The sequence below is a fragment of the Nonomuraea mesophila genome (assembly GCF_004352805.1).
GTDB classification, from domain to species: Bacteria; Actinomycetota; Actinomycetes; order Streptosporangiales; family Streptosporangiaceae; genus Nonomuraea; species Nonomuraea longispora.
In genome coordinates this window covers 1-55,741 of sequence record NZ_SMLD01000011.1, presented here as the reverse complement: position 1 = coordinate 55,741, position 55,741 = coordinate 1, and the positions used below count along the sequence as shown (strand labels likewise).

54 protein-coding genes (1 of these 54 cut by a window edge) are annotated in these 55,741 nt (G+C 70.5%); 27 read left to right on the top strand and 27 right to left on the bottom strand.

Going from position 1 to position 55,741, the window contains the following annotated elements:
- A protein-coding gene (locus E1295_RS06645) for a CGNR zinc finger domain-containing protein (protein WP_166427106.1) crosses the window boundary here: on the top strand, positions 1 to 388 show its 3' portion. It extends 161 nt beyond the left edge of the window; only the last 388 of its 549 coding nucleotides appear in the window; the start codon falls outside the window, past its left edge; its stop codon occupies positions 386 to 388.
- Between the two features lie 4 nt (positions 389 to 392).
- On the opposite strand, the gene E1295_RS06640 is transcribed toward E1295_RS06645, so the two are convergent.
- Together E1295_RS06640 and recO are read right to left on the bottom strand one after the other, a co-directional pair.
- Entirely contained in the window at positions 393 to 1,166 is a 774-nt protein-coding gene (locus E1295_RS06640; RefSeq protein WP_132628782.1) for an isoprenyl transferase, read from the bottom strand.
- A complete protein-coding gene (gene recO, locus E1295_RS06635; protein WP_132628781.1) occupies positions 1,163 to 1,897 on the bottom strand; it encodes a DNA repair protein RecO in 735 nt (244 codons plus the stop codon). The genes E1295_RS06640 and recO overlap by 4 nt, the downstream gene beginning before the upstream one ends.
- Before the next feature lie 150 nt (positions 1,898 to 2,047).
- On the opposite strand from recO, the gene E1295_RS51755 reads away from it, so the two are divergent.
- The 5 genes from E1295_RS51755 (at position 2,048) to E1295_RS06610 (ending at position 8,107) form a co-directional block, all read left to right on the top strand.
- Complete coding sequence (locus E1295_RS51755; protein WP_132628780.1) at positions 2,048 to 3,616, top strand: CDP-alcohol phosphatidyltransferase family protein; 1,569 nt, start codon at positions 2,048 to 2,050, stop codon at positions 3,614 to 3,616.
- On the top strand, positions 3,613 to 4,335 hold the full coding sequence (locus tag E1295_RS51750; protein WP_132628779.1) for a DUF5941 domain-containing protein: 723 nt from the start codon (positions 3,613 to 3,615) through the stop codon (positions 4,333 to 4,335). Before E1295_RS51755 ends, E1295_RS51750 begins: the two co-directional genes overlap by 4 nt.
- A 220-nt stretch (positions 4,336 to 4,555) precedes the next feature.
- Positions 4,556 to 5,722, top strand: a complete 1,167-nt coding sequence (locus E1295_RS06620) for a hypothetical protein (RefSeq protein WP_132628778.1) — start codon at positions 4,556 to 4,558, stop codon at positions 5,720 to 5,722.
- Entirely contained in the window at positions 5,719 to 6,555 is an 837-nt protein-coding gene (locus E1295_RS06615) for a vWA domain-containing protein (protein WP_132628777.1), read from the top strand. Before E1295_RS06620 ends, E1295_RS06615 begins: the two co-directional genes overlap by 4 nt.
- A gap of 148 nt (positions 6,556 to 6,703) precedes the next feature.
- Complete coding sequence (locus tag E1295_RS06610; RefSeq protein ID WP_132628835.1) at positions 6,704 to 8,107, top strand: glycoside hydrolase family 16 protein; 1,404 nt, start codon at positions 6,704 to 6,706, stop codon at positions 8,105 to 8,107.
- A gap of 70 nt (positions 8,108 to 8,177) precedes the next feature.
- Here the strand turns inward: E1295_RS06610 and E1295_RS06605 are convergent, their stop codons facing one another.
- Positions 8,178 to 9,350, bottom strand: coding sequence for a hypothetical protein (locus E1295_RS06605; protein WP_132628776.1), 1,173 nt, complete (start codon positions 9,348 to 9,350; stop codon positions 8,178 to 8,180).
- Positions 9,351 to 9,439: 89 nt separating this feature from the next.
- Positions 9,440 to 11,791: a GH1 family beta-glucosidase gene (locus E1295_RS52165; protein WP_132628775.1), complete on the bottom strand. Its 2,352-nt coding sequence runs from the start codon at positions 11,789 to 11,791 to the stop codon at positions 9,440 to 9,442.
- Between the two features lie 92 nt (positions 11,792 to 11,883).
- Between E1295_RS52165 and E1295_RS06595 the strand changes: the two genes are divergently transcribed.
- The 3 genes from E1295_RS06595 (at position 11,884) to rocD (ending at position 14,529) form a co-directional block, all read left to right on the top strand.
- Positions 11,884 to 12,381 carry an Lrp/AsnC family transcriptional regulator gene (locus tag E1295_RS06595; protein ID WP_246079879.1) on the top strand — a complete coding sequence of 166 codons (498 nt, stop codon included), beginning with the start codon at positions 11,884 to 11,886 and terminating at the stop codon, positions 12,379 to 12,381.
- Positions 12,382 to 12,505: 124 nt separating this feature from the next.
- Entirely contained in the window at positions 12,506 to 13,303 is a 798-nt protein-coding gene (gene ddaH, locus E1295_RS06590) for a dimethylargininase (RefSeq protein WP_132628774.1), read from the top strand.
- 2 nt (positions 13,304 to 13,305) lie between these two features.
- Positions 13,306 to 14,529 carry an ornithine--oxo-acid transaminase gene (rocD, locus tag E1295_RS06585; protein ID WP_132628773.1) on the top strand — a complete coding sequence of 408 codons (1,224 nt, stop codon included), beginning with the start codon at positions 13,306 to 13,308 and terminating at the stop codon, positions 14,527 to 14,529.
- 15 nt (positions 14,530 to 14,544) lie between these two features.
- Here the strand turns inward: rocD and E1295_RS06580 are convergent, their stop codons facing one another.
- Positions 14,545 to 16,098: an alkaline phosphatase D family protein gene (locus E1295_RS06580; RefSeq protein WP_166427105.1), complete on the bottom strand. Its 1,554-nt coding sequence runs from the start codon at positions 16,096 to 16,098 to the stop codon at positions 14,545 to 14,547.
- Between the two features lie 215 nt (positions 16,099 to 16,313).
- Between E1295_RS06580 and E1295_RS06575 the strand changes: the two genes are divergently transcribed.
- Entirely contained in the window at positions 16,314 to 17,591 is a 1,278-nt protein-coding gene (locus E1295_RS06575; protein WP_132628772.1) for a Glu/Leu/Phe/Val family dehydrogenase, read from the top strand.
- Positions 17,592 to 17,724: 133 nt separating this feature from the next.
- Here E1295_RS06575 and E1295_RS06570 read toward each other — a convergent pair whose 3' ends face one another.
- Complete coding sequence (locus E1295_RS06570; protein ID WP_132628771.1) at positions 17,725 to 18,171, bottom strand: MarR family winged helix-turn-helix transcriptional regulator; 447 nt, start codon at positions 18,169 to 18,171, stop codon at positions 17,725 to 17,727.
- Positions 18,172 to 18,220: 49 nt separating this feature from the next.
- On the opposite strand from E1295_RS06570, the gene E1295_RS06565 reads away from it, so the two are divergent.
- From E1295_RS06565 to E1295_RS06550, 4 genes are read left to right on the top strand one after another with little or no spacing between them, the layout of a single operon-like run.
- Positions 18,221 to 19,300, top strand: coding sequence for a substrate-binding domain-containing protein (locus E1295_RS06565; RefSeq protein WP_246079878.1), 1,080 nt, complete (start codon positions 18,221 to 18,223; stop codon positions 19,298 to 19,300).
- A gap of 54 nt (positions 19,301 to 19,354) precedes the next feature.
- A complete protein-coding gene (locus E1295_RS06560; RefSeq protein WP_132628769.1) occupies positions 19,355 to 20,722 on the top strand; it encodes an APC family permease in 1,368 nt (455 codons plus the stop codon).
- On the top strand, positions 20,719 to 21,723 hold the full coding sequence (locus E1295_RS06555; protein WP_132628768.1) for an acetamidase/formamidase family protein: 1,005 nt from the start codon (positions 20,719 to 20,721) through the stop codon (positions 21,721 to 21,723). The genes E1295_RS06560 and E1295_RS06555 overlap by 4 nt, the downstream gene beginning before the upstream one ends.
- A gap of 55 nt (positions 21,724 to 21,778) precedes the next feature.
- Positions 21,779 to 22,603, top strand: coding sequence for a trypsin-like serine peptidase (locus E1295_RS06550; protein WP_132628767.1), 825 nt, complete (start codon positions 21,779 to 21,781; stop codon positions 22,601 to 22,603).
- A gap of 35 nt (positions 22,604 to 22,638) precedes the next feature.
- On the opposite strand, the gene E1295_RS06545 is transcribed toward E1295_RS06550, so the two are convergent.
- Together E1295_RS06545 and E1295_RS06540 are read right to left on the bottom strand one after the other, a co-directional pair.
- Positions 22,639 to 23,526 (bottom strand): Gfo/Idh/MocA family protein, encoded by an 888-nt coding sequence (locus E1295_RS06545; protein WP_132628766.1) that lies wholly within the window; start codon positions 23,524 to 23,526, stop codon positions 22,639 to 22,641.
- On the bottom strand, positions 23,523 to 24,434 hold the full coding sequence (locus E1295_RS06540) for an NAD-dependent epimerase/dehydratase family protein (RefSeq protein ID WP_132628765.1): 912 nt from the start codon (positions 24,432 to 24,434) through the stop codon (positions 23,523 to 23,525). Before E1295_RS06540 ends, E1295_RS06545 begins: the two co-directional genes overlap by 4 nt.
- Positions 24,435 to 24,592: 158 nt before the next feature.
- Between E1295_RS06540 and E1295_RS06535 the strand changes: the two genes are divergently transcribed.
- Genes E1295_RS06535 through E1295_RS48520 form a run of 3 tightly spaced genes read left to right on the top strand, consistent with a single transcriptional unit; the run spans position 24,593 to position 26,541 of the window.
- The gene (locus tag E1295_RS06535; RefSeq protein WP_132628764.1) at positions 24,593 to 25,285 is read left to right on the top strand and encodes a TetR/AcrR family transcriptional regulator; all 693 of its coding nucleotides are present in this window, start codon (positions 24,593 to 24,595) and stop codon (positions 25,283 to 25,285) included.
- 24 nt (positions 25,286 to 25,309) lie between these two features.
- Positions 25,310 to 25,639 carry a PadR family transcriptional regulator gene (locus tag E1295_RS06530; RefSeq protein WP_132628763.1) on the top strand — a complete coding sequence of 110 codons (330 nt, stop codon included), beginning with the start codon at positions 25,310 to 25,312 and terminating at the stop codon, positions 25,637 to 25,639.
- Positions 25,636 to 26,541, top strand: a complete 906-nt coding sequence (locus tag E1295_RS48520; RefSeq protein WP_166427104.1) for a hypothetical protein — start codon at positions 25,636 to 25,638, stop codon at positions 26,539 to 26,541. Before E1295_RS06530 ends, E1295_RS48520 begins: the two co-directional genes overlap by 4 nt.
- On the opposite strand, the gene E1295_RS06520 is transcribed toward E1295_RS48520, so the two are convergent.
- From E1295_RS06520 to E1295_RS06505, 4 genes are all read right to left on the bottom strand, one after another.
- Positions 26,528 to 27,127, bottom strand: a complete 600-nt coding sequence (locus tag E1295_RS06520) for a TetR/AcrR family transcriptional regulator (protein ID WP_220448567.1) — start codon at positions 27,125 to 27,127, stop codon at positions 26,528 to 26,530. The two genes, E1295_RS48520 and E1295_RS06520, sit on opposite strands and share 14 nt — an antisense overlap.
- Before the next feature lies 1 nt (position 27,128).
- Entirely contained in the window at positions 27,129 to 29,531 is a 2,403-nt protein-coding gene (locus E1295_RS06515) for a PEP/pyruvate-binding domain-containing protein (RefSeq protein ID WP_132628761.1), read from the bottom strand.
- A 108-nt stretch (positions 29,532 to 29,639) separates the two neighbouring features.
- Entirely contained in the window at positions 29,640 to 31,037 is a 1,398-nt protein-coding gene (locus E1295_RS06510; RefSeq protein WP_132628760.1) for an MDR family MFS transporter, read from the bottom strand.
- A 255-nt stretch (positions 31,038 to 31,292) separates the two neighbouring features.
- A complete protein-coding gene (locus E1295_RS06505; protein WP_132628759.1) occupies positions 31,293 to 31,643 on the bottom strand; it encodes a winged helix-turn-helix transcriptional regulator in 351 nt (116 codons plus the stop codon).
- Between the two features lie 48 nt (positions 31,644 to 31,691).
- Here E1295_RS06505 and E1295_RS06500 point away from each other — a divergent pair, with 48 nt between their 5' ends.
- Positions 31,692 to 32,126 carry a TIGR03618 family F420-dependent PPOX class oxidoreductase gene (locus tag E1295_RS06500; RefSeq protein WP_132628758.1) on the top strand — a complete coding sequence of 145 codons (435 nt, stop codon included), beginning with the start codon at positions 31,692 to 31,694 and terminating at the stop codon, positions 32,124 to 32,126.
- Positions 32,127 to 32,205: 79 nt separating this feature from the next.
- Here E1295_RS06500 and E1295_RS06495 read toward each other — a convergent pair whose 3' ends face one another.
- From E1295_RS06495 to E1295_RS06480, 4 genes are read right to left on the bottom strand one after another with little or no spacing between them, the layout of a single operon-like run.
- Positions 32,206 to 32,925 carry a Mut7-C RNAse domain-containing protein gene (locus E1295_RS06495; protein ID WP_132628757.1) on the bottom strand — a complete coding sequence of 240 codons (720 nt, stop codon included), beginning with the start codon at positions 32,923 to 32,925 and terminating at the stop codon, positions 32,206 to 32,208.
- A 51-nt stretch (positions 32,926 to 32,976) separates the two neighbouring features.
- The gene (locus tag E1295_RS06490) at positions 32,977 to 35,283 is read right to left on the bottom strand and encodes a glycoside hydrolase family 6 protein (RefSeq protein WP_132628756.1); all 2,307 of its coding nucleotides are present in this window, start codon (positions 35,281 to 35,283) and stop codon (positions 32,977 to 32,979) included.
- A gap of 11 nt (positions 35,284 to 35,294) precedes the next feature.
- Positions 35,295 to 36,383 (bottom strand): GNAT family N-acetyltransferase, encoded by a 1,089-nt coding sequence (locus E1295_RS06485; RefSeq protein ID WP_132628755.1) that lies wholly within the window; start codon positions 36,381 to 36,383, stop codon positions 35,295 to 35,297.
- A gap of 51 nt (positions 36,384 to 36,434) precedes the next feature.
- On the bottom strand, positions 36,435 to 36,680 hold the full coding sequence (locus E1295_RS06480) for a DUF2630 family protein (protein WP_132628754.1): 246 nt from the start codon (positions 36,678 to 36,680) through the stop codon (positions 36,435 to 36,437).
- A gap of 38 nt (positions 36,681 to 36,718) precedes the next feature.
- Here E1295_RS06480 and ddaH (E1295_RS06475) point away from each other — a divergent pair, with 38 nt between their 5' ends.
- The gene (gene ddaH / locus E1295_RS06475; protein WP_132628753.1) at positions 36,719 to 37,465 is read left to right on the top strand and encodes a dimethylargininase; all 747 of its coding nucleotides are present in this window, start codon (positions 36,719 to 36,721) and stop codon (positions 37,463 to 37,465) included.
- Between the two features lie 211 nt (positions 37,466 to 37,676).
- A complete protein-coding gene (gene leuA / locus E1295_RS06470; protein ID WP_132628752.1) occupies positions 37,677 to 39,380 on the top strand; it encodes a 2-isopropylmalate synthase in 1,704 nt (567 codons plus the stop codon).
- Positions 39,381 to 39,417: 37 nt separating this feature from the next.
- On the opposite strand, the gene E1295_RS06465 is transcribed toward leuA, so the two are convergent.
- Genes E1295_RS06465 through E1295_RS06455 form a run of 3 tightly spaced genes read right to left on the bottom strand, consistent with a single transcriptional unit; the run spans position 39,418 to position 42,451 of the window.
- Positions 39,418 to 39,987, bottom strand: a complete 570-nt coding sequence (locus E1295_RS06465) for a hypothetical protein (RefSeq protein WP_132628751.1) — start codon at positions 39,985 to 39,987, stop codon at positions 39,418 to 39,420.
- A gap of 17 nt (positions 39,988 to 40,004) precedes the next feature.
- On the bottom strand, positions 40,005 to 42,212 hold the full coding sequence (locus E1295_RS06460; protein ID WP_132628750.1) for a hypothetical protein: 2,208 nt from the start codon (positions 42,210 to 42,212) through the stop codon (positions 40,005 to 40,007).
- Entirely contained in the window at positions 42,209 to 42,451 is a 243-nt protein-coding gene (locus E1295_RS06455) for a hypothetical protein (protein WP_132333943.1), read from the bottom strand. The genes E1295_RS06460 and E1295_RS06455 overlap by 4 nt, the downstream gene beginning before the upstream one ends.
- A 521-nt stretch (positions 42,452 to 42,972) precedes the next feature.
- On the opposite strand from E1295_RS06455, the gene E1295_RS06450 reads away from it, so the two are divergent.
- Positions 42,973 to 43,242, top strand: coding sequence for a hypothetical protein (locus tag E1295_RS06450; protein WP_132333942.1), 270 nt, complete (start codon positions 42,973 to 42,975; stop codon positions 43,240 to 43,242).
- Positions 43,243 to 43,349: 107 nt separating this feature from the next.
- Here E1295_RS06450 and E1295_RS06445 read toward each other — a convergent pair whose 3' ends face one another.
- Positions 43,350 to 43,562, bottom strand: coding sequence for a DUF397 domain-containing protein (locus E1295_RS06445; protein ID WP_132333941.1), 213 nt, complete (start codon positions 43,560 to 43,562; stop codon positions 43,350 to 43,352).
- On the bottom strand, positions 43,550 to 44,374 hold the full coding sequence (locus E1295_RS06440) for a helix-turn-helix domain-containing protein (RefSeq protein ID WP_166427103.1): 825 nt from the start codon (positions 44,372 to 44,374) through the stop codon (positions 43,550 to 43,552). The genes E1295_RS06445 and E1295_RS06440 overlap by 13 nt, the downstream gene beginning before the upstream one ends.
- Positions 44,375 to 44,521: 147 nt before the next feature.
- Here E1295_RS06440 and E1295_RS06435 point away from each other — a divergent pair, with 147 nt between their 5' ends.
- Complete coding sequence (locus E1295_RS06435; protein WP_132628748.1) at positions 44,522 to 44,989, top strand: ATP-binding protein; 468 nt, start codon at positions 44,522 to 44,524, stop codon at positions 44,987 to 44,989.
- Between the two features lie 28 nt (positions 44,990 to 45,017).
- Here the strand turns inward: E1295_RS06435 and E1295_RS06430 are convergent, their stop codons facing one another.
- Positions 45,018 to 45,965, bottom strand: a complete 948-nt coding sequence (locus tag E1295_RS06430) for an NADP-dependent oxidoreductase (RefSeq protein WP_132628747.1) — start codon at positions 45,963 to 45,965, stop codon at positions 45,018 to 45,020.
- Between the two features lie 95 nt (positions 45,966 to 46,060).
- Here E1295_RS06430 and E1295_RS06425 point away from each other — a divergent pair, with 95 nt between their 5' ends.
- Complete coding sequence (locus E1295_RS06425) at positions 46,061 to 46,537, top strand: MarR family winged helix-turn-helix transcriptional regulator (RefSeq protein ID WP_132628746.1); 477 nt, start codon at positions 46,061 to 46,063, stop codon at positions 46,535 to 46,537.
- A gap of 150 nt (positions 46,538 to 46,687) precedes the next feature.
- The gene (locus E1295_RS06420) at positions 46,688 to 49,261 is read left to right on the top strand and encodes an AfsR/SARP family transcriptional regulator (protein WP_132628745.1); all 2,574 of its coding nucleotides are present in this window, start codon (positions 46,688 to 46,690) and stop codon (positions 49,259 to 49,261) included.
- Between the two features lie 24 nt (positions 49,262 to 49,285).
- Here E1295_RS06420 and urtE read toward each other — a convergent pair whose 3' ends face one another.
- The 5 genes from urtE to urtA are packed head-to-tail and all read right to left on the bottom strand — an operon-like array spanning position 49,286 to position 53,764.
- Complete coding sequence (gene urtE, locus E1295_RS06415; RefSeq protein WP_132628744.1) at positions 49,286 to 49,975, bottom strand: urea ABC transporter ATP-binding subunit UrtE; 690 nt, start codon at positions 49,973 to 49,975, stop codon at positions 49,286 to 49,288.
- Complete coding sequence (gene urtD / locus E1295_RS06410; RefSeq protein WP_132628743.1) at positions 49,953 to 50,702, bottom strand: urea ABC transporter ATP-binding protein UrtD; 750 nt, start codon at positions 50,700 to 50,702, stop codon at positions 49,953 to 49,955. The genes urtE and urtD overlap by 23 nt, the downstream gene beginning before the upstream one ends.
- Positions 50,686 to 51,702 (bottom strand): urea ABC transporter permease subunit UrtC, encoded by a 1,017-nt coding sequence (gene urtC, locus E1295_RS06405; protein ID WP_132628742.1) that lies wholly within the window; start codon positions 51,700 to 51,702, stop codon positions 50,686 to 50,688. The genes urtD and urtC overlap by 17 nt, the downstream gene beginning before the upstream one ends.
- On the bottom strand, positions 51,699 to 52,547 hold the full coding sequence (gene urtB, locus E1295_RS06400) for an urea ABC transporter permease subunit UrtB (RefSeq protein ID WP_132628741.1): 849 nt from the start codon (positions 52,545 to 52,547) through the stop codon (positions 51,699 to 51,701). The genes urtC and urtB overlap by 4 nt, the downstream gene beginning before the upstream one ends.
- Positions 52,547 to 53,764, bottom strand: a complete 1,218-nt coding sequence (gene urtA, locus E1295_RS06395; protein WP_132628740.1) for an urea ABC transporter substrate-binding protein — start codon at positions 53,762 to 53,764, stop codon at positions 52,547 to 52,549. The genes urtB and urtA overlap by 1 nt, the downstream gene beginning before the upstream one ends.
- A 199-nt stretch (positions 53,765 to 53,963) precedes the next feature.
- Here urtA and E1295_RS06390 point away from each other — a divergent pair, with 199 nt between their 5' ends.
- The 3 genes from E1295_RS06390 to E1295_RS06380 form a co-directional block, all read left to right on the top strand.
- On the top strand, positions 53,964 to 54,266 hold the full coding sequence (locus E1295_RS06390; RefSeq protein ID WP_132340133.1) for an urease subunit gamma: 303 nt from the start codon (positions 53,964 to 53,966) through the stop codon (positions 54,264 to 54,266).
- The gene (locus E1295_RS06385) at positions 54,263 to 54,574 is read left to right on the top strand and encodes an urease subunit beta (protein WP_132628739.1); all 312 of its coding nucleotides are present in this window, start codon (positions 54,263 to 54,265) and stop codon (positions 54,572 to 54,574) included. The genes E1295_RS06390 and E1295_RS06385 overlap by 4 nt, the downstream gene beginning before the upstream one ends.
- A partial coding sequence (locus tag E1295_RS06380; protein WP_132628738.1) for an urease subunit alpha occupies positions 54,567 to 55,741 on the top strand: 1,175 nt, incomplete at its 3' end. The genes E1295_RS06385 and E1295_RS06380, both read left to right, overlap by 8 nt.

Here is a 55,741-nt window from a genome sequence, read left to right as displayed (position 1 = left end):
CGACCTCGGGCAGCTGCGGATGGTGCGGGAGGCGTTCCACCGGGTCTTCACCGCCGCCGACCAGCCGAGCGCCGTCCGCCTCCTCAACGCGCTGCTGTCGGAGACGCGCATCACGCCCAGGCTCACCGAGCACGACGGGCACCCGCTGCACGTGCACTATTTCGCCGCCGACGCGACGCTGGCGGAGCACGTCGCGGCCGACTGCGGGGTGGCGCTGGCCCACCTGCTGGTCGAGGGCGAGGCCGAGCGCCTGCGCACGTGCGCGGCGCCCGACTGCGAACGGGTATTCGTCGACGAGTCGCGCAACCGCTCGCGCGTCTACTGCGACAGCCGCACGTGCGGCAACCGCATGCACGTCGCCGCCTACCGTGCCCGCCGCCGGGCCTGAGCCGCTAGACCTGGTTGGGGATGGCCCCGCCGTAGCGGCGGTCGCGCTTGGCGTAGATCTCGCACGCCTCCCACAGGTCCCTGCGGTCGAAGTCGGGCCAGAGCCGGTCGAGGAACACCATCTCGGCGTAGGCCGACTGCCACAGCAGGAAGTTGGAGAAGCGCTGCTCTCCCGACGACCGTACGAACAGGTCGACCTCGGGGATCTCCGGCTCGTCGAGATAGCGGGCGAACACCTTCTCGTTGACCTTGGACGGCCTGACCCGCCCGGCCGCGATGTCCTCGGCCATCCGCACCGCCGCGTCGACGATCTCGGCCTGCCCGCCGTAGTTGACGCAGAACTGCAACGTCAGCGTACGGTTGCCGACGGTCATCTCCTCGGCCGTCTGCAACTCGGAGATGACGCTCTTCCACAACCGCCCGGGCCGGCCGGCCCAGCGCACGCGCACGCCCATGGCGTTGAGCTCGTCGCGGCGCCGCCGGATCACGTCGCGGTTGAAGCCCATGAGGAAACGCACCTCGTCGGGAGAGCGCTTCCAGTTCTCCGTCGAGAACGCGTAGGCGCTCAGATAGGGGATGCCCAGCTCCAGTGCCCCCTCGATGACGTCGAACAGCGAGGATTCGCCTGCTTTGTGCCCCTCGGTGCGCGGCAGCCCCCGCGCCTTGGCCCAGCGGCCGTTTCCGTCCATGACGATGGCGACGTGCCGGGGCACCAGCTCGCGCGGGATCGGCGGCGGTGTCGCGCCTGACGGATGCGGGGACGGTGGTCGGACGTTCACGCGGGCTCCCTTTCGACGTGTCGGAGAGAGCGTATGCCGTGTTCGAGGTGCCACTGCAGATAGGCGGCGACCAGACCGCTGCACTCGCTGCGATGGCGCGACTCGGAGGCGTCGGCCGCCGCCCAGTCGCCCCGCAGCAGCGCGGCCATGAGCCCGATCGTCCCTCCCGCGGGCACGGCCGACCCGGACGGTTTGCACGCCCCGCACACCACGCCGCCCGCGACGATGGCGAACGCCCTGATCGCCGGGGCCCGGCACTTGGCGCACGCGTCGAGCGCGGGGGCGTAGCCCGCCACGGCCAGGGAGCGCAGAAAATAGGCGTCCAGCACCAGCCTGGCCTCGTGATCCCGGTCGGCGAGCGTGCGCAGCCCGCCCACCAGCAGCAGGAACTGCCGCAGCGCCGGCTCCTTCTCCCCGTGCGTCAGCCGGTCGGCGGTCTCCAGCATCGCGGTGCCCGCGGTGTAGCGGGGATAGTCGGCGGCCAGCGCCTCCCCATAGGGTCTCAGCGTCTCCGCCTGGGTGACGACGTCGAGGGTGCGCCCGGTGTGCAACTGCAGGTCGACGTGCGTGAACGGCTCAAGCCTCGCCCCGAAACGGGACGTCGTGCGGCGCACTCCCTTGGCCACCGCCCGGATCTTGCCGGTGCGCTTGGCCAGGACGGTGACGATGCGATCGGCCTCACCGAGCTTCTGTGTACGCAGGACCACGCCTTCGTCACGGTAGAGACTCACTCGAACATCTTACGGCCACTCTCGGTACCGACGGGCGAACGTTACGGGCATGCTCTGTTGACGCAACTTTGCGTAACCCTCACTACACTTTGACGCCTGTCCCCGCATCACCCGTTGTTCAACCCCCCGCAATCGCCTCGAAAGGGAGACATGACCCGCGTGGTCCTGCTGGGCGCCTCGCCCGGCCCCGAAACCTCTCCGACCGGCCTGAGGCTGGCCGCGCTAGCCGGCAACCCCACCGTGGCCGATCGACTACGCAGCCAGGTCACCTCCATGGATCCGCGGCCCGCCACCATCGAGTCAGGCGATGTGGCCGCCGCCCTGCGAGCCCTGGCAGATGTCGCAGCATCAGCAACGGAAAACCTCTTCATCATCCCCACCAACTCCGTCGTCCACGACGAGCTGATCTACCAGATCACCAAGTCCAAGCGCGGTGCGCTGGCGCTCGTGGCGAAGGAGCCCCGCTACGGGATCTCCGAGGAGGCGCAGGAGGACACCGGTCAGGAGGACAACGGTCAGGAAGACGGCGACGACGAGCCCGCCCAGGAGGGGCGCGTCCCGATCTCCGAGGCGGAGCCCGAGATCGGCTACGAGCGCCTCGAAGGCCTGCCCGTCCGCGCCCGCATCGGCAAGTCCTCGCGCGTGGTCTCGGTGGGCACCGCCTACCACGCCGTCACCAGACCCAACGCGGCGCTGCTCGGCCCGCTGCACGTGAGCGCGCGCAACGCCCCCGTGCTGGCGCAGACCTGCCGCGAGCTGGCCGAGATCGCCCACCGCTTCGGCGATGACGACGACCTGGTGCAGCTCGTCGTGTTCGGCCTCGTGCGCAACGGCGTGTCGGTCGGCATCCGCGGCCGCCGCGACCTGTTCTACCGCCGGGTCACCACCCAGGAGGAGGTGAACGAAGCGGGCGCCGAGATGATGGGCATGAACGAAGACCGCTCCAGGCTCAACAACGCGGTCAAGGGCGCCGACGGCTTCTTCACCACCTATTTCGTCTCCACCTACTCCCGCTTCATCGCCCGCTGGGCGGCCAGGCGTGGGTGGACGCCCAACCAGGTCACGCTGATCTCGATCGCGCTCGGCGTGGCCGCGGCCGCCTGCTTCGCGACGGGCGATCGCCCGGGGATGGTGGCGGGCGGCATCCTGATCTACTTCGCGTTCGTCTTCGACTGCGTCGACGGCCAGGTGGCCCGCTACGCCCGCAAGTTCGGCGTGCTGGGGGCGTGGCTGGACGCCACGTTCGACCGGTTCAAGGAATACGTGGTCTTCGCCGGCCTGGCCATCGGCTGGGTCGTCTCCGGCAACAGCGAGGACATCTGGATCCTGGCGCTGGCCGCGATCGGCCTGCAGTCGGTGCGCCACCTGCTCGACTTCTCCTTCGGCATCTCCAACCGCCGCAAGCCCCCGGCCAAGCTGCCCACCCTGGCGCTCGACGTGCCCGACGACCGTGACCTGCGCGAGGCGCTGACGCGGCGCAAGGTCGAGCGCAACCAGGGTGTGCGGGGCGTGCTCAAGATGTGGAGCAAGGCGGGCAAGCACCGCTCCGTCCACTGGGCGCGCAAGATGATCGTGTTCCCCATCGGCGAGCGGTTCGCGGCCATCGCGATCACCGCCGCCCTCTTCGACGCCCGGATCACCTTCCTCACCCTGGTGATCTGGGGCTCCGTCGCCGCCATCTACACCCTCACCGGACGCCTCATGAGGTCGCTCGTATGATCACCCAACCGCAGGCCATGGCCACCCCCACGCCGGATCCCGACGAGGAACGCCGCCGCATCCAGACCGCCCGCCTGCTCGCCTACCGCGACGACGGACCACTCGCCCACGCGCTGGCCGGCAAGCTCGGCAAGGGCCTGCCGCCCGTGCCCGCCACGCTCGTCGCCCTGCTGGCGATCATCGGCCTCATCGTCGCCGGCGTGCTGGAGCCGGGCCCGATCCTGCTCCTGCCCGTGGCGATCATGGTGGTGCTGGTGCTGCCCACCGCGCCGCGCAACCACCTGGGCCGCTTCGACTGGCTCACCCCGCCGCTGCTGCGCGGCACCGAGTTCCTCACCATGATCGCCGTCGGTCTCGTGGCCGACGCGCCGAGGTGGCTGCTGTTCGTGCTGGTGTACGTCGTGGGCTACCACACCTACGACACCGTCTACCGCACCCGGCAGAGCATCTGGCCGCCCGCCTGGGTGTTCCACGCCGGGCTCGGATGGGAGCTTCGGCTGCTCATCATCGGCGCAGGAGCGGCGCTGGGAGCGCTGACCCCGGTGCTGGCGGTGCTGACGGCCTACCTGTTCGTGTTGTTCGCGGTGGAGAGCGTGACGAGCTGGGTCCGCCTCGACAAGGCCTCCGCGCAGTCGAGCGCCGACGCCGAGCAGGACCTCGAGGCCTCCCCGGAAGAGGCGATGGAGCAGGCCCAGGCCAACGGCGAGGCCAAAGGCTGACGAATGTGCGGTCGTACACGTACGACCGCGTCGTCACCACTGCGGCACCGCGCGTCCGTGCGGTGCCGCGGCCCGGTCCGTCACCGCTGAGCTGAGTGCGTTCGCCCACGCGGCGTCACAGGGCTCGGCATGCCCCCATCGCGCGGTAGCGACCGCTTAGTCTGGGGGCCAGGGACACTCGGGCCGGGTTCCGGTCCGGCCGGAGCCAGGAGAGACGCGGATGGCGTTCTTGTCACGGCTGTTCAGGCGGGGCGATCCGCTGGCCGAGCGTGAAGAGGCACGCCGGCAGGGGATGCGGGACGCCCGGCGGCATCCGTTGGGCGAGTTCACCGATCCGGAGTTCCAGCCCGCGTATGTGACGGAGATCCGGGCCCGGGCCCGTGAGCAGATCACCGAGGTCGACCGGCAGTTGGCGGCCACCCGTACGGCGCTGACGGAACGCGCGCTCGGCGAGCGGGAGATCATCCTGCGGGAGCTGGGCAGGAGCGACACCCTGCCCCAGCCGTTCCTGAACGGCCACACCGCCGAGCCGCACCCGGACACCGCCGAGGCCCGGCCGGGCGCCGGGGCCGGGGCGGCGGCTGAGGCGGCGCGGTCCACGCAGCGGGATCCGTTCATCTCGATCGCCGAGGCCAGGGCGCTGCGGGCGGAGGCGCGGCGGCGGGCCCTGGTCGAGGAGGCGAACGCCGGCGTGCAGCGGGCCAGAGCCCGCATCGAACACCTCACGCAGGAGTGGGAGAGCGCGCTGATGCGGCGCGACCACGAGGTGGAGGCGGTACAGGCCAGGGCCGAGCAGCTCATCGCCGCGTACAAGAGCGGCGTGCTGCGGGCCCATCCGCGCAAGGAGGAGATCCCGTCGTTGTGGAAGGGCGAGATCATCGCCATGGACGCCACGGCGGGCAACCCCATGGCGGTCTCGGGCCGGCGGGAGATCGGGCGGATCCTGCGCGAGGTGGAGGACCGCATCGAGGTGTGGCACGCCGAGGTGCTGCCCAGGGAATTACCCGGCCACTCCCGCACCCAGTTGTCACCGGGCGGGCCGCCCGCCGCCGACGACACCGGCTCGGAGGAGAACCCGGACGGGACAGCCGGCATGAAGGACGACCCGGACAGCAGAATCGGCGCGACGGACGGCCCGGGCGGAGAAGCCGACGCGGCGGGCGACCCAGACGGCGAAACCGACACGGCCCACGATCCAGACGAGACAGCCGACGCGGCGGGCGACCCAGACGGCAAAGCCGACGCGCCGGACGATCCAGACGGGAAAACCGACACGGTGGACCATCCCGGCGGGAAAGCCGGGGCGGACCTCGCGGACGGCGTTGGGCCATCGCGTGGGCAGCACGGCGCCCCCACGTCCCCTCGCGATCAGGAGGACGGCGTATGAGAAGGAAGGCCGCGCGGGCGGGACGACGGCTGACGGCGTCCCTCAGGCGATCAGGAGGACGGCGGGTGGCGCAGGACAGTGGCGGGGCCCGGGCGCGGCGCGGGGCCCCGGGACGGGCCCGTACGGCGCGTCGCGCGGTCGCGGCGTTAGTGGTGCTGCCGGTGGTCGCGGCCGGCGTGACGGCGTGCGGGACGGAGGCCAGAGGGCTTTGTGGCGTGGTCGTCGACTCGACCAGCTACGCCGATCCGGCCACCTCCAGGAACGACGTCACCTCCAAGCTGCCGGCCTTCGCGGAGGGGTGCGACTGGATCGGGTTCGCGGCGGTCACGGGCAGTTCGGAGAGCAGCGCCTGCCGCCGGGACCCGGTGCCCGTCGCGGCGACCCGGGCGGAGAACCCCAACGACAACCCCGTGGTCGAGGAGCGGGTCAGGAAGCACCGGATCACGCAGGTGGTGCCGAGGGCGGTCGAGTTGTTCGACTGCCCGACGGAGGGCGAGGGGTCGGACGTGCTGGGCGCGCTGCGCTACGTCGCCAAGCAGCTCGCCGCGCAGCGGCAGCCGGACAAGGAGCACCGGCTCATCGTGTTCAGCGACCTGATCAACAACCGGGGCGAGCTGAACGTCAACCGGCTGGACCTCGGCGAGGACGCCCGCCGGCAGAAGATCAAGGAGTTGCGGGACGCGCGCCTGCTGCCCGGCATGAACGGGTACGCGGTGGTCGTGCACGGATTCCTGCGGAAGAAGACGTCGAGCCCCGACCGGTTCCCGCAGCTGGAGGCGTTCTGGCAGGAGGCGTTCGAAGCGACCGGCGTGGCCACCGTGGACCTGCTGTGACGCGCGGCCGCCCCGCCGAGAGCGCTCTCTGATCTGTCATGCGCACTCGCTCACGCGGGCGCTGTGCGGATTGTTGACACCGGGTAAGCCCTGTGTTCACATCGTTGAGAGAGCGCTCTCTCGCATCCACACCCCCCATGGAGCGATGATGACAACAGCGAACAGGCGCCGGCGCCGCCTGGCACCCGTGGCCGTGGTGCTCATTGCACTCACCGGCCTGCTCGTGCAGATGACCGCCGGCGCCTCGGCCTCCGTGCCGCCCCCGCCGTCGGGCTGGTCCCTGGTCTGGGCCGATGACTTCGAAGGCCCGGCGAACACCCTGCCCTCATCGAACAACTGGATCATCGACACGGGGCACGCCTACCCCGGAGGACCGGCCAACTGGGGCACGGGCGAGATCCAGAACTACACCTCCAGCACCTCCAACCTCAGCCTCGACGGCTCGGGCAACCTGCGCATCACCCCGCAGCGCAGCGGCTCGGGCGAGTGGACCTCGGCCCGCATCGAGACCAGGCGCTCGGACTTCAAGCCCGCCGACGGGCGCGTCCTGCGCATCGAGGGCCGCATCCAGATGCCGAACGTGACCGGCAACGCCGCGCTCGGCTACTGGCCGGCGTTCTGGGCGCTCGGATCGCCGTACCGGGGGAACTACTGGAACTGGCCGGGAATCGGCGAGTTCGACATCATGGAGAACGTCAACGGGCTCAACTCCGTGTGGGCCGTGCTCCACTGCGGCGTCGCCCCGGGCGGGCCCTGCGAGGAGAACAACGGCCTCGGCGCCAGCCGCGCCTGCCCCGGTGCCTCCTGCCAGTCGGCCTTCCACACCTACCGCTTCGAGTGGGACCGCAGCACGAGCCCCAACCAGCTGCGCTGGTACGTCGACGGCCAGCTGTACCACAGCCTCAGCCAGAACCGGTTCGACGCCACCACCTGGAACAACATGACCGGCCACGCCGGCTACTTCCTGCTGCTCAACGTGGCGATGGGCGGCGCCTTCCCCAACGGCGTGGCAGGCTTCGGCACCCCGACCGGGGACACCGTGCCCGGCAGGCCGATGCTGGTGGACTACGTCGCGGTCTGGCAGAGCGGCACGGACGGCGGCAACCCCGACCCCGACCCGACCGACCCGCCCGGCAGCGTCGACGCCCGCTCCACCATCCAGGCCGAGCGCTACACGGCCCAGTCGGGCACCATGGTCGAGTCCACCACCGACTCGGGCGGCGGCCAGAACGTCGGCGGCATCTCCAACGGCGACTGGCTGCGCTTCGACGGCGTCAGGTTCGGCTCGCAGGCCGCCCGCCAGTTCAAGGCCAGGGTCGCCTCCGGGGCGGGTGCCGGGGTCAGCGGGCTGGTGCAGGTGCGGCTCGACAGCCCCACCGCCGCCCCCATCGGCGACTTCGCCGTCGGGAACACCGGCGGATGGCAGAGCTGGCGCACCATCCCGGCCAACATCTCCGGCGTGACGGGAACGCACACGGTCTACCTGACCTTCAGCAGCGGCCAGCCGGCCGACTTCGTCAACGTCAACTGGTTCACCTTCTCCACCTCCTGACCGCCCGTCCCGGCCTGGCGCCGGCGGGCCCGTACGCGCGTGTGAACCCCGTGCGTACGGGCCCGCGCGGTCAGGAGCGGGTGCGGCGGCGCAGGACGATGCGTTCGGCCCAGCTCGCGGCCTCGGGGTCCTTCAGGCCCTCCACCACTCCCCCGAGGTAGGCCGTGGCCAGGCTGTCGAAGCCGCTGTCCAGTTGCCGCAGCCGGCTCGCCCGGCGGCGCTCCGACGCCTCGACGTAGTGGGCGATGCTCTCCGCGTAACCGGCGTCGTGCTGGTAGGCCGCCTGGGCCTCGGCGAAGACGCGGGCCTCGGCGTCACGTTTGGCCCGCAGCTCCCTGAGGCGGCGGTCGTTCGGGTTGTGCATGCGGCGGCCCAGGTCGGCGGCGATGAGCGCGGTGGCCACGAGCAGCGCCAGCAGCAGGACCATGGTGGGCAGCCCGCCGACGCCCTCGGAGGTGGGCCCGATCTCCTGCCCGTCCACGACCAGGGGTCTGACCAGGGCGTCCCGGCGCAGCACGGCCACGGCGACGATGAGGCCGAGCCAGACCATCGCCACGCCGATCAGCAGCCAGCGTCCCTGGGGTGAGCTGCCGTGCTCCTGCCAGGAGCGGAACGTGCGGCCGTACATGTGCGGCGCCACCAGCATGATGAGGGCGGCGCCCGCGGCGAGGAGCGCGGTCATCGCGACGCTGTCGCCCCAGCTGAGGATCACCTGGTAGAGGATGGGCACCTCGACGATCAGCAGGAGCAGCAGGAGGAGCGCCCCGGGCAGCCAGCGGCGGACGACCGGCCAGCGGCTGCCGGAGACGGCGATCGAGCTGGGGCGGCCGTCGCCGGGGCGCCTGCTGGGTTGTTCGAGCTCGGTGACGCGCTGCCTGCTGTCGTCGAGGGCCTTGCGCGCCTCCCCGAACGCGCGCTGCGACTCGGCCAGGCGGATCTTCTGTGCTTCGAGCTCGGCGCGGGCGCGCTGGATCTCCCGCTCCGTGCACTCGTCGATCCTGGCCCGCTCTTCCAGGCGTTCGTCCTCCAGCTCGTGGAAGCGGGGCACGCTGCCGGTCTGGAGCGTGAGCGTGTCGAGCCGGCCGCCTTCGGCGTGGGCGCGGCCCAGCGCGCGCTCCTCGCCGCGGCGCCCCGCCCACTCGGGCAGGCGGTAGAGGTCGCCGTCGTACGCGGCCGCGCGCGCGACCCGGGTGACCTCGCCCTCGGACTCGGCGGATGCTTCCTTGCGGCGGACGAAGCGCATCTGGCCTCCCTGCGGGGTCCTGCCCTCGATGCTAAGTCGCCGGGTCGCGGATCGACGGCAGGAGTGCGTACGGGAAACGCGGGCGGCCGTCAGGTGGAGTCCCTGACCACGAGCCGGGCCGGCAGCACGACGGAGGTGGCGTGGCCGCCGTCCAGGCGCGACATCAGCAGCCGGGCGAGCGCCAGCGCCTGGTCGGCGACGGGCACGCGCACGGTCGTGAGCGGCGGGGTGGTGGCGGAGGCGGCGTCGATGTCGTCGAAGCCCACGATCGCCAGGTCGTCCGGCACCCGCCGCCCGGCCTCATGCGCGGCCCGCAACGCCCCGATGGCGAGCTGGTCGCCGGCCGCGAAGATCGCGTCGAGCGACGGGTTGTCGTGGATGAGCCGGCGCGCGGCCTCCACGCCGGACGCGCGGGTGTAGTCGTCGGCCGGGGTCAGGATCGGTCTCATGCCGGCGCGGTGCAGGGCCGCGCGGTGGCCGGCCAGGCGGTCCTGGATGGAGATGAGGTCCATGGGGCCGCAGACCATGCCGATGTGGCGGCGCCCGCGCGCGACGAGGTGCTCGGTGGCGGCCGCCGCTCCCCCGGCGTTGTCGACGTCCACGTACGGCACCAGCGAGGCGACCGCGGGTTTGCCGAGCAGCACGAGCGGCACGCCGGTGCGCGAGAGCCGCTCGGCCAGGGTGTCGCCCCGGTCGGGAGGCAGGAGCACGACGCCGTCCGTCAGGCGCGCCTCGACGTGGGAGGCGATGCGGCGGTGGCTCTCGGCGGTGTCGGCCAGCATGAGCGTGATCTGCCTGCCCGCGCCCTCCAGCACGCTGGTGACGTACTGGACGACGGCCGCGGTCAGCAGATCGCCGCCCTGCCGGGGCACCGACAGGACGAGGGCGACGGTGTTGGTGCGCCGGGTGACGAGGCTGCGGGCGGCCGCGTTGGGCACGTAGCCGAGTTCTCTGACGGCCCGCATCACCGTCGCGCGGACCTCGGGGCTGACGGAGGTCTCGCCGTTGACGACGCGAGAGACGGTGGCCCTGGAGACGTGGGCGCGGGCGGCCACGGTCTCCAGGGTGGGCCGCCTGGCGCGGGTTTCCGGCAGGCCGTTGCGCGCGATGACGTCGCGGTACCACCGGGCGCTGTCCTTCGGCCGGCGTCGCTGGGTGGCGAAGTCCACGTGCACGAGGCCGAACTTGCGCTGGTAGCCGTCGGACCATTCGAGGTTGTCGAGCAGCGTCCAGACGAGATATCCGCGGACGTTGGCGCCGTCGTCGATCGCGGTTCTCAGGGCGCGCAGGTGTTCCTCGATGAAACTGATTCTCTCGAGGTCGTGAATGCTGTCGCCGGTAGCCACGTCGACGAAGTCGGCGCCGTTCTCGGTGATCATCAGCTCGGTCTGCGGATATTCCCGGGAAAGGCGCCCGAGCAGCTGGGAGAGGCAGGCGGGCACGATGGGCCAGCCCATGGCGGTGACCGCCGTGGGCACCGTGCAGAAAAGCACGCCCTCGCTTCCCGGGAAAGCCGGGTCGGCGGGTTCGCTGGGCTGCGCCTGCACCACCAGCGGCGAATAGTAATTGACGCCGAGCAGGTCGGTGGGCGCGGCGATGACGTCGAGGTCGCCGTCGTGGACGTGGCCGAGCCCCGCGTGCCGCTCGATGAGCGGGACCAGGTCGGTGGGGTAGGCGCCGCGCAACATCGGGTCGAGGAACTGCCGGTTCACCAGGGCGTCGATCCTGGCCACGGCCTCGGCGTCCTCCTCGGTCAGCTCCCTGTCGAAGTCGCTCACCTGGGCGGGCGTGAGCACGGGCGAGATGTTGAGCGCGGCGCCCACCTCGGAGGCCCCGGCGGCGCGCAGCGCCTGGACGCCCAGCCCGTGGGCGAGCAGCATGTGGTGCGCGCTCCTGAAGGCGTCGGCCGTGGACGTCCTGCCGGGCGCGTGAATGCCCGAGCCGTAGCCGAGAAAGGCCGCCACCCACGGTTCGTTCACCGTGAACCACGTGCCGACCCGGTCACCGAGCCGTTCATGCACGATTGCGGCGTAATCCGCGAAATGGTGTGCCGTGTCGCGGACCGGCCAGCCGCCCCGGTCTTCCAGCGCCTGCGGCAGGTCCCAGTGGTAAAGGGTGGCATAGGGCGTGATGCCGGCGGCGATCAACTCGTCGACCAGCCGGTCGTAGAAGTCGAGCCCCGCCGCGTTCACCTTTCCGCAGCCGTCGGGAATTACTCTGGCCCAGCTCACCGAGAACCGGTAGGCGGCTATTCCGAGGTCTTTCATCAACCGCACGTCCTCGGTATGGCGGTGATAATGGTCGCAGGCCTCGGCGCGGTCGGCGGAGAAGCCGTCCCAGATGGACGGTCCGCGGCCGCCGGCGGTCGTGGCCCCCTCGATCTGGAAAGCGGAAGTCGACACCCCCCAGACGAAACTCTCGGGGAAACTCGCTGCGCTCATCGTGGTGAAAACCCTCCGGACAATGTACGAGTGCCCAGTCTCCCGCGCGCCGCGCGTCGCGCGCCAGCCTGGCCAGGCTGTATACAGAGCGCGTGGAACTGGACCGGCTCGATCGTGACATCATCGCGGCGCTCGTCGACGACGCCCGTGCGACATACGCGGACATCGGCGACCAGGTAGGACTGAGTGCGTCGGCGGTCAAGCGGCGGGTCGACCGGTTGCGCGCGACGGGGGCGATCACCGGGTTCAGCGCCCGGGTGGCGCCCCAGGCGCTGGGCTGGACCACCGAGGCCTACGTGGAGCTGTTCTGCCAGGGCAAGACCAAGCCGTCGGACATCGCGCTGGCCGTGGCCAAATTCCCCGAGGTGGTGGGCGCGGCCACGATCACGGGCGACGCCGACGCGCTGCTGCACATCAGGGCGACGGACGTGCGCCACGTGGAGCGGGTGATCGAGCGCATCGCGGCGGAGACCTTCGTGGTGCGGACCAAGAGCGTCATCGTGCTCTCCAGGCTGGTCGACGCACCCCCCGGCACCACAGTCCCCGAACCAGGGCCCGAACCGCGCAACGGACCGCGTACGAACGCCTGAAAGTCGCAACAGACCTGCGCGAATACGCAATGCCGGAGTCTTGGCCGCCGCCGGAAGCGGTTCCTAGGCTGGCTGCGTCACTCCGGAGCGGGATTTTCCCTGGTCAACGATGATGGAGCGCTGCATGCCCAAACACTTCCTCATGTGCCGCCCTGAGTACTTCGCCGTCGAATACAGCATCAACCCGTGGATGCGCCCGGAGGACGGCGCGTCGCGCGACCTCGCGGTGCTGCAGTGGGAGAGGCTCAAGGCCGCGTACGAGGAACTCGGCCATCGCGTCAGCCTGATCGACCCGATCGACGGGCTGCCCGACATGGTGTTCGCCGCCAACGGCGCGCTGGTCGTCGACGGGCGCGTCTACGGCGCCAGGTTCGCCTACCCGCAGCGCGGCCCCGAGGGTCCCGCCTACCTGCGCTGGTTCGCCGAGCGCGGATACCCGGTGCACGAGCCCCGGCACGTCAACGAGGGCGAGGGCGACTTCCTCGCGCTCGACGAGGTCGTGCTCGCCGGCACGGGCTTCCGCACCGACGTACGCGCCCACCAGGAGGCTCAGGAGGTCCTGGGCCGCCCGGTGATCTCGCTGACCCTGGTCGACCCGCGCTTCTACCACCTGGACACGGCGCTGTTCCCGCTGGACGGCAGGAACGTGGCCTACTACCCGCAGGCCTTCTCGCTGGGCAGCCAGGAGGTGCTGCGCCGCATGTTCCCCGACGCGGTCCTCGCGACCGCCGAGGACGCCGAGGTGCTCGGCCTGAACGCGGTCAGCGACGGCACCCACGTGGTGATGAACGCCGAGGCCTCCACCCTGCAGTTGGAGCTCAAGCTCCGGGGGTATGAGGTGATCCCGGTCGACCTGTCGGAGCTGCGCAAGGCGGGTGGGGGTCCCAAGTGCTGCACACTGGAGATCAGGGGGGACAAGTGACCATGACCACCAGCGCGGAGCTCATCGAGATCAGCGAGAGCCGCAGCGCGCACAACTACCATCCGCTGCCCGTGGTGATCCACGAGGCGCACGGGGCGTGGGTCACCGACGTCGAGGGGAAACGCTATCTGGACTGCCTGTCCGGCTATTCCTCGCTCAACTTCGGCCACGGCCACCCGAAGATCATCGAGGCGGCGCGGGACCAGCTCGAACGGCTGACCCTGACCAGCCGCGCGTTCTACCACGACCAGTTCGCGCGGTTCTGCGCCGGGCTCGGCGACCTCACGGGCAAGGACATGATCCTGCCCATGAACACCGGCGCCGAGGCGGTCGAGACCGCCATCAAGGTGGCGCGCAAGTGGGGCTACCAGGTCAAGGGCGTCGAGCCCGGCCGGGCCAACATCATCGTGATGGAGAACAACTTCCACGGCCGCACCACCACGATCGTCAGCTTCTCCACCGACCCGGACGCGCACGACGACTTCGGCCCCTACACGCCGGGCTTCAGGATCGTCCCGTACGGCTCGGCCGAGGCGATCAGGCAGGCCGCCGACGCCGACACGGTCGCCGTGCTGGTCGAGCCGATCCAGGGCGAGGCCGGGGTGCTGGTGCCGCCGGAGGGCTACCTGACCGAGGTCAGGCAGCTCTGCACGGACCGCGGGATCCTCATGATCGCCGACGAGATCCAGTCGGGTCTGGGGCGCACCGGGCAGACGTTCGCGTGCGACGTCGAGGGGGTCGTGCCCGACATCTACGTCCTGGGCAAGGCCCTCGGCGGCGGCGTCGTACCGGTGTCGGCCATCGCGGCCGACCGCGACGTGCTCGGCGTGATCCACCCCGGCCAGCACGGCTCCACCTTCGGCGGCAACCCGCTGGCGTGCGCGGTCGGCATCGCGGTGGTCGAGCTGCTGAACACCGGCGAGTTCCAGGCCAGGGCCGCCAAGCTCGGCGAGACCCTGCACAGCCGGTTGCGCGGGCTGCTCGGCAAGGGCGTCACCGAGATCCGCGGGCGGGGCCTGTGGGCGGGCGTGGACATCGACCCGACGCTGGCCACCGGGCGCGAGGTGTCGAAGGCGCTGCTGAAGCGCGGTGTGCTGGTCAAGGACACGCACGGTTCCACGATCCGGCTGGCCCCGCCGATCGTCGTCTCCGAGGACGACCTGGTCTGGGCGATCGACCAGCTCGCGGACGCGATCCACGCCATGAGGGAGCGTCGGGAGGGGTGACGGCGCGGGTGGCGCTCACCCCACGTGTACGGACTCGATCGGTTGCACGGCGTCGTTTCGCGACTCGTACCAGGTGAGCGTCCCGGGGAGGGTGAGCGTGGCCAGCGCGTTCTGGAACCAGGGGCCCTTGATGATCTTCCAGCGGAAGGGCGGCCGCGCGATGCCCGCCGACCGCGCCAGCAGGCCGCCCACCATCGTGGCCAGGCCGAACTGGGTGACCACGTTGGCCCAGCGCAGCAGCCTGCTGAGCGGGTTGCGGATCGGCGAGCACACGACCTGGTAGATCGGCCCCGAGTCGGCCTTGGCCAGGTAGGAGTAGTGCACGTCGCCGGAGAGGATCAGCACGGGTTTGCCGAGCTTGGCCAGCATGCCGGCCAGGTCGTCGAACGAGCGCCGGAACGCCGCCCAGTGCTCCAGGTCGAAGGCCTGCCGGAGCATTTCTGAGCCCTTGGCGACGAGGCGGCCCCACTTGCCGTCGCACAGGGCCTCGTTCCAGTTCTGCACCCCGTGCACGCCCTCGGGCAGCAGGAACGGGATGGACGAGCCGATGATCAGCCGCTCGGCCGGGCGGGTGACCTGCTCCTCCAGCCAGGCCCACTCGTCGGGGTCGAGCATGCGGCGGTCGCCGGGGGTGAGCTGCCTGGCGCACCTCGTGTCGACCATGATCAGGCGGGTGCCGCCGAGGTCGCGGGCGTAGCTCCAGCGGTTGCTGCTCGGGTCGGTGTCGGCCTTGTCGGCGAACGCGTCGAGCGCGTCCCCGGCGTCGCCCTCGCCGCTCAGCAGCTTCTGCAGGAGCAAGTCCCCGGCGCGCTCGGCGGGCGAGAGGTTGCCGAGATGCTGGTAGACGTAGTAGGCCCCGAGCCCGGAGACCACCCTGCGGCGCCACCATGGTGTCCTGGCCATCTGCTCGCGCCAGGTCTTCGAGGTGTTCCAGTCGTCGCGCACGTCGTGGTCGTCGAAGATCATCGCGGTCGGCACGGTGGACAGCACCCAGCGGATGTCGGGGTGGGTCCACGCCTGGCGGTAGAGCTCGGCGTATTCCTCGAAGTCGGCGATCTCGCCCTGCGGCTCGGTGTCCCGCCGCGCCTTGATGTAGGCGAGGATCTCGGGCGACGGGCTGTCGGCGTAGACCTGGTCGCCGAGGAACAACAGCAGGTCGGGCCACTCCTCGTCGCCGGCCTGCGCCAGATGGGTGCCGAGCTCGCCCAGCATGTCGTAGCCGTGCGTGATCACGTGCGGGGCGTCGTGCGGCACGCTGGTGCGGCACGAGCCGAACATCAGCTTGCGCACTCCCTCGGCGGGCAGCAACCTGATCCGGCTGGGCGGGTGACTTTCCAGAGGCCATACGGCCTCCCCGTCGAGTGTGACGGAATAGGACCCGATATCCTGGGAGAGTCCAACGAGATCCACGATCGCGTAGTGGTGTCCGTGCACGGTGAAGGTAGGCGACCGGTAAGCCCTGCCGTCCGCTTCGACGGTGACCGTGCAAGGGTCGGCGGTCTCCACCCAGATCGAGGCGCTGTCACGATCGACGTAACGCAGCAACGGCCCCACCACGAGTGCGGGCATTCCACTCCTCAGATCGACGATTCGGCACACATCCGCACGCAAGCCTGCCAGAGTGGCGCCGCTCGTGACACCTCGATCACCGGCTGGGATTTCCGCCAACACCTAGGCGAGATCAAACCCCTCGCCATAGGATGATCGTAACAACATCGCCCAAAAAGGAAGGCAAAGGCGCCTTCCCTATATAAAGGGCGTAAATACCAGGAGGAAACTCTTCGATGAGCATCATGGTGCCGTCAACGACGCCGGCCCTGATCACACCGGGGCGTCAAGCACTCGACTCCGCTCTCCACCAGCTCGACCAGGCCGCCGGGCATCTCGGGCTCGACGACGGGCTCCGTACGATGCTGGCGACGCCCCGCCGCTCCCTGACCGTCTCGGTCCCGGTGCGGCGCGAGGACGGACGTCTCGACGTCGTCCAGGGCTACCGGGTCCAGCACAACGTCTCACGCGGCCCCGCCAAGGGCGGGCTCCGGTTTCATCCCAGCACCGACATCCACGAGGTCACCGCACTCGCGATGTGGATGACGTGGAAGTGCGCACTGGTCGGCATCCCGTACGGCGGCGCCAAAGGCGGCGTGGCCGTGGACCCGTCCGAGCTCACCATCCGCGAGCTGGAGCGGCTGACCCGCCGCTACGTCAACGAGATCCTGCCGCTGATCGGCCCGGAGAAGGACATCCCCGCGCCCGACGTCGGCACCGACGAGCAGACCATGGCGTGGGTCATGGACACCTACAGCGTCAACGCCGGCTACTCCGTGCCCGGCGTGGTCACCGGCAAGCCGATGACGCTGGGCGGCTCGCTCGGGCGCGCGAGCGCGACGTCGCGCGGCGTGCAGATCGCGGCGCTGGCCGCGCTGGGCGGCTCGCCCGACGGCGTGACCGTGGCCGTGCAGGGCTTCGGCAAGGTGGGGGCGCTGGCCGCCCAATACCTGTCCGACGCCGGCTGCAAGGTGGTGGCGGTGTCCGACGTCACGGGCGCCGTCCACGCGAGCGGCGGCCTCGACATCGCCCGGCTGCGCGCCTGGGTCGCCGAGGCCGGCGGCGTGCACGGCTACCGTCACGCCGACGCGCTGGCCCGCGACGACCTGCTCGAACTGGACGTCGACCTGCTGGTTCCGGCTGCGCTTGAGGGCGCGATCACCGAGGCCAACGCGCCCAGGATCCGGGCCAGGCTGATCGTCGAGGGCGCCAACGGGCCCACCACGCCGCAGGCCGACGAGATCCTCGCCGCCGCCGGCACCGTGGTCGTGCCCGACATCCTGGCCAACGCGGGCGGGGTGATCGTGTCGTACCTCGAGTGGGTGCAGAACATGCAGGCCTACTCCTGGAGCTCCAGTGAGGTCGAGCTCAAGCTGCGCGACCTCATGCAGGGCGCCTACTCCGAGGTGAAGGCGCTGGCCGCCGAGCGCGGGCTGACGCTCAGGCAGGCGGCGCACGTCATCGGCGTGGGCCGGGTGGCCGACGCGCACCGGATGCGCGGCCTCTACCCGTAACGTCCGGCGAGTTCGCGAACCACCGGAGGTCAAGGACGACCACCGGCCGGAACGACCGGAGCCCGCCGTCCAGGGCGGGCTCCGGCGCCTTTCCCGGGCTCACTTCCCCAGCTCGGCGTAGTCGAGCCCCGACTCACTTCCTCAGCTCGGCGTAGTCGAGCGCGGCCACCAGGCCCTCCAGATCGCGCATGAGCCGTTCGGTGCGCTCGGCACCGAACGCCACCGCGACGAGCCCGTGGTGCTCGGCCACCGCTCCGTCCACCCGCGCGAGCAGCTCCGCGCCCCGGTCCGAGACGAACACCGCCACCCGCCGCCGGTCGCCCTTCGACGGCCCCCGGTAGACCAGCGCCCGCTCGATCAGCCGGTCGATCGCCTTGGTGAGGGTGGGATGGGGCATGAGCACGGCCGCGGCCAGCTCTCCCATCGAGTCGCCCCGCCCGTCGGCCAGCGCGCGCATGATGCGCCACTGCTCGACGGTGACCTCCTCGCCCGCCAGTGCGGCCGCCAGGCCCCGGTTGACGCTGCGCTCCGCGCGGCTCAGCAGATAGGCGAGCGAGGACCCGAGGCCTGAGGAGGTCATGGGAGGAGGTCCTTTCGTCGGCGAGCTAGAAGGGAGGATACTCGTCGGCGTGGCGGCGACCGTCGATCCTCTCGAAGCGCGGCTCCTCCCGTCGGGCGCGATCAGGATCGGCCTGGTCGTGCCCGTGTCCGGGGTGCTCGGCCTGATGGGCCCCTGCGCGATCAACTGTGCCGTGCTGGCGGCCGAGGAGCTCAACGCCGGGGGCGGCCTGCTGGGCAGGCCGGTCGAGCTGGTCCTCGTCGACGGCGGACGGCCCGCGCGGCAGGTGGCGGCCGAGGTGTCCGAGCTGGTCGGGACGCGCACGGTGCAGGCCGTCGCGGGCGCCCACGCCAGTGACGTGCGGGTCGAGGTGGTGGCCGCGATCGCCGGGCGGGTGCCGTTCGTCTACGGGCCTCCGTACGAAGGCGGGGGGCACGCGCCGGGCGTCTACTTCCTCGGCGAGACCCCCGGCCGGCAGCTCGCGCCGGGCATCAAGTGGCTGGCCGGCACACGCCGGGCACGTCGGTGGTTCCTGCTGGGCAACGACTACATCTGGCCGCGCCTGGTGCACGCGAACGCCCGGCCGCTGCTGCGCGCGCTCGGCGCCACCGTGGTGGGTGAGAGCCTCGTCCCGTACGGCGACGCGGTGTGCCGGCTCGGCCAGGTGGCGGACGCCCGTCCCGACGCCGTCCTGCTGACGCTGATCGGCAGCGACCTGATGGACTTCAACCGCGCGTACGCGGCCGCCGGGCTCGGCGCGGCCCGGCTCTGCGGCGCGCTGGAGGAGCACGGCCTGCTGGGCATCGGCGGTGACGTCACCGGCGGGCTGTACGCGTCGATGGGCTACTTCCGCGACCTGCCGACCGAGGCCGGCCTCGCCTTCGCCCAGCGGTACTCGGCGCGCTTCGGCCCCGACGCCCCCATGCTGAACGCCCACGGCCACGGCTGCTACGAGGCCGTCGCCATGCTGGCCGCGCTGTGCGCGCGGGCGGGTTCGCTGGCCGTGCCCGCGCTCGACGCGGTGGCCGACGGCGCCACGATCACCAGCGCGCGCGGGACGCTCACCCTGCTGGGCCGGCAGGTGCACCACCCCGTTCACCTCGGCAGGGCGGACGGCCTGAGTTTCTTTCTAGAGAAACCTTTTCACTAGAAAGCTTTGGCTCTAAGGTGCGAGACGCCCCCCGATGCACAAGGAGCCGTCCCCATGAGCACGATCGAGCAGTTCGGCTACCGCCAGGAGCTCCAGCGCTCGCTGGGCTTCACCGACCTGATGATCTACGGCCTGATCTTCATGGTGCCGATCGCACCGTTCGGGATCTTCGGCAACGTCTTCTCCGTCTCCCACGGCATGGTGGCGCTGGCGTACGTGATCGGGCTCGTGGCGATGGCGTTCACGGCGCTGTCGTACGCGCAGATGGCCAAGGCGTTCCCGATGGCCGGGTCCGTCTACACGTACGCGGGCCGCGGCATCGCCGCCCCCGTCGGGTTCATGGCCGGCTGGGCCATCCTGCTCGACTACGTGCTCGTGCCGTCGCTGCTCTACCTGGTCGCCAGCGTCGCCATGAACTCGTTCGTGCCCGTGATCCCCGTCTGGGCGTGGCTGGCGGCGTTCGTGGTGCTCAACACCGTCGTCAACTACCTCGGCATCCAGATGACGGCCAGGATCACCCGGATCATGCTGGCGGCCGAGCTGGTCGTGCTGGCGATCTTCCTGGTGGTCGCCGGCGTCGCGCTGGCGCAGGGCAGGGCGCAGGCCGGCGCGCTCACGCCGATCTTCGACTCGTCCGGGTTCACGTTCAGCGTGATGTTCGCCGCCGCGTCGGTGGCCGTGCTGTCGTTCCTCGGCTTCGACGGCATCTCCACGCTGGCCGAGGAGAACCGGGAGGACGCCCGCAGGCTCGGCAGGTCCATGCTGGCCGCACTCGGCCTGGCGGCCGTGCTGTTCGTCACGCAGACCTGGGTCGCAGCGCTGCTCACCCCCGGCCGGGACGCGCTGATCGCGAGCGGCGACCCGGAGGGCAACGCCTTCTACGACACGGCCGCGTACGCCGGCGGGCCGTGGCTGGCGGTGCTCACCGCCGTGGCCACCGCCGTCGCCTGGGGCTTCGCCAACTCGCTGGTCGCGCAGGCCGCCACGTCGCGGTTGCTGTTCGCGATGGCCCGCGACCGGCAGCTGCCCGCCTTCCTGTCGCGGGTGAACGCCAAGCACAAGGTGCCGGTCAACGCGACCCTCGCGGTGGCCGCCGTCTCGCTGGCGCTCGGCGTCTTCATGAGCACCAGGGCGAACGGCGTCGGTGAGCTGGCCTCGCTGGTGAACTTCGGCGCCATGTCCGCGTTCCTGGTGCTGCACGTCTCCGTCGTCGTGCACTACGTGGTCAAGCAGCGCAGCACCAACTGGTGGGCCCACCTCGTCGCCCCGGTCATCGGCTTCGCCGTCCTCGTCGCCGTCGTGTACAACCAGAACGTCGCGGCCCAGTGGGTCGGCGGCGTGTGGCTGGCGATCGGCCTGGCCATTCTGGGCATCACCTACCTGATCGGCCGTAAGCCCACACTTCCCACGGAGGTCTCGTGAACGTCGTCTCCTACCACCCCGCGCCGGAGGACCTGAGCTACACCTTCGGCGGGCGCGCCCCCGTCGGCAAGGTGCGGCCGGGCACGATCGTGGAGCTCTACACCGAAGACTGCTTCGGCGGCCTCGTCCGACGCGTTGACGACCTGCCGTCCCAGGTGTGCGAGTTCCCCTACCTCAACCCCGTGACCGGCCCTTTCCACGTCGAGGGCGCCGAGCCGGGCGACACGCTCGCCCTGCACTTCATCAGCATCACCCCGGCCAGGGACTGGGCGGTCTCCACGACGTTCCCCCACTTCGGCGCGCTGACCGGCACCCACACCACGGCCATGCTCCAGCCGCCGCTGGAGGAACGGGTCTGGCGCTACGACATCGACCTCGCCAAGGGCGTGGCCGTCTACCACGCCCGCACCAGCGACTTCAGCGTGGAGCTGCCGCTCGACCCGATGCACGGCACCGTGGGCGTGGCCCCCGCCGCGAACGAGGCCCGCATGACCATCACCCCCGACGCGCACGGCGGCAACATGGACACCCCCGAGCTGCGCGCCGGCGTCACCGTCTACCTGGGGGTCAACGTCGAGGGCGGGATGTTCTCGATCGGCGACGGCCACGGGCTGCAGGGCCACGGCGAGGTGTGCGGCACCGCGGTCGAGTCGGCCATGAACACGGTCGTCGCGGTCGATCTGATCAAGGGGGTCGCCACGCCGTGGCCCCGGATGGAGGACGACCTGCACCTGATGTCCACCGGGTCGGCCAGGCCGCTGGAGGACGCGTACCGGATCAGCCAGCACGACCTGGTCACCTGGACGTCGGAGCTGACCGGGCTGGACACGCTCGACGCCTACCAGCTCGTCAGCCAGGCCGGGCAGGCGCCGGTCGGCAACGTCTGCGACACCAACTACACGATGGTCGCCAAGCTGGCCAAGACGTACACGGGTGGCGCGGCGGTCTACGACTCCGCTCACGCGCGCCTGCGCACGCTCGCCGCCCAGTACACGACTTAGTAAAGAGGAATGTCGCAGGTCAGAGGTCTGATCATCTTCGCCGTAGGCTGGGCGGGTGCTCAGGTTGGTGTTGTCCCTCGCCCTGATCGACCCGACCGCCGTCACCGAGGTGTCCCAGCGCAACGTGCCCTCCGCCCGTGTCCTGACGCCTGACGGCGACCGCCTCGGCTACGCGCCGGTCGCGCGCCCCTACACGGGGGCGCGGCGCCTCACCGGGGTGCTGCTCGGTCACGATCCCGTCTCCCGGCGGGACGTGTTGTGCGGAGGTACGGTGATCGGCTCGCGCAGCCGCAGCCTCGTGCTGACGGCCGCGCACTGCCTCTACAACCACGGCCGGGTGCTCGAGAACCTGGCCTTCCTGCCCGGCTACGACGGCGGCCGGCCGGGGCTCGGCGTCTGGCCCGCCGTGCGCACGTGGGTGCCTGCGAGGTGGCGCAACCGGCCGTACTCACCGGGGCTGCTGCCGTACGACATCGGGCTGGTGGGAGTGGGGCGCGGCAAGCGCTCGCTGGAGGCCGTGACCGGCCGGGGCCTGCCGACGATGACCACGGCCAAGGGCACCACCCTGGAGGGCCTGGAACTGCTCGGCTACCCGGCGGGCAAGGGTTATCCGGGCACCCGGCTGTACCGGTGCGTGGGTGACGCCTCGGAGGCGATCTTCGAGGGGCCGGGGCTGATGGTCACCCGCAACTGCCACGCCGCCGCCGGCGGCAGCGGCGGGCCCGCGGTGTACGGCGGCTCCGTGGCGGGGGTCGTGTCGTCGTCCAGCCCGCTGAGCGACTCGAAGGGGTACACCGTGCTCGCCCGGCTCGGTGACAAGCCGTTCAAGCGCATGTTCGCCAGGGCCGACAGGACGATGCGCCTCAGGCAGCGCGACTGACCCCGCCGGACGCGGCTCTCGCGGCCGGCTCGGGGTCAGGTGGCGTGCTCGGCGATCTGCTCGCACAGCGCGTGGGTGGCCAGGGCGTCGCCGGCGTCGATCGCCCGGCCCTCGCGTACGGCGGCGAGGAACTCCAGGCAGATCTGCTCGATGCCGCGCTGCCTGGCCACCGGCACCCAGTCGGGCCGCCGGACGAGGCTCTCGCCGCCCTTGTACTCGATGACGTCGCCGAGGTTGACCACGCGCCGCTTGGCGCCGTCGCCCATGGCCTCGCAGGACTCCTCGGAGGCACCGCCGACCCGGTTCATGACGCCGATGGCGGTGAAGCCGTCGCCGGACAACTCCAGCACGATGTGCTCGATCAGGCGGTCGCTGACGCGGGTCCTGATCGTGGTGTCGGTGACCGGGCCGGGGGCGAGAAATCTGAGAGTGTCCGCCACGTGGATGAAGTCATCAAATATCACTCGCCGGGGCGTGTCGGGGTGGTTAGCGCGATTCTTCTCCATGAGCAGGAGATGACGCGGATGGGCGGCAAGTCCGACATATCCGGGCGCGTACCGGCGGTTGAACCCCACCATCAGAGACCGGCCCTCGGCCCTCGCCAGCCGCACGAGCCGCTCGGACTCGGCGAGGGTGTAGGCGATCGGCTTGTCGACGTAGACGTGCACGCCCGCCCTGAGCAGCGGCTCGACGATCTCGGGGTGGGCGTCGGTGGCGGCGTGCACGAACGCCGCCTCAACGCCGGCTTTGATCACTTCGTCCACGCTCGACGACCGGGCGGCGATCCGGTAGGTGTCGCCGAGCCGGTCCAGCCGGGCCGTGTTGCGTGTGCAGAGGTGCAGGTCGAGGGCGGGCTGCGCGGCGAGCACGGGAAGGTAGGCCTTCTCCGCGATATCGCCCAGGCCGATCAGAGCTGTCTTCACGCGTCGAGCGTAGCCTTGAGCGCGTCCTCGATCGGGGTGGGCGCCACGCCGAACATACGCTCGAACGCCGACGAGTCGAGCACGTAGGGCGCGACGAACTGGTAGCGCGTGTGCCGCAACTCGCCGAGGAAGGGCGAGAACAGCCCCACCGCCCGCAGCAGCGGCCAGGGCAGCTGCCACATCCGGGGGGCGGGCCGCCCCAGCAGCGCGGCCATCTTCTCCCCCAGCTGGCGGAAGGTCAGCGGCGCGCCGGTGGGCACGTGCCACGGCCTGCCCCAGGCCCGCTCGTCGCCGCCCGCCGTGATCAGCGCGTCGGCCACGTCCGGCAGGTACGTCCAGCTGTGCGGGATGTCGGCCGGCCAGACGAGCGGGACGGCCTTGCCCGCCCTGAGCGGCCCGATGAACCGTTCGCCCAGGTAGGACTGGTCGGTCGCGCCCGGCCCGAAGTAGTCGGAGCCGCGCACCTCGGTCACCCTGATCCGGCCGGCCCGGTGCGCGGCCAGCGCGTCGGTCCACATCTTCGCGCGTACCTGCATCTTGGGGGTGGTGGACGCGAGCGGCAGGTCCTCCGTCATCGGCACGGAGACCGGCCCGTACGGGTAGAGGTTGCCGAGGATCACCAGCACGGCGCCGCTCGACTCGGCGGCGGCCAGGAACGAGGCGGCCATCGGCGGCCAGTCGGTGAGCCAGCGGTGGTACTGCGGGTTGACGCAGTTGTAGAGGACGTCGGCGCCCTTGGTGACCTCGGTGAGCCTGGCCTGGTCGGCGACGTCGGCGGCCACCTTGACCGCCCCGTCGGGGCCGCGGCCCGAGCGGGTCACGACGACGACCTCGTGCCCCTGCGCGAGGAGCTTGGCGGCGAGATGTGAGCCGACCTGGCCGGAGCCCACGACGACGTGCTTGCCCATGTTCAGACCTGCTTCCAGATGATGCGGAGAACCGCGTTGACGACGAAGAGCGCCGCAAAGGCGGCCGTTCGTTACGAGAGCAATGCTCTCTTAAAAGAGCATTGCTCGTCAAGAGCAGTGCTCTCGTTTTTTGGCACTGCTCTGATAACGTGCTGGGCATGACTGCCAGCCGTACCGCAAGAGAACGTGTCAGGGCCGAGCTCACCAAGGAGATCACCGACATCGCGCGGCGCCAGCTCGCCACGGAGGGAGCGGGCGGCCTGTCGCTGCGGGCCGTCGCGCGGGAGATGGGCATGGTCTCCTCGGCCATCTACCGCTACTTCCCGAGCCGCGACGACCTGCTCACCGCGTTGATCGTCGACGGCTACAACGCGCTGGGCGAGGCGGTGGAGCAGGCCGAGTCCGCCCGCCCCCGCGACGACTTCCCCGGACGGTGGCTGGCCGCCTGCCACGCGGTGCGCGAGTGGGCCGTCGCACACCCGCACGAGTACGCCCTGATCTACGGCTCCCCCGTGCCCGGCTACCAGGCGCCGCAGGACACGATCGCGGCCAGGGTGCGCGACGTCGCCGCGTACGGCCGGATCGTCTCCGACGCCTGGGAGGCCGGCGCGATCACCCCGCCCGCGGACCACGGCCCCGAAGAGCTCGAACGCGACGCCGGCTCCTTCCATGAGCTCATGCCGGGCGTGCCCGACGCGGTGATCTGGCGGGCCGTCTCGGCGTGGACCGCACTGTACGGGTGGGTCAACTTCGAGGTGTTCGGCCAGTTCGACAACGTGATCGACCACCGCAGAACGGCTTTCGAGCACGCGATGCGCCTCGCGGCGGCCACGATAGGACTTGCTCAGTGACACTTACTAAGTTTTACTGAATACATGGCACGGAAGACGTCCGAGCTCGGCCGCTTCACCGACGTGGCGCTGCTGGTGCTCATCAGCCTGGCCGAAGGGCAGAAACACGGCTACCGGATGATCCATGACATCGAGGAGTTCTCGGGCACCGCGCTGGAGCCCGGCACGCTCTACGGCGCGCTGATGCGGCTGGAGGAACGCGGGTGGATCGAAGCGGTCGAGACGGCCGAGCGGCGCAAGCCGTACCGGATCACGGAGAGCGGGCGCGAGGCGCTGCGGGAGCAGCTCGCCACGCTGCGGCGCATCGAGCAGGCAGGCGCACGGCGCGCCGCGATCGTCTGGGGGACGGCATGATCCTGCGCCTCATCGCCGAGTCGGTGCTGAGCCTCTACCCGAGCGCGTGGCGGCAGCGCTACGGCGAGGAGGTCGCCGACCTGGTCGCCTCCCGCCCGGTGCGCGTACGCACGGTGCTCGACCTGATCGGGGGCGCCGCCGACGCGTGGCTCCACCACCGGCGCATCCCGGGGCGGCGGCCGTTCCACGTTCCCGCGACCGCGGTCCTGTGCGCCATGGGAATCACGCTGGCGTTGCTGTGGAATCCGGGTGTGCGTGACCTTCGGAACCTGCACCGCGTGTGGGCCGAGGCCGCCGGGGCCGCCGAGACCGCCGGAGCCACGGGAACGCTCACGCACACGCTGCAGGGGATGGCGACGTCGTTGTTCGTCACGGCGGGCCTCATGGCGACGCTGGTGGTGGTGATGATCGCGCTCGCCGCCTCCAGCGCCATGGGGAGCCTCGGGCAGGGGCTCGTGACGCGGGTGACGGCTCGTCGCGTGGTGTGGACGGCGGCGTTCGTCGCCGTTCCCATCGCGCTGCTGGGCTACGTCAGCTTCGCGCAGGCCTTCGCCGGTGCCGTTTTCCCCGTCGGGCCACTGGGTGACGCGATGGCGGGCGGCTTCTTCGTCCCGAGCATCCTGGCGCTGTCGTTGCCCGTGTTCATGGCGGCGGCGGAGGTTCCTTCGCTGGCGTCCGAGGTGCGGACCGGCGCCCGGGTGCTCGCGGTGGCGGCCATCGTCACCGCGCTGGCCTGGTTGCCCGTCGCGACCCTGATGCTGCTCGGCATGGCGCAGGCGTCGTGGCCGTTCGTGACGGCGGTCACCGCGAGCGCGCTGGTCAGCGTCTGCATGGCCGCCCTGGCCGCGCGGCTCGCGCTGCGGCAGGGCCGCACCGCGAGGGTCCGGCTCACCGCCGCTTGAGCAGCGGCACCAGCACCTCGTCCACGATCTCGACCACGAGGCTGTCCGGGATGGGCGTGCCCTGGAAGAGGAAATGGTGCCGCAGCAGCGCCTGCCCGGCGTCGAGCCGTCGAGGGGTGACGTCGCGGGGATCGACCTCGCCTCTCTCGACGGCCCGGCGGACGATCTCCTCCATCATCTTCCTCGCGACGCCCTGCGTGCCCCTGCGCATGGCGCTCAGCGGCGACTCGTTGCGCAGCGCCTCGCCGAGCAGGCCGCGCAGCGCCTCGCCGGCCGGGCCCGACAACGCCTGCGCGGTCCGGCTCAGCATCGCCACCAGGTCGTCGCGGAAGTTGCCGGTGTCGGGCGAGGACTCCGGGGTGGGCAGCGCACTGTAGACCGCCTCCATCACCAGCTCGATGCGGGAGGGCCAGCGCCGGTAGAGCGAGGCCTTGCTGGCCCTCGCCCGCTCGGCGACCCGTTCCATGGTCAGCCCGGCGTAGCCGACCTCGGCCAGCTCGTCGAGCGTCGCCTGGAAGATGGCCGCGTTGAGCGCCTCGCCCCGGCGTCGCGGCAGCTTGCGGTGGTCGGTGACCATGACATGCATCCTAGGTAGCGCGGGCGACCGTGCCCGCCCCGCCGTCGACGGTGACGATCTCGCCGTCCTGGAGCACCGACGTACCCGTGCCCGTGCCCATGACGGCCGGGATGCCGTATTCCCTGGCCACGATCGCCGCGTGCGAGCCCGCGCCACCCGTGTCGACGACCACGGCCGCCGCCTGCTGGAAGAGCGGCGTCCACGAGGGGTTCGTGTACGGGCAGACGAGCACGTCGCCGCCGTTCAGCCTGCCGAAGTCGGCCGGCTCCCTGATCAGCCTCACCGGCCCGGTCGCGACGCCCCCGCTCGCGGGCGACCCGGTGAGCAGCGCGTCGCCCGTGGCCTGGGGCGGGAAGACCTCGGCCGGGTCGATCAGCCGCACACCGGTCAGCTCCTCCCGCTTGGCCGCCCGCGCCCTGACCTTCTCGCGCAGCCGCTCCCTGTCGTCCGCGGACAGCGCCGTCACGTCCGCGATCGTTTCCAGCTCCTCCAGCCGCAGGTGGAAGACGTCCTCCGCGCGGTCGAGCACCCACACGTCGACGAGGCGGCGGCCGATCTCCAGCAGCGACCTGCGCAGGACGGGCTGCGGCAGCGTGAAGGAGAAGTGGCTGTCCTCGCGGAAGGCGACGCCCGCACGAGCCGCCGCCACCCGGCGCCGCATCCGGGCGCGGCGGCGCTCGGAGCGCAGGCGCGGGTGACGGAGCAGGCGGTCGAGCGCGTCCTCGCCCTCCTTCTTCTCGGGTGGGGCGCCGGCCAGCGACCTGACCAGGCCGAGTACGGCCTCAGGAGCGTCCGCCCAGGTCGGCGGGGTGACGAGGATGGGGCTCGACGTCTCCCGGTGACCGTACTCGGCGAGGAACGTCCGCAGCCCGGCCTCGAACTCGGGCGGCAGCGGGTCCGCGTCGAGCGCGCCGGTGCGCCTGGCCACCTGTGCGAGCCGCTCCAGCGCCTCGTTGGCGTCGGTCGTACGGGTACGCGCCCCGTGCAGCAGGTCGCCGAACAGCTCGCGGCGGCCCAGCAGCCGGACCGCCACCAGCAGCCGCACCAGCGCGAGCCCCGAGCCCGGCAGGTAGTCCATGCGCAGCCCGGCCACCGGCTGCACGACGTCGAGCACCTCCCTCGGCACGCGGACCAGCCGCTCCCACGACATCGACCCGAGATCGCGCGCGGCCAGTTCCTTGGCCTCGCGGAGGAAGTCGCGGTAGCGCGGGTCCTCGGTCCAGCGGGCGGGGTCGTACCGTCGGGCCCTGGCCAGGAGCCGGAACGGGGTGAGCAACATCCTCGGCATCGGACGCGGCTTCGGCGGCACGAGCTGGTAGACCACCCCCTCCTCCTCACGCAGGAACCCCTCGAACGCACCGCGGATCCCGAACGACGAGGTGACCTTGGCCATGAGCCCGGCAGGGCCGTACGGCAGCCAGGTCGTCACGTCGATCGGGTACGGCCGCTCAGGGAGGTATTCGAGCAGGACGGTCATCAGCCGGCGCTGGACCGGGTTGAGCTTCCCGACCGGTGGCGGCGGCAGCGCGGTCATCGGCCGCGCCTGCAGCAGGTGCACCCGGCCGCCCGCGTAGGCCCACTCGATGTCCTGGGGACGCCCGAAGTGCGCTTCGACGCCCCTGCCGAGCCGGGCCAGCTCCTCGACCACCGCATCGGGCAGCCGCTCGGCGGTGCCCGCCGCTCCGGTCTCGCGGCTGACGCCGCCGCCCGAGGCGCCCTTGATGACCACCTCGCGGCGGCCCGGCGTGAAGTCGACGTGCCCGGAGGCGCCCACCACATAGTGGTCGGGCGTGACGAGACCGGAGACGACGGCCTCCCCCAGGCCGCTGCTGGCGTCGATGACGAGTTGCGCGCGGTCGCCGGTGACAGGGTTCGCGGTGAACATGACCCCGGCCATCTCGGCCTCCACCATGCTCTGCACGACCACCGCGATCCGCACCCCTGTGCCGTCGATGGACAACCTCGCGCGGTACGCCTTCGCGCGGTCGGTCCACAACGAACCCCAGCAGCGGCGCACGGCGTCGAGCAGCGCCTGCTCGCCGACCACGTTGAGGTAGGTGTCCTGCTGGCCGGCGAACGCGGCCCCCGGCAGGTCCTCGGCGGTGGCGCTCGAACGTACGGCGACGGGCCCGCCGCCCAGCCCGGCGTAGGCGCCGGCGATCGCCTCCGCCAGGTCGGCGGGCAGCTCGGCGCGCTCGAAGTGCTCGCGCGTGTCGTGGCCCCGCGCCACCAGCTCGTACGCGCGGGTGGTGACGACGAAGCCACCCGGCACGGGCAGGCCCGTCCTGACCAGCTCCCCCAGGTTCGCGCCCTTGCCACCGGCCACGGCCAGGTCGTCATGGCCGAAGGCGTCCAGGGGTGCGACGAGTCTCCCGGTCTCGTCCCGGCTTTCTCGGCTTCTCTCGGCTTTCACGTCATCTCCTCGTCATCACGACTTCTCCGGACTCGCGACCACGACCCGCTTCCGGCGTACGGCCGCGGCGCGGTCACACCTCTCGCCTTTCGCGCCGGTCGTCAGCGTTCACGGCCGGTTCCCGGCTTCCACCGCCTCGTCCTCGGCGTGGGCGGTGGTGCGCAGGGGCCGCGCCGGCAGCAAGATCGCCAGCACGAACGCCACCACCAGCAGCGGCGCCATGGCCGCGAACACCGGCGGCACGGCGGCGGCGAAGGCCTCGCGCACACCGGCGGGCAGGGCCGTGGGATCGGTGGCGGTGATGCCGGACCTCATGGTGATCAGGGCACCCACCAGCGCGACCCCGGCCGAGGCACCGATCTGGCGCAGGAACGTCACCGACGAGGTGGCGGTGCCGAGGTCGGCGTACTCCACGGCGTTCTGCGCGGCCAGCACCATGGTCTGCATGACGAGCCCGACGCCCAGCCCGGTCAGCAGCATGGCCAGGGCGAGCCCGAGCGCCGAAGCGCCGGCCAGGCCCATCAGCCCGAGCCCGGTCGCCGCCACGGCCGTGCCGGCGACGGGGTAGGCCTTGTACTTGCCGGTGCGCGTGATCAGCCGGCCGGACACGACGGTCGTGACCAGCACGCCGCCCATGAGCGCGGTCACCAGCAGCCCCGCCTGCGTCGCGCTGGTGCCCGTGGCGATCTGCAGGTAGGCCGGCATGTACGTGATCGTCCCGAACAGCGCGAACCCGATGAGCAGGCTGATCGCCACGGGGATCGCGAAGGCCCGGTCGCGGAAGAGCCGCAGCGGCAGGATCGGGTCCTTGGCGTACCGGGTGCTGATCAGCCAGGCCACCAGCCCGGCAGCGGCCACGACCAGGTGAACGGGGTCGCGGGTCTGCCCCACCATGACCACGCCGACCACGGCGACGGCCAGGGTGAGCGCGCCCGCCACGTCGAGCGGCGCCCGCGTACGGGGCTTCGGCAGCCGCAACGTGACGCTCAGCACGATCAGTGCGATCAGGCCGAGCGGCGGGTAGATGGCGAAGATCCACCGCCAGCTCAGCCGGTCGATGAACAGCCCGCCGACCAGCGGCCCGCCCACGGCGGCCACGACGTAGGCGGCCCCGATGAAGCCGAGGTAGCGGCCCCTTTCGCGAGGGCTGACGATCTCGCCGATGATGGCCTGGGCGCCGATCATGAGGCCGCCGCCGCCCAGCCCCTGCACGGCGCGGAAGGCGATGAACTGCGGCATCGAGGTGGCCAGCGCGCACAGCACGGCTCCGGCCATGAACACCACGATGGCCACCTGCATGGTGGGCTTGCGGCCGTACCTGTCGCCGAGCTTGCCGTAGACGGGCATGACCACGGTGGCGGCGACGAGGTAGGCGGTGACAACGGCCGGCATCTGGTCGAGCCCGCCCAGGCTGCCCGCCACGGCCGGGAGCGCGGGCGCCATGATCGTCTGGTCGAGCGCGCCCAGCAGCATCGTCAGAATGAGGCCCGACAACACGAAGCCCATGACATCGCCCCCTAGAGAACGTATCGTTCTCTAACCACCATAGACCTCACCCATTGAGAACGCAACGTTTTCTAAACAGCCGGCTCCGGGCCATCACGCTGTGCAGGCCGCCGGGCTTCCCTGGACGCACGCCAGGACCGGGCCCGCGGCACGGCCCACCGCAGGCCACCGCATGTCCGGAACGCATCACGCCACCCTTGCGAGAGGACGACCGCCGCCGCCGGCGACCTCGCGGACGACCTCACGGCCACGTGCCTAAGTGGCGGCCAGGACGGCGTCGCCGTTCTCCTCGGCCCACCGGGTGAGCATGGCGATCGGCTCGATCAGGGTCGTGCCGAGTTCGGTGAGGTCGTACTCGACCCGTGGCGGCACCTCGGCATGGGCCTCCCTGCTGACCAGCCCGTACCGCTGGAGCCGCCGAAGGGTCTGGGTGAGCATCTTCTTGGAGATCCCGCCGATCAGATCGACCAGTTCGCCGTGCCGGCGTGGTCCGCGGCTGAGCGCGTACAACACCACGACCGACCACTTGTCCGCGATCACCTCGACCGCCAGCCGGGCGGGGCAGTCAGCGAGAAAAACGTCGCCATAGCCGGGAAAGTCACCCATGGTTCCCAGGGTACCCAGCGGTTCCCCTCGGCTTCCTACATTGGGATCATGACTGAGCAGAAGCTGCCGGCGTGCGCGCACAGATTGTTCGAAACCGACCGCTACGCCACTTTCGTCACCGTCAACCCCGACGGCTCGCCCCAGGTCAGCCTCATGTGGGTGTCACAGGATGGGGACGACCTGGTGTTCGGCGTCGAAGCCCACCGGGTCAAGGTCCGCAACCTGCGGTCGAATCCGCGGGTCACGGTGCTCGTCGAGGACGACAGGAACTCTCCGGAGGGGCTGCGACAGCACCTCGTCGTACGCGGCACCGTGACCTTCGAAGGCCCCGGCATTCCTGACAGGTTCGCCACCTTCATGGACCGGCAGGCACAGCGCTACCTCGGCACCGGCTATCCCTTCGCCAACCGAACCTCGCCGACCGCACTGATCGGCCGCATCAAGGTGGAGCGGGTGTCGGGCATCGGCCCCTGGGCCGCCTGACGGGCGGCCGGGCCGCGAGCTCTCGGGGCCGGGCCGGCGCGATGCGGCGGATCGGCCGGCCGGCGTCCTCACCGTCGCGTCATGACGCCCAGGCTCGTGCCGTGCGTACGATCTCCTCCAGGTGCCCGCTGTGCGCGCCGTGCCAGTAGACCTGGCCGCACTCCCCGCACCGGCCGTACGCGTCGTAGCTGCGCCGCGTGCCGGCCGCCAGCAGCGGCTCGACCTCGACCTTGTCGACCTGCTCCAGCTCGCCGTTGCACGCCGTGCAGCGGGTCCACGGGCGCAGCGGCGGCGCGAAGCGCTCCAGCAGGTCACGGAGCTGGTCGGCGGGGCGCGAGCCGCGGACATACGCGCCCAGCCACAACGCGCGGCGGCGCAGCAGGCCGCGGTCCTGCGTCAGCAGCACCCGGCGTTCCTCGTTCGCCTGCACCACCAGCTCCGGGTCGTCCATGTCGTTGTGGTAGGCGGTGTCGACGCCGAGCAGCCGCAACCGCCGCGCCAGCGTCCCCAGGTGCACGTCCAGCAGGAACCGCGGCTCCTCGGGCAACTGCTGCGGGCGCGGCACCGGGTGCACCTCCACCACGTCGCCCGGCGCGGGCTGGTAGGACGGCGGCACGCCGCGATCGCCGGCCAGGATCATCGGGCCGACCTCCGTCAGCGGGATGCCGATCGACTCGACGTGGTGCCCCAGCGTGGAGGTGCCGTCGGGAGCCACCTCCTGCCACTCCCGTCGCCGGCTCACCGACAGGAACAACCTCAGCTCGGAGGCGATGCGCAGGCGTGCAGTCACAATCCCCATTGTGGAGGACCGGACCGCGGGAGTTCATGCCGATATCTCCCGGCGGGGGGCTCACCGCAGCGGCGGATCCGCGTTCTTCGCCCGCTCCAGCGCCAGATCGGCCCACCACTCACCGAGCTCCGGGGACACGACGCCGCGCTCGGGGTCCTTCTCCCCGCCGGTGCCGCGCCTGCACCGGCCGCCCGACGTGCCCGGCCGCGCGATCCACAGGTACGCGTCGGCCAGCTCCTCACCCGTCTCCGTGGTGGGCCGCGGGCCGACGCCCCTGCCCGGAGGGTTGCACCACACCTGCGGGTCGTCGTACTTCTTCGCCGGCTTCCACGCGCCCTGGCCGTTCCTGGCCGTATCGACCACGAAGTGCGGCATCCTCGACCGGTCCACCGGCGCGTCCAGCGGGCAGTCGTCGCGGCCCGTGCCGAGCTGGACGCTGACGCAGGCCGACAGCGCCTTGCCGTACTCGACGCTCTCGTCCGTACGCTGGAATCCGGCGGTGTTGACGAAGAACCCGTCCGCCTCCTCGATCCCCGCCCCGATCAGCCGCCGCGCCATGACGTCGGTGCCCGGCCAGAAGTCCTGGCTGCCGTCGAGGTAGACCGCCGTGCGGGGGTTGGACTTGAGGCTGCGTACGGCCTGCCTGAGGTCCCGGTAACGCTGATCCGGGGAGCCGTCCTTGTCGCACTTCTCCGTCCCCGGCAGCTTGACCAGGCTCGACGGCTCCAGGATGACCACCGCCCGGGCCTGGCCGATCTGGCGGGCGACGCCCTTGACCCACTCCTGGTACGCGGCCAGGGCCGCCGGCTCGACCGGCCGGCAGTCGCCGCCCGGCAGGCGGTCGACCAGGAACACCGGTACGCCTCCCCGCTCGCCCGCCGCCCTGATCGTTTCGTTGATCCTCGACCTGACCTCGGGCCGGTCGAGGCGGATGGCATGGGGGACCGCGGCCAGCCTGCTCATCAGCTCCGCGTCACCGGGGCGCTCCTTCGCCCACAGCGCCGCCTGCCTGCTCGCGCCCGGCTCGGGAGGAGAGTAGAACGAGACCTCGGACCGGGCCCTGAGCGGGTTCTCCCGGGCCTGTCGCGTCGCGCCGGCGTCGTTGCGTGCGGGGGTGGAGCCGGTGCCCGCGCTGCCCTGATCACGCCACATGAGCGCCGCCGACACCCCGGCCACCGCCACGATCACAGCCGACGCGGCCGCCACCACCTTGCGCTGCCTGCCCGCCGCCGGCCTGTGCCGGGGCTCACCGCCTTCTCCGCCCGCGGGAACGTCCGGCGGTTCGTGGTCTCCCGGATGGTGCGGCCCTCCGGCGCCGTCACCGGCGCGGCCGCCGGGGCCGGTCGTCCCCGGGCTGACACCCGGGCCGGTCGTCCCTGTGGTGGCACCCGGGCCGGTGGTCCCCGTGGTGGCACCCGGGCCGGTCGTCCCCGTGGTGGCACCCGGGCCGGTTCCCGAAGTGGCACCCGAGCCTGTCGTTCCCGCGGTGACGCCCTGAGCGGTCGGCCGCCCGCCTCCTGCGCCTCCCGGCAGCGCCGTACCGCCCGCGGAGGCGCCGCTGCCCGGCATGTCCGAGGCGCTGAGGCGGTCCATCAGGTCCTGGGCCGTGGGACGCAGCGCCGGATTCTTCGTCAGCGACGCCACCACCAGCTCCCGCAGCGGCCCCGTGAGCCCGCGCAGGTCAGGGGTCTCGTTGACGATGCGCAGCAGGACCGTCGGCACCGAACCCGACCCGAACGGCGACACGCCCCCGGCGGCGAAGGCGACCGTACAGCCCCACGAGAAGATGTCCGACGCCGGCCCGATGGTGGCGCCCGACACCTGCTCGGGCGACATGTACGACGGCGTCCCCACGATCGCGCTGCTCACCTCCGCGTCCGCGAGCTGCGCGATGCCGAAGTCGATGACCTTCGGCCCCACCTGCGACAGCAGGACATTGGACGGCTTGAGATCGCGATGCACCACCCCGGCCCCGTGGATGGCGCGCAGGGCCATGGCCATCGAGGCAGCCAGCCCGTCGAGCGCCGAGCCCTTGAGCGGCCCCGAGGACTGCACGACGTCACCGAGGCTCGGCCCCTCGACATATTCGGTGACCAGGTAGGCCACGTCGCCCTCGACGTCGGCGTCGAGGACGGGAGCGGTGCAGAACCGGGCGACCCGCTTGGCGGCCGACACCTCGCGGGCGAAACGACGCCGGAAGCCGGGGTCGGCGTCCATCCTGGCGTGGATCAGCTTGACGGCCACCTGCGTGCCGTCAGGGGCGCGGCCCAGGTAGACGACGCCCATGCCGCCCTCGCCCAGCCGGCCCAGGAGGGTGTACGGGCCCACCTGCCTGGGGTCTCCGTCTCTCAGCGCCTCCATGGTCATAGACGGTCAGGTTAACCCCCGGCCGCCGGGACCTCCATGCGCCACTGGTTCCATTCGTCGAACAGCTCGAACCCCATGGCCTCGTTGATGGCGAGCATGTGACGGTTGCTGGTGGCGTTCCAGGTGATCACACGCTCGATGTGCGGCTCGCGTTCGCGCAACCACAGCAGGTTGCCCACCTTGAGCAGCAGGCCCAGAAGGTGGCCGCGGTGCGCGCCGAGCACCGTCGTGTCGGCCTGGCCCGCCCAGCCGTCGGAGCGGTCGGCGTTGACGTAGATGCGCGTGTAGCCCGCGGGGGCGCCGTCGCGGTCGCGGCGGGCGATCGAGGTGTAGCAGGTCTGGCCCCCGGGGGTGATGCCCTCCTCCCGGTGGCGTACGCGCTCGGGGCTGAAGATTGAGTCCTCGACGCCGCTGTCGCGCGGGGCGTCGTTCATGCCGCCCATCAGCGTGGCGAGATCGGGCACCAGCTCGGGACCCGCCGGCCCCACGAACCGTTCGACGTGGTAACCGTCGACCTCGGGCATCATGCGTTCGAGCGCCGCCCGGTCCGCCCTGCGCAGGTCGAGCACGCGGCGGGCCTCGACGAGCGCCACCTCCATGCCGCGGGCCCGCGCGAAACGGGCGCCGGCCCCGGTCGTGGGCGTCTCCGCGAGCAGCAGGCGCCTGCCGTGGTGGCGCAGGCGGCCGAGCGCGTGCGCGAACAACTCCGCCCCGAGCCCGCGACGCTGGCGTTCCGGATGTACGGCGAACGGGGCGAGCACCCCGATGTGAGCGTTGTCGAGCAGCGGGAGCGACAGGCCATAGCCGCCCACCACCTTGCCGTCCTCGACGGCCACCCAGACCTCGCCCCGCCGGCCGGGGCCGGGCCTGCAGAAATCCCTGCGGAAACGGGCGAGCCGCGGCTGGGGACCGCGGTCGTCTGCCGCGGCGGCGGCCACATAGGCGTCGTACAGGCCCGCGACCAGGTCGTCCGACCGGCCGTCAAGGCCGATCGGCCGGCCGTCGAGGCCGCCCCGCTGACCGTCAAGGCCGTCGAGGCCGCCCCGCTGACCGTCAAGGCCGTCCGGCTGGCCGTCGAGGGCGATCGGCTGGATCCGCATGAGGTCAGCAAAGCGCACCCGCGGCGGCCGGGCGACAGGTTTTTCCGCCGCCTACTGGCGGTAGTTCTCCACCTCGCGGGCCGGCCTGGCCGCGGCGCCGTCGGGGTCCTCACCCGCGTTACGCCTGGCCCGGCGCTGCCTGAGCAGGTCCCAGCACTGGTCGAGGGCCGTCTCCAGCTCCTTGACGCGCGCGTGTTCCTCGTCGGTGGTCACCTCGCCCGCGGCCAGCTTGTCGCGCAGCGTGTGCTCCTCGCTGACCAGAGCGCTGATCCTGGTGAGAATCTCGTCGTCCCGCATGCTCCAGACTCTAATCACCGCGTGATAGAAGACGCCCTATGTCTGGTATTGCGCTGGTAAGGAAGCCCGGCCCCCGCATCGCCGAAGGAATCGTCACCCACATCGAACGCGAACCCGTGGACCACCGGCGAGCCCTCGCCCAGCATGACGCGTACGTCGAGGCCCTGGCGGACGCCGGATGGCGGCCCGTCCACGTGCCGCCCGCCGACGACCTGCCCGACGCGCCGTTCGTGGAGGACGCCGTGGTGGTGTCGGGGCGGCTGGCGGTGCTGACCAGGCCGGGTGCGCCGGAGCGGCGGCCGGAGGTGGAGTCGGTGGCGGCGGCCGTACACGACCTCGGGCTGACGGCGGTCAGGATCGCCGAGCCGGGCACGCTCGACGGCGGCGACGTGCTGCAGACCGGCGACACCCTGTACGCCGGCAGGTCCGCGCGCACCAACGACCAGGGAATCGCCCAGCTGGCGGCCCTCCTTCCCGAACGCGAGGTCGTGCCCGTGACCATGCGGGGCGTGCTGCACCTCAAATCCGGGGTGACCGCGCTGCCCGACGGGACGCTCATCGGCGATCCCCGCCACGTGGACCTGCCCGGGCTGCTCGTGCCGCAGGAGGAGCCGGGCGCGCACGTGGTGCCGCTCGGGGGCGACCGCGTCCTGCTGGCCGCGTCGGCGCCGCGTACCGCCGCCATGCTCGAACAGCGCGGACTCGCCGTGACGACCGTCGACATCTCCGAGTACGAGAAACTCGAAGGCTGCGTGACCTGCCTCAGCGTCCTCATCCCCGACTGAGCGCCGCCCCGGCACTTGGCTCAGCCTCGACCCGCTTCTCAAGATCTGAGACCCGGGACGGCGCATGGCGAGACGTCTGGTAGCGTTCCTGTCATGCTGCGCGGCCTCCTGCTTAGCTGCCGCGGCGGGGGCCTCTAAGGCCGGCTCCCTCGCCGCGGAGCCTGTCGTGCGCGTCGGCCGCTTCCTTCCGTCCGACCCAGGAGCAGCAGTCATGACCGCTCAGCACCCCAGTTCCATGCCGATCCATCGTTACCAACCGTTCGAGCCTGTTCGCCTGCGCGACCGCACCTGGCCCGACCAGGTCATCACCAAAGCGCCCCGCTGGTGCGCGGTGGACCTGCGCGACGGCAACCAGGCCCTGATCGACCCGATGGACCCGCACCGCAAGCTCAAGATGTTCGAGCTGCTGGTACGCATGGGCTACAAGGAGATCGAGGTGGGCTTCCCGGCCGCCTCGCAGACCGACTTCGACTTCATCCGGCAGATCATCGAAGAGGGCCACGTCCCCGACGACGTGGTCATCCAGGTGCTGACCCAGGCCAGGTCCGAGCTGATCGAGCGTACCTTCGAGGCGATCGAGGGCGCCAGGCAGGCCATCGTCCACCTGTACAACTCGACCTCCACCCTCCAGCGGCGCGTGGTCTTCGGCCAGGACAAAGACGGCATCACCGCGATCGCGGTCGAGGGCGCCAAACTGGTGAAGAAGCTCGCCGACGCCACCGACGTCGACGTGCACTTCCAATACTCTCCGGAGTCGTTCACCGGCACCGAGCTCGAATACGCCGTCGAGGTGTGCGACGCCGTCACCGAAGTGTGGCAGCCCACCCCCGACCGCAAGGTCATCGTGAACCTGCCGGCCACCGTCGAGATGGCCACGCCCAACATCTACGCCGACCAGATCGAGTGGATGCACCGCAACCTCAAGCGCCGCGATTCGATCATCCTGTCGCTCCACCCGCACAACGACCGCGGCAGCGCCGTGGCCGCCGCCGAACTGGGCTACATGGCGGGCGCCGACCGCATCGAGGGCTGCCTGTTCGGCAACGGCGAACGCACCGGCAACGTCTGCCTGGTCACCCTGGGCATGAACCTGTTCTCCCAGGGCGTCGACCCCGAGATCGACTTCAGCGACATCGACGAGGTCCGCCGCGTCACCGAATACTGCAACCAGCTGCCCGTCCACCCCCGCCACCCATGGGGCGGCGAACTCGTCTACACCGCCTTCTCCGGCTCCCACCAGGACGCCATCAAGAAAGGCTTCGAACACCTCGAGAAGGACGCCGTGGCGGCGGGCGTACCGGTCGACGACCACACGTGGGCCGTCCCCTACCTGCCGATCGACCCGAAGGACATCGGCCGCACCTACGAGGCCGTCATCCGGGTCAACAGCCAGTCGGGCAAGGGCGGGGTCGCCTACATCATGAAGGCGGACCACCAGCTCGACCTGCCGCGCCGGCTGCAGATCGAGTTCTCCAAGGTCGTACAGGCCCGCACCGACACCGAGGGCGGCGAGATCGGCCCGGCCGCCATGTACGACGTCTTCCGCGACGAATACCTGCCCAACCCCGCCAACCGGTGGGGCCGGCTCAGCCTCCTGGCCCACCGCCACGAGTCCACTGAAGAACACGACCGCATCAGCGCCGACATCCGCCTCGACGGCGAGATCCGCGAGGTGACCGGCACCGGCAACGGCCCCATCTCCGCCTTCATCGACGCCCTGGGACAGGTCGGCATGCGGGCGCGCGTGCTCGACTACGTGGAGCACGCGATGAGCGCGGGCACCGACGCCAAGGCCGCCTCCTACCTGGAGTGCGACGTCGACGGGCACGTGCTGTGGGGCGTGGGCGTCGACGCCAACGCCACGACAGCCTCCCTCAAGGCCATCATCTCCGCCGTCAACCGCGCCTTCCGCTGACCCGCTCGCCCGAGCCCCTCTACCGGGGCTCGGGCTTTCATACGGCGAGCTTGCAGTCGTGCACCTTGCTGTAGCGCTGTTGTGCGATGCGCATAAGCTCGATCAGATCCTTGATCCCATCCCTACCCTTGGCAATCTGGGCCAGGTAGATGTCAACCATTCGGTCTTTCCCGCCGCAGGTAAACCTTGCGCTCACCTGATATGGATGCTCAGCCAATAGGCCGTTCGTGAGATAGGCGGCCATGCCATCTCCGAGGTCGGCAGGAAGGGTAACCCCGCCATGCCGTGTGTAAACGTTTCGCCTTCCCTCAATCAGAAAGTCTAGATGTTCCTGAGACATGCCGGGGCTTTCCTGTGCCCACCAAACCTCGAGAGATCGGGAGGCGGTGTCAGGAGCCGAGCAATTCCCGTTCCTCTCGTTGCCGTCAATTCTCTCTTCGAGAGGTGCCGTCACACCGCTGACGATGCGCAACGCCTGCGAAGGAACGAGCTTACAGACGTACGGTGCGGAATCCGCGACAGGCAGGGGCTCCGGGGCAGGTGTATGAACGACCTGATTGTCTGGAGAGCAGGCTACGGCCATCATCAGGAGGGAGATCAAGCCCATGCCCAGGCGACAGTACGTCACTTTCCACCTCCAGAGGAGGAGGGAATTTGAAGACCGAGATAATCGTCTACCTCACTGGTCCGGCGGAAGGCGCCACTGAAGTGATCGAGTAGCTCGCTACCTCCCCCATTCTTGCGAGCCCACGCGAGAAACTGGCTGTACTCCTGTGGAGTCATCTCGGTGAAGGGTTTGATCATTGGCGGCGTCCCACTCGCGAATGAGTTATCTTGCAGGTCCAGTCCGTCGAGCAAGCCCTTTTGCAGCATCGCTGACGAGAGCATCTGCTCGCTCAACCTCTCCACGCCCAAGCGATTGCCCGCAAGGGTCTGGTGAGTCTTATCCAGACCTGTACCGTGTTCGGACATGTGGCGTGCCGCTTGTCTCGCAATCTCGTCATACGTGGCTCCGGCGAGCTTGTCGTAACTCTTTCCGAGTATCTCGCCGAAGGCTCCGATGGCCAGTTCGCCTACCTGCTTGGATCCCGGTACCGGAAGCAGTCCGATCGCGTCCCCCACCATCCTCTTTAGCGTCTCGTCCGCTTTCTTATCATCGAGTCCTTGGGCGATCATCCCTTGGCGACGGCTCTCCACAATATGGTTGAAAGGGGATGCTTCCTCCACGGTCCGGTCTGTCAAAGACTGCATGACGTCGGTCCGGTCAACCCGTCCATTCTCATTGAGATCGAAGCGCATGACATCCGCCTCGGTGAATCCCAGCCGTCTCGCGTTGGCAGCGTTGAGGCCCACGGGAGGGACGGTGTCGAGTGCCGCTCGCATGTGTTCGGTCTGTGCGCGTATCAGTGCCTCGAACCCGGCGTCGTTCGAAGTGGCGAGCAGCAACGCGTAGGACATATCTTGCGGCGTGACCTGGCCGAAGGTCGCGTGGTTGAGGTAGAGCCGGGAGAGCTGGTCGATGTTGGCTGAGATCGCGCGGGCCAGGGGGTAGCTCAGGGCCGTATAACGATCAAGAAGGTCCCGGTTCCTGAGTTCCAGGTTGCCGCTGTCGGCCTTGCCGAAGGCGCCTCTTACCTCGGTGGACAGGATTTTCGTCAGGTCGGCTGCCAGTTTCTGGGATGTGGCGTCCTGGCCGGTGGTGGCGGTCACCAGCAGGTCGTTGAACGGTGTGTGGTCCTTCGTGTGGAGGGCGGCTTCCCAGCGGGTCGTCAGCAGGTAGTCCAGGACGGATTTCTTCCATCCGGGCGGAGTGTGGTTCAGCAAGGCATGGGAGGCTTCCCGGCTGGACTTCGCCGCGTGGAACAGGTCGTCGATCACGGACGATTGGGCCTTGGCGCCCGGAGCGCCCGCATGGGTCGCGGGTCTCAGCAGGGTGCCGAGGCCGAGCGCGCCGGCCAAGTCGATGATGGGGAGCTGGGTGCCCGCGAAGACACGGCTCAGTGGCTCCTTGCTCACCGCCCATTCGTCCTTGCGCTGCTCGTACTCGTAGACGATCACGTCGCGTCCGACGGTTTCCATGAACTCCTTCGAGTACGGTGGCTTCCCCTCGTGGGCTCGCCAGATGAGCGCCTGCGCCTGGTAGCCGGAGTACGTCGTGCCACCCGTCTTGTGCTGGGCCCGGCCCTGCTGCACCAGCTGCTGGAGGAAACCGGCGCCCGCGTACGCCGGATTCTCCGGATCCGTTCCTCTGGCCAGAGCGGCGCTCAGCATGCGCAGCGCCTTGCTGCCACCGCTGGAGAGCCGAGCGACGCGTTCGGCGTCGCCGTGGGCTCTGGCGTCGCGCAGTTGGGCGGCGAGCGAGCCGGGGAGCCGCGTCAGGCCCTGGGCACCCAGAGTGCCGAGGAAAGCCTTGACGAACTCAGCATCCCCTCCGCTCGACGCGTATTTCTCCAGCTCGGCCAGCGCTTTGGCGTCACCGTCCGCGGCCTTCAGCGCCGCACGGCCGGCGAGCGTGCCGTCCAGCAGCCCTTCGGCCGCCTCCAGACCGTCGGGCATCTCGAGGAAGCTGCCGGCGGGCGCGCTCCGGCCGAAAGTGATCCTCTGCCGTTGGAGCTCGTGGACGAGTTTCTGCCGCCGCCGTAGGTCTTCGGCCTGTGTGGTGACTCGTCCGGCCAACTGCCGCAGCCGCGCTGCCGGTGACGTGTCGAGCCCCGCGCTCCGAAGTTCACCGTGCAGAGCCTGAGCCAGTTCTTCCAGCCGCCTGGCTGCCTCGGTGTGTTTGCTCGTCATCGTGTCGAAATCGGGCTGCTTGACTCCGGTGAACCTGGTCATGGCTTGTCCGGGATGGACGCCAGCTTCTGGTTCGCGCTGTGGACGGCCTGCCTGAGCAGGTCGCGCAGTTCGCGCTGGTCGGCGTGAAGCTGGGCGTCGAACCGGCCGCCCGTCGGCCCCACCCACGCATCCTTCTCCATCAGGCGGCAGGAGGGATCGAGCGACCACCAGTGCTCGTCGGACAGCCGCTGGATCCGCTGCGCCACGGCACGCATCGCCTCGCGATCGAGGTCAGCCACGTTGATCCCCTCACACGGTTCGCCGCGCCGGAACAGGTCAGGAGGCGGCGCGTCGCCCACATCACCGCACGGTAATCAACAGCACATCAACAAAACAAGTTGAACCACGGTGAAAGGTATGGCGCGTTCGAGGTTTGCCCGCAGATAGGTGTATCGGTATGGCTGATGACAGTTTCGCTTCAGAGTGTGGCGATGTGCGGAGTCATCGTACGATTCGGCCAATGTGCGACATGCCATAACGTGCTGATAGGCACCCGACTTGCCTCGACCGGCACAATGGTCCTGATTCAGTGGCGGCGAAGGCAACGACTCGGTCCGCCAGGAACAGATCTCCCCAGCCGTCCGCGCTCAATTACATTCCTGGAGGGAGAAACACGCCAGACGCCGGGAGAAAGAACCACACCCGGGCGTGGGCGCTGACCAGCATGAACGTCAATGGTATGCCACCATGCTCACCGTCAAACCTCGCACCTGACACCGGTGCGGGTTGCCATTCCCAGCTTCGTGAAGGCAGGAATGTGGTGAACGAAGAGGTACGGATCCTCGCCTTGATCACGCGTCTCCGGGCGCTCGAGGCGAGCACGCATGCCGGAGACGGCAGCTTCACGATGACCGACATCGCCCAGATGCAGGCGGATATCGCCGACATGCGGGCCGAGATGAGACACAATTTCGCGGCTCTCGGCGACGAACTCGCCGCCCTCCGCCGCCATATGGACAGCTGCTTCGCTGTCATCCGCGCCGAACTCATCCCCAGGCTCGGTGCACCCCCGTCCGAAGTGATCAACTAGCCGCCCTCCGGGAGACCAACCGGTTTCCTGGACGGCCTGCTCAGGCCGGCGAGGGAGGTTCGACGCGAATGCAGGACGAATCGGGAACTTCCCTCGTCGGACCGTGGTCAGTCGAATTCGCCACTCTTCACGCCGCTGACGAAGGCATGCCATTCGCCTGGGGTGAAGATGAGAGCAGGGCCGGTGGGGTTCTTACTGTCACGGACACCTCGGCGTCCATGGGACAGTTCGGCCACTTCGACGCAGTTTCCACCGTTGCTGCCCGAGTGAGAGGACTTGATCCAAGTGGCTGCCCGTAGTTCCTGGGTCAGCTTGTCCATCGCCGCGTTGTCTCCTTGATCAGGTTTACGGAATCGCGCTGGGACAGCGCTTCGGAACGGATCCCTTCATATCGCAATGCTAGAGTTTTGACACTTTCTGTCCAGTCTGTTACCTGAGCGTTGGAAGCGGCTTCGACGTATGCCGTGTCCGGGGTCCCGTGAGCCTGTGTGACAGCGAATCCCCCAAGAAGTCCGGTCGTGGAGTAGGCGTCGAGCGGGAGAACCTGGATGGTGATCCGGGGCGCCTGGGATGCTTCGAGAAGACGAGTGAGTTGCGCGGCCATCACAGCGCGACTGCCGATCGGGCGGTGGAGGACACCCTCGTCAAGCACAATCCAGAGGAGGGGTGGTCTGGGCCGCCGAAGGATCGATTGCCGTTCCATGCGCGCGGCCAGGTGCTCTTCGACCTCCTCCGGTGTCACACCAGGTTCGCCGCTCAGAATGGCCCGAGCGTAGTCCGCCGTTTGGAGCAGACCGGGCACGATGAGCGGCTCCCACGTTCTGATCGTCTCTGCTGTGGCTTCGACGTCGAGCCAGGGTCGGAACCACGACGGAGCCGATGCGTGGCTCACCATCGGCCAGAGCCGCATCAGCGCACCCTCCGCCTCGAGCGTCTCGTCGCAGAGCCGGGCGAACTCCTCGGTCGGTGCCCGCCTGGCTGTCTCGATCATGCTGATCGTGCCGACGGAATAGGACACCTCCTTCGACAGGCGGAGCTGGGACCAACCTCGGGCCTTGCGGTATCGCCGTAGCTCGAAGCCGAAGAGCGCGGTCGGCGAGTCGGCGGGGCAAAGCTCGCTTTCCTTGGGCACCTGACCTCCGGGGTTCCACCGGCGTTTCAACCGGAGCTTCACTACAACGGTTGATCGCAATTCGAATCCAACCCACTACTAAGTGTAGTCAAAGCTTGGGATCGTCGTACGGCAGACAGAGGTCGGCGACTTCGAGTAGGTGAAACCGTGCAAGCAGCGAGTTCCGGGCCGCAGGTCATCGGTTCGATTCATCTGGCGGGCATTCGTGAGTCCGTTCCCCGGGCACGTGCCGAGGTGCGCAGATGGCTGGGGGACGACCACCCTGCAGTCGACGAGGCCGTGCTGGCCGTGTCCGAGCTCATGACAAACGCCCTCCGGCACTCCGACGCCAAGCCGTACGACCTCATCGGTCTCACGGTCGCGGCGACCGGCGGGACGGTCTATGTCGGTGTGCGGGATCCCGGCTCCACGTTCTCCGCACCCCATATCCGGCAGGAGCCGGAGGCGGATGACGGGCGCGGATTGCTGATCATCAACGAGATCGCCCAGGAATGGGGCGTGCGGGAGCATGGCCACGGGCTTGGCCGCACCGTATGGTGCGCCATCCGAGCCGTCTCTCCTGTCGTCACATCAGCGCCCGCACCGGCCGAGGGTGCGGCGGTCGAGATCGGGTAGCCGGTCGACCGTCAGTGTCGGCTCGGGCCTATCCGGTCATCGAGAGGATGAGTTTGCCGCGGGTGTGCCGGGCGAGGGCCTGGTCGAGGGCTGCCGACGCCTGGTCGAGGGAGAGCGTTTCGAGTTGCGGCGGGCGCAGGTGACCCTGGCCGATCTGCTCCGCCAGGCCGGTGAGAGCGGCCGTGGTGACCATGGTCATGGTGTTGACGGCGGTCAGGCCGCGGTCGGTCAGGGTCTGCTCGTCGGCGCCCAGGGCGCAGGACGCCACTCGCCCGTCCGGTTCGAGGTGTGTGCTGAGCCCGGTGACCAGGTCCTTGTCGCCGGAGGTGTCGAGCAGGGCGCTGATCCGGCCCGGCCGGAGGGCGGCGAGTGCTTCCTCGGTGTTCCCGGCGGTGTAGTCGATGACGTGGGCGGCGCCGAGTTCGCGGGCGTACTCGGCGTTCTCCCCGCGGCAGACGGCGATCACGGTGGCGCCGTGGCCGGCGGCGAGCTGGACCAGGATGCTGCCGACGCCGCCGGTGGCGCCGACGACGAGTACGGTCCGCCCGGCGCTCACCGGGGCCGCGTCCAGCAGGGTGAGTGCGGTCGCTCCAGGCGTGGGCAGGGCTGCCGCCTCGGCATGGCTCAGCTTCGCGGGTTTGCGGGTGATGGCGGCGGCGGACATGACGGCGTACTCGGCGTAGGTGCCCTCGCCGAAGTAGGTCTTGCCCGCCGATCCGAACACCTCGTCGCCGGGATCCACGTCCACGACCCCGCTGCCGACCGCGTCGACGACTCCCGAGGCGTCCGTCCCGGGGATCAGCGGTAAGCGGTGCTCGGCCATCTCCCGCATGAAGCCCTGCGCGGAGAACGCGTCGACGGGGTTGACCCCGGCGGCCTGGACATGTACGCGGACCTGGCCTTCCCCGGGCTCGGGGACCGGAACGCCCCGGATCTCCCCGGGGGCTCCAAGGGAATCGATGATGTAGGCGAGCACCGCTGGTCCTCCTTCGCTTTTCCGTAACAAGCCAAGAACGTACAGCTTTAGATCGTCTAGAACAAGAACATCTCGCTTTGGTCTAGTATCGGGGCATGGAGCAGCAGGCTGCCGGGCCCGCCGGTTTGGAGGAGTCGGCGATGTGGCTGATGGCGCGCATCGTCCAGCAGATCCGCGCCAGGACCACCGACCGGCAGGCCGAGGAGCAGACCTCCATCACCCCTCGCGAGTTCGTGGTGTTGTCCACCGCCGACGGCCGGGCCCTCACCCAGCTGGAGCTGGGGCAGGCCGCGGGGATCGACAAATCCACCCTCGTGATCACCCTGGACGACCTCGAACGCCGCGGTCTGGTCTGCCGCCGGCCGGCGCCCGCGGACCGGCGTCGCCGCGTCATCGAGATCACCGGCGCGGGCCGCGACGCTCTCGCCCAGGTCGGCCGGCTCATGCGGGAAGTCGAGAACGAAGTGCTGGGAGGCCTGGCGGCCGATGAGCGCGAGGAACTGCTCGCTTTCCTGCGCCGCGTCGTCACCACCGAGATGACCGAGTCCCGGCCGCAAGGCTCCTGCGTCTAGCTGCGCACCGTGTCCGTCCGGCCCGCCGGATGGGTGGATCAGGTCGCTTCCGCCGGTTCGGGCGCCTCCTCCGACGCTCCCCGATGTGCCATCCTGATCGGCATCTCTCCTCGCAAGCTCGAAGGCTCGAAGGCTCGAAGGAAGGGTCGTGTGGACTTTCGCATCATGGGGCCGCTCGAGGTGCGCGACGGCGAGCGGGATCTGACGCCCACGACACCCAAGCTGCGCGATCTGCTGGCCATGTTCCTGCTCAACGCCGGTCACCCGCTGACGGTCGAGCGGCTGCGGCGGCTGTTGTGGCCCCGCGAGGGAGGCGATCGCTCCGATTCCCTGGTCCGCGGCTACGTCGGCCGGCTCAGGCAGCTGCTCGGCAAGGACGTGATCGGCACGGTGTCGGGGTCGTACGTGTTGTCCCTCGGCGACGGCGGGCTCGACGTCGACCGGTTCCGGCTGCTGGTCGACAGGGGCGCCTACGACGAGGCGCTGACGTTGTGGCGCGGCGAGGTGCTGGAGGACGTCGACCCGGAGGGCGAGCGGTGGTCGGAGACGCGCCGGCTGCGCGAGGAACTCGGTGAGCTGCGCCTGCTCGCCCTCGAACGCAGGCTGCAGGCCGGCCTGGACGCGGGCCGCCACCGCGAGCTGCTGGCCGAGCTACGCGGGCTGACCCGGCGACATCCGACGTGGCAGCGCTTCCGCGGCCAGTACATGCTGGCCCTCTACCGCAGCGGCCGCCGGGTGGACGCGCTGGCCGCGTACGCGGTGCTGCGCGACCAGCTCGACGGCGGCCACGCGATCGAGCCGGACCCGGAGTTGCAGCTGCTCTACCACCGCATGTTGTACGACGACGCGTCGCTGCACGTGTCGGCGGGTCCCCCGGTGCTGCTGCCGCCCGACGTGGCGGGTTTCACGGGCCGGACCGCCCTGCTCGACCAGGTGATCGGCGGCCTGGTCGTGGTGCACGGGCAGGCGGGCGCGGGCAAGTCGGCGCTGGCCGTGCACGCGGCCTGGCGGGGGCGTGAGGCTTTCCCCGACGGCATCCTGTACGCCGACCTGCGCGAGACGACGGCGCCGTCGGCGGTGCTCGAGGACTTCCTGCGCTGGCTGGGCTGCCCCGCCCAGGCGATCCCCGCGTCGCTGGCGCAGCGCGAACGGCTCTTCCGCACGTACGCCGCCGCCCGCAAGCTGCTGGTGGTGCTCGACAACGCGACCGGCGAGGCCCAGGTACGGCCGCTGCTGACGTCCTGCCCGACGGTCGTGACCAGCCGTTCCTCGCTCGGCGGGCTGACCGGGGCGCGCCGGTTGTCCATCGGCGTGCTGGACGACAAGGAGGCGCTCGACCTGCTCGCGCGGTGTTCCGGCCGCACGCCGGACGACGCCATGCGCAGGCTGGCGCGGTTCTGCGGCGGGCTGCCGATCGCGCTGCTCATCGCCGGTTCCCGGCTGGCGGCCAGGCCGGAGTGGACCGTCGACTACCTGGTTCGCCTGCTGGAGGACGAGCACGAGCGGCTCGACCGGCTGCATGCCGGCGACCAGACGGTGCGCAGCGCGCTCGCCATCGGCTTCGACGGGCTGCCGGAGCCGGCCAGGCTGACGTTGCGCGGGCTCGGTGCGTTGTCGGCGCCCGACGTCGCCGACTGGGTGACCGAGCAGCTCGGCGGGCAGGCCGAGACGCTGGTGGACGCGGGCCTGCTGGAGACGTCCGGGGTCGACGTGGCGGGCCAGGTTCGTTATCGCATGCACGACCTGACCAGGTTGTTCGCCCGCGAGCAGCCCGTCCCCGGGGTGCTGGCGCGAGTGGCGGCCGTGGTGCTGGACAGGGTGCGGGCCTCGCGGTTCCCGCTGGTGTCGGGCGACCCTGCCACGGCCGTGGCCACCAGGGACATCAGGGAGTCGGTCGAATGGCTGGCGGCCGAGCGGGCGTTCCTGGTGAGCCTGGTCGCCGACCTGCACGCGGCGGGGCTCGACGACGAGTGCTGGCGGCTGGCGCACCTGCTGGGGCCCTTCCTCGAACGCCACCGCTACCTCGACGACTGGCGTACGGTGACCGGACCCGCGCTGGAGTCGGCGCGGCGGTCGGCCGGCGACCGGGGCGAGGCGCTGATCCTGCTGGATCTGGGTGACCTGCACCTGGCGGAGCGGGAGTGGCAACGCGCGTACGAACGGCTGGAGTGCGCCCTCGACATGGTCAGGCGGCAGGGCCGCGCCCGCGACGTCCACCACGCCGTACGCCGCCTGGCCCGCGTCCACCTGGAGCTGGGACGGCTGGAGGAGGCCGAGCGGACACTGCGTACCTGTCTGAAGGAGGCCGGCAACGAGCGCGACACGGCCGACGCCGAGCGGGTGCTGGGCGCGGTGTTGCGCCGCACCGGCCGGCTCGACGAGGCCGGCGAGCTGCTGGCTGCCGCCGTCGGGCGGCTGGCCGAGCTGGGCGACCGCCACCGGCAGGCCGACACGCTGCTCGACCTGTCGGCGGTACGCCTGGCGCAGGCCGCCAAACCGGCCGCCAGGGCCGCCGCCGAGCAGGCCAGGGGCATCGCCGTACGCCTCGGCGACCGGCTGCTCGACGCGCACGCGCTGCTGGCCCTGGCCCGGGTCAACCGGGCGGAGGGCGCGACCGGGCGGGCGCGCGAGCTGGCCGGGGCGGCGCTGGAGGTCTTCGAGCAGACCGGCGACCGGCAGGCCGCCGCCAACACCCGGGCGTTCCTGGCACAGATCCCGCAGTGACGCCGCAGCGACACCCGCGATGTCTCACACGGCCAGCAGGCGACGTACGTCCTCGCGGTGCAGGTCCTCGGCGGTGCCGGTGCGCACCACGTGCCCGCCGTCGAGGATGGCGAACGTGTCGGCCAGCCGCAGCGCGATGTCCAGGTACTGCTCCACGAGCAGCACGGGAAGGCCGTCGGCGTGCAGGCGTTCGATGACGGCCTCGATCTCCAGGATGATCGACGGCTGGATGCCCTCGGTCGGCTCGTCGAGGATGAGCATCCGTGGCCTGGTCACGAGGGCGCGGGCGATGGCGAGCTGCTGCTGCTGGCCCCCCGACAGGTGGCCGGCGCTGCGTTTGAGCAGCGGCTTGAGCGCGGGGAAAAGGTCGAGGGCCTCGTCGAGGGCCTGCTTGGGCTGCTTGGCGGCCTCCAGGGTCACCATCAGGTTGCCGTGGACCGACAGCTGGGGGAAACACTGGTGGCCCTGCGGCACGTACCCCATGCCGAGCCGCACCCGCTCGTGCGGCTTGAGTCTCGTGACGTCGCGGCCGTCGAACGTGACCGTGCCGGCCACCGTGGGCAGCACCCCCATGACGGTGTTGAGCAGCGTGGTCTTGCCGACGCCGTTACGGCCCATGACGCACACGAGCTGCCCGGCGCCCACCTCCAGCGAGACGCCGAACAACACGCGCGCCCTGCCGTACCCGGACTCAAGGCCTGTGACCGACAACATCGCTCGCCTTCCTCCCCAGGTAGACCTCCTGCACGCGGGGGTCGGCGCTGACCTGGCCGACCGAGCCCTCCACGAGCACCCTGCCCTCGTGCAGGACGGTCACCGTCGAGGCGTGCCGCCGCAGGAACTCCATGTCGTGCTCCACCACGACCACCGTGTGGTCGTCGGCGATCCGCGTGAGCAGCTCGCCGGTGCGCTCGCGCTCGTCCTTGGACATGCCGGCGACCGGCTCGTCCAGGAGCAGCAGCCGGGGCCGCTGCGCCAGCAGCATCCCGATCTCGAGCCACTGGCGCTGGCCGTGGGAGAGAACCCCGGCTGAACGTCCGGCGAGGTCTTCGAGCCCGGTCCTGGTGAGCGCCTCGGCGACGGCCTCCGATACGCCTCTGCGCCGCCTGGCCAGCGTCCACAGCGGCCTGCGGAAGCCGGCGGCGAGGTCGAGGTTCTCGATCACGGTGAGCTCCTCGAAGACGACGGACGTCTGGAACGTGCGGCCGACGCCGAGCCGTACGATCTGGTGCTCTTTCCTGCCCACCAGGTCGTGGCCGGCGAAGCGCACGCTGCCCGCCGCCGGCCGGGTCAGTCCGGTGATCACGTCGATCAGGGTGGTCTTGCCGGCGCCGTTGGGCCCGATGAGGAAGCGCAGTTCGCCGTCGGGCACGGTCAGGTTCACGCCGTCGAGCGCGCGGAAGCCGTCGAACACGACCTGGACGTCACGTAGGTCGAGCACGTCGCCACCTCTCCGCCACCCCGATGATCCCCTTCGGGGCGAGCGTCATGACCAGGATGAACAGGGCGCCCTGCAGGTAGAGCCAGCCGTCGGCGAACTGCTCGCTGAACGCCGTCTGCGCGTAGCCCATGACGACGGCGCCGAGCACGGCCCCGGCCAGCGCGTGCCGGCCACCGACCGCCACCGCGACGACCAGCTCCAGCGACGGCACCACGCCGAGCAGGGCGGGCGAGATGATGCCGACCACGGGGACGAACAGCGCGCCCGCCAGTCCCGCCATGCCCGCCGACAGGGCGAAGGTGACGGTCTTGACCAGGGCCGGGTCGTAGCCGAGAAAACGCACCCGGTCCTCGCCGTCCCTGACCGCGACGAGCAGCCGGCCGTACCGGCTGTTCACCAGTTGCCGGGTGGCGAGGTAGAGCACTCCCAGGACGGACGCCACCACCAGGTAGAGGCCGCGCTGCGTGGAGTCCTCGGCGAGGTCCTGGCCGAACAGGTCGAAGAAGTTCGTCATGCCGTTGGTGCCGCCGGTCAGGCCCTGCTGCCCGACCAGCAGGATGACCATGGCGGCGGCCAGCGCCTGGGTGAGGATCGCGAAGTACGCGCCGCGCACGCGCTGCCGGAACACCAGCGTGCCGAGCACGGCCGCGATCAGCATCGGCCCCAGCACGGCGGCGGCCAGGGCGAAGACCGGGTGGGCGAACGGCACCCACAACGCGGGCAGCTCCTCCACCCCGCTCCACACCATGAAGTCGGGCAGCCCGCCGCCCTCGGTGAGCTTGAGGTACATCGCCATGGAGTAGCCGCCGAGCCCGAAGAACACGCCCTGGCCGAGGGTGAGCATGCCGCCCTGCCCCCAGGCCAGCCCGATGCCGAGCGCGACGATCGCGTAGCACAGGTACTTGGCCAGCAGGCTCAGCCGGAACGGCTCCAGCAGCAGCGGAGCGGCCACGAGCACGAGCACCGCCACGGCCGCGAAGGGCAGGTTTCTTCTGATCATGTCAGCGCCCTCGACCTGAGCACGAACATGCCCTGCGGCCGCACCTGCAGGAACGCGATGACGGCGGCGAGCACGATGACCTTCGCCAGCGAGGCGTCCGACCAGAACTCCGCGTACGAGTTGAGCAGGCCCAGCCCGGCGGCCGCGAGCACGGCCCCGCGCAGCTGCCCGAGCCCGCCCGCCACGACGACGAGGAACGCGTCGACGATGTAGTACGTGCCCAGCGCCGGCCCGACGGGCCCGATGAGCGTCAGCGCCACGCCGGCCACGCCCGCCAGCCCCGACCCCACGAAGAAGGTCAGCATGTCCACCCGGCCGGTGTCGATGCCGCTGGTCGCGGCCAGCCGCCGGTTCTGCACGACGGCCTGGGTCCTGCGCCCGAGCCTGGTGCGGGTGAGGTAGGCCCAGACGGCGACCACCCCGGCCACCGCGAGCCCCATGATGAACAGCCGGTTGCAGGGCAGGACGCCGATCCCTCCCGACAACCACGCGGGAGCGGGCACCTGTACGTTGGGTGCGCCGAACAGGTCGCGGGCGAGCTGCTGCAGCACGAGGCTGACGCCCCAGGTCAGCAGCAGCGTGTCCAGAGGGCGGCCGTAGAAGTGCCGGATGGCGGCCCGTTCGAGGACCAGCCCCATGGCGCCGGCGACCAGGAACGCCGCGGGCAGCGCCGGCACGAGGTCGCCCAGCAGGTACGCGGTGTACGCCCCTGCCATGATGAACTCGCCGTGCGCCATGTTGATCACGCCCATCTGCCCGAACGTGAACGTGAGCCCGAGCGCGATGAGCAGCAGCACCGCCCCGATGGACAACCCGATCGGCAGCTGGTTGACGAAGGCGGACATCACTGACCGGCCAGCCCGGCCGCCCACGGGTAGCCCTTGAGGTAGGGGTCCGGCTTGATCGGCTCACCGGAGTCCCACACCTGCTTGATCAGGCCGTCGGGCTGGACGACGCCGATGCGGGCGGTCTTGTACAGGTGCTGGCTCTCGCCGTCGATGGTGACCAGGCCCTCGGGGCGTTCGAGCGCGATGCCGCCCGCGGCCTTCCTGACCGCCTCGACCTCGGTCGTACCGGCCTTCTTGACGGCCTCGGCCCACAGGTAGACGGCGTTGTAGCCGGCCTCCATGGGGTCGCTGGTGACCTTGTCCTGGCCGTACCTGGCCTTGTACGCCTTGACGAACGCCTTGTTCGCGGGGGTGTCGGTGGTCTGGTAGTAGTTCCAGGCGACCGGCTGGCCGACGACGTTGTCCACGCCGATGCCGGTGACCTCCTCCTCGGCGATGCTGACCGACAGCACCGGCATGCTCTCCGCCGTGGCTCCCGTGCTCTTGAGCGCCTTGAAGAACGCGACGTTCGAGTCGCCGTTGAGGGTATTGAAGACGGCGTCGGGCCTGGCCTGCGTGACCTTGTTGACCAGCGTGGAGTATTCGGTGTGGCCGAGCGGGGTGTACTCCTCGCCGAGGATCTCCATGCCGTTCGCGGCCGCGTACGCCTTGATGATCTTGTTGGCGGTGCGGGGGAAGACGTAGTCGCTGCCCACCAGGAACAACCGCTTCTTGCCCTGTTCCTTCAGGTAGTCGAGGCCGGGGATGATCTGCTGGTTGGTGGTGGCGCCCGTGTAGAAGATGTACGGCGAGCTCTCCAGCCCTTCGTACTGCACCGGATACCACAGCAGAGCCTTGTAGCGTTCGAAGACCGGGAGCATCGCCTTCCTGCTGGCCGACGTCCAGCCGCCGAAGACGGTGGCGACCTTGTCCTGCTTGATCAGTTTCGTGGCCTTCTCGGCGAACGTGGGCCAGTCGGAGGCGCCGTCCTCCACCACGGGCACGAGTTGCCTGCCGAGCACACCCCCGGCCTTGTTGATCTCTTCGATGGCGAGGAGTTCGGCGTCGCGCACGGTGACCTCGCTGATGGCCATCGTGCCGCTGAGCGAGTGGAGGATGCCGACCTTGATGTCGCCGGAGCCGGCGTCAGGCCCGGCGTCAGGCCCGGCGTCCGATCCGCAGGCCGCAAGGGACAGGACGAGGATCGCGGAGACAATCGGGCGGGGGATGCGCACAGCCGTTCCTTCCTGCCGACCGGTACTGCGAGAAAGGTGAACCCGCGAGATTTCACGGGAAGATCCCGCGCGTTAAGACACGATTGCCGGATGTTCACAAGCGCACATATTTCGACATACGGCGGTGCGGCGCGACGGCGAAACCCTGCCGACATCACCCGGCAACAGCCAGGAAACGGCCGGTTCTTAGGGTCCGGCCATGCGGCTTACCTCACACGAGCAGGAGCGGCTGCTCATCCACGTCGCCGCCGGGGTGGCGCGTGAGCGGCAGGCCAGGGGCCTGCGGCTCAACCATCCCGAGGCTACCGCCGTCATCGCGTCGTTCCTCATGGAGGGCGCCAGGGACGGGCGCAGCGTCGCCGACCTGATGGAGGCCGGACGGTCGGTGCTCGACCGCGCCGACGTCATGGACGGTGTGCCCGAGATGCTGGAGAGCGTGCAGGTCGAGGCCACGTTCCCCGACGGCACGAAGCTCGTCACCGTGCACAGGCCGATCCCGTGATCCCGGGCGAGTACGTACACCCCGAGGGGGCCGTCGAGCTCAACCCGGGCCGCGAGCGGGTCACCGTGCGGGTGGTCAACACCGCCGATCGGCCGGTCCAGGTGGGCTCTCACTACCATTTCGCGGCCGCCAACCCGGGGCTGGAGTTCGACAGGAAGGCGGCCTGGGGGATGCGGCTCGACGTGCCGTCCGGGACGGCGGTCAGGTTCGAGCCGGGCGTCGAGCGCGACGTGCGGCTGGTGCCGATCGCGGGTGGCCGGGTGGTGCCGGGCCTGCGGCCGGAGCAGGCGGGGCCGCTCGATGGCTGAGCTCTCGCGTGCGCGCTACGCGGCACTGTACGGGCCGACCACCGGCGACCGGGTCCGGCTGGCCGACACCGACCTGTTCATCGAGGTCACCGAGGACCGCGCGATGGGCCCGTCGGGAGCCGGCGACGAGGCCGTCTTCGGCGGCGGCAAGGTCATCCGCGAGTCGATGGGCCAGTCGCGGGCCACCCGCGCGGAGGGCGCGGCCGACCTCGTCATCACCGGCGCGCTCATCCTCGACCACTGGGGCGTGGTGAAGGCCGACGTCGGCGTCCGCGACGGCCGGATCCAGGCCATCGGCAAGGCCGGCAACCCCGACACGATGGACGGCGTCGACCTGGTCATCGGGCCGTCCACGGAGGTGCTGGCGGGCAACGGCAAGATCCTCACCGCCGGGGCCGTCGACTCCCACGTGCACCTCATCTGCCCGCAGTCGCTCGACGAGGCCATCGGGTCGGGGGTCACCACGATCGTCGGGGGCGGCACGGGACCCGTCGAGGGCACCAAGGCGACGACCGTCACCGGGGCCTGGTACCTCGGCCGGATGCTGGAGTCGCTCGACGCGTACCCGCTGAACTTCGCGCTGCTCGGCAAGGGCAACACGGTCAGCGCGGCGGGGCTGTGCGAGCAGCTCGCCGCCGGGGCCTCCGGTTTCAAGCTGCACGAGGACTGGGGCTCGACGCCCGCCGCCATCGACGCCTGCCTGCGCGTGGCCGAGGAGGCGGGCGTCCAGGTGACGCTGCACACCGACACGCTGAACGAGGCCGGGTTCGTCGAGTCGACGCTGGAGGCCATCGGCGACCGGACGATTCACGCCTATCACACGGAAGGGGCGGGCGGCGGGCACGCGCCCGACATCATCCGCGTGGCCGGCCGGCCCAACATCCTGCCGTCCTCCACCAACCCCACCCGGCCGCACACCGCCAACACGCTCGACGAGCACCTCGACATGCTGATGGTCTGCCACCATCTCAACCCGGCCATCCCCGAGGACCTCGCCTTCGCCGAGTCGCGCATCAGGCCCTCGACGATGGCGGCCGAGGACGTGCTGCACGACCTCGGGGCGATCTCGATGATCGGGTCCGACTCGCAGGCGATGGGGCGGATCGGGGAGACGATCATCCGTACGTGGCAGACGGCGCACGTGATGAAGGGGCGGCGGGGTTCGCT

What these genes read in the sequence shown, in the direction of transcription:
- E1295_RS06610 (WP_132628835.1), top strand. Translation starts at nt 6,704, where the DNA reads ATGACAACAGCGAACAGGCGCCGGCGCCGCCTGGCACCCGTGGCCGTG.
- E1295_RS06500 (WP_132628758.1), top strand. Translation starts at nt 31,692, where the DNA reads ATGACTGAGCAGAAGCTGCCGGCGTGCGCGCACAGATTGTTCGAAACC.
- ddaH (WP_132628774.1), top strand. Translation starts at nt 12,506, where the DNA reads ATGCCCAAACACTTCCTCATGTGCCGCCCTGAGTACTTCGCCGTCGAA.
- E1295_RS06520 (WP_220448567.1), bottom strand. Translation starts at nt 27,127, where the DNA reads ATGCATGTCATGGTCACCGACCACCGCAAGCTGCCGCGACGCCGGGGC.
- E1295_RS06480 (WP_132628754.1), bottom strand. Translation starts at nt 36,680, where the DNA reads ATGCGGGACGACGAGATTCTCACCAGGATCAGCGCTCTGGTCAGCGAG.
- E1295_RS06570 (WP_132628771.1), bottom strand. Translation starts at nt 18,171, where the DNA reads ATGACCTCCTCAGGCCTCGGGTCCTCGCTCGCCTATCTGCTGAGCCGC.
- E1295_RS06490 (WP_132628756.1), bottom strand. Translation starts at nt 35,283, where the DNA reads ATGACCATGGAGGCGCTGAGAGACGGAGACCCCAGGCAGGTGGGCCCG.
- E1295_RS51750 (WP_132628779.1), top strand. Translation starts at nt 3,613, where the DNA reads ATGATCACCCAACCGCAGGCCATGGCCACCCCCACGCCGGATCCCGAC.
- E1295_RS51755 (WP_132628780.1), top strand. Translation starts at nt 2,048, where the DNA reads ATGACCCGCGTGGTCCTGCTGGGCGCCTCGCCCGGCCCCGAAACCTCT.
- E1295_RS06485 (WP_132628755.1), bottom strand. Translation starts at nt 36,383, where the DNA reads ATGCGGATCCAGCCGATCGCCCTCGACGGCCAGCCGGACGGCCTTGAC.
- E1295_RS06530 (WP_132628763.1), top strand. Translation starts at nt 25,310, where the DNA reads ATGGCACGGAAGACGTCCGAGCTCGGCCGCTTCACCGACGTGGCGCTG.
- E1295_RS06465 (WP_132628751.1), bottom strand. Translation starts at nt 39,987, where the DNA reads ATGGGCTTGATCTCCCTCCTGATGATGGCCGTAGCCTGCTCTCCAGAC.
- E1295_RS06510 (WP_132628760.1), bottom strand. Translation starts at nt 31,037, where the DNA reads ATGGGCTTCGTGTTGTCGGGCCTCATTCTGACGATGCTGCTGGGCGCG.
- E1295_RS06580 (WP_166427105.1), bottom strand. Translation starts at nt 16,098, where the DNA reads ATGCCCGCACTCGTGGTGGGGCCGTTGCTGCGTTACGTCGATCGTGAC.
- leuA (WP_132628752.1), top strand. Translation starts at nt 37,677, where the DNA reads ATGACCGCTCAGCACCCCAGTTCCATGCCGATCCATCGTTACCAACCG.
- E1295_RS06535 (WP_132628764.1), top strand. Translation starts at nt 24,593, where the DNA reads ATGACTGCCAGCCGTACCGCAAGAGAACGTGTCAGGGCCGAGCTCACC.
- E1295_RS06495 (WP_132628757.1), bottom strand. Translation starts at nt 32,925, where the DNA reads ATGGGGATTGTGACTGCACGCCTGCGCATCGCCTCCGAGCTGAGGTTG.
- E1295_RS06540 (WP_132628765.1), bottom strand. Translation starts at nt 24,434, where the DNA reads ATGGGCAAGCACGTCGTCGTGGGCTCCGGCCAGGTCGGCTCACATCTC.
- urtB (WP_132628741.1), bottom strand. Translation starts at nt 52,547, where the DNA reads ATGTCCGCCTTCGTCAACCAGCTGCCGATCGGGTTGTCCATCGGGGCG.
- E1295_RS06460 (WP_132628750.1), bottom strand. Translation starts at nt 42,212, where the DNA reads ATGACCAGGTTCACCGGAGTCAAGCAGCCCGATTTCGACACGATGACG.
- E1295_RS52165 (WP_132628775.1), bottom strand. Translation starts at nt 11,791, where the DNA reads ATGAGCGCAGCGAGTTTCCCCGAGAGTTTCGTCTGGGGGGTGTCGACT.
- ddaH (WP_132628753.1), top strand. Translation starts at nt 36,719, where the DNA reads ATGTCTGGTATTGCGCTGGTAAGGAAGCCCGGCCCCCGCATCGCCGAA.
- E1295_RS06605 (WP_132628776.1), bottom strand. Translation starts at nt 9,350, where the DNA reads ATGCGCTTCGTCCGCCGCAAGGAAGCATCCGCCGAGTCCGAGGGCGAG.
- urtE (WP_132628744.1), bottom strand. Translation starts at nt 49,975, where the DNA reads ATGTTGTCGGTCACAGGCCTTGAGTCCGGGTACGGCAGGGCGCGCGTG.
- E1295_RS06560 (WP_132628769.1), top strand. Translation starts at nt 19,355, where the DNA reads ATGAGCACGATCGAGCAGTTCGGCTACCGCCAGGAGCTCCAGCGCTCG.
- E1295_RS06575 (WP_132628772.1), top strand. Translation starts at nt 16,314, where the DNA reads ATGAGCATCATGGTGCCGTCAACGACGCCGGCCCTGATCACACCGGGG.
- rocD (WP_132628773.1), top strand. Translation starts at nt 13,306, where the DNA reads ATGACCACCAGCGCGGAGCTCATCGAGATCAGCGAGAGCCGCAGCGCG.
- E1295_RS06505 (WP_132628759.1), bottom strand. Translation starts at nt 31,643, where the DNA reads ATGGGTGACTTTCCCGGCTATGGCGACGTTTTTCTCGCTGACTGCCCC.
- E1295_RS06390 (WP_132340133.1), top strand. Translation starts at nt 53,964, where the DNA reads ATGCGGCTTACCTCACACGAGCAGGAGCGGCTGCTCATCCACGTCGCC.
- E1295_RS06620 (WP_132628778.1), top strand. Translation starts at nt 4,556, where the DNA reads ATGGCGTTCTTGTCACGGCTGTTCAGGCGGGGCGATCCGCTGGCCGAG.
- E1295_RS06425 (WP_132628746.1), top strand. Translation starts at nt 46,061, where the DNA reads ATGGAGCAGCAGGCTGCCGGGCCCGCCGGTTTGGAGGAGTCGGCGATG.
- E1295_RS48520 (WP_166427104.1), top strand. Translation starts at nt 25,636, where the DNA reads ATGATCCTGCGCCTCATCGCCGAGTCGGTGCTGAGCCTCTACCCGAGC.
- urtC (WP_132628742.1), bottom strand. Translation starts at nt 51,702, where the DNA reads ATGATCAGAAGAAACCTGCCCTTCGCGGCCGTGGCGGTGCTCGTGCTC.
- E1295_RS06615 (WP_132628777.1), top strand. Translation starts at nt 5,719, where the DNA reads ATGAGAAGGAAGGCCGCGCGGGCGGGACGACGGCTGACGGCGTCCCTC.
- E1295_RS06445 (WP_132333941.1), bottom strand. Translation starts at nt 43,562, where the DNA reads ATGGACAAGCTGACCCAGGAACTACGGGCAGCCACTTGGATCAAGTCC.